Source organism: Aliiroseovarius sp. M344, from assembly GCF_025140835.1.
GTDB lineage: Bacteria > Pseudomonadota > Alphaproteobacteria > Rhodobacterales > Rhodobacteraceae > Aliiroseovarius.
The window spans coordinates 3,058,015-3,115,685 of sequence record NZ_CP081153.1; the positions used below are offsets into that span (position 1 = coordinate 3,058,015).

Here is a 57,671-nt window from a genome sequence, read left to right on the forward strand (position 1 = left end):
AAACGTCCGCCGCAGCCAGTCCGCCTGGACCTGCCCCGATGATTGCGACGCTTTCATCGCGCTTGGTAGCGGGCGTAATCGGCTCAACCCAACCGTTGTCCCACGCTGTGTCTGTTATGTATTTCTCGACTGCGCCGATGGTGACGGTGCCATGGCCCGATTGTTCGATCACGCAATTGCCTTCGCAAAGACGATCCTGCGGGCAAATACGTCCACAGATCTCGGGGAAGGTGTTGGTTGCCTGACTCAGCTCATAGGCTTCTTTCAAGCGACCTGACGCGGTCATACGCAGCCAGTCAGGTATGTTGTTGTGCAACGGGCAATGTGACTGGCAATACGGCACGCCACACTGGCTACACCGGCTGGCTTGCTCGGCGGCCTTCTGGGCGGCATATTCGGCATAGATTTCGTGGAAGTCTTCGCGACGCGCCTCGGCGGCCCGTTTTTCGGGCATATCCCGCTCGACACTCACGAATTTCAACATCGGCTGCTTGGCCATCCTGGCTCTCCGTCAATATAGCTCGGACTTGAGCTTCTATAGGGGGTGTGGATAAAATAAAAGACAGCAATACTGACCTTTATACACTTTCTTTGGTGAATAATTGGGTTGCCATACGAAATATTCCTAAATTTAGGTCATAACTACTTCCATTTTATCGCTCTTCCCTTTCCGGACCGCTGGTTTAGCTTGCCAACACCCCATTCCAGAAGGCTCCCACATGACCCTTGCCCATCTCTTTCTCGTCGCTGTGATACAGGGAATCACCGAGTTTCTGCCGGTTTCTTCCTCTGGTCACCTCGCCTTGATTCCGCACCTGACGAGCTTGCCCGATCAGGGCCAGACGATTGACGTGGCCGTGCATCTGGGCACGTTGGGCGCCGTGGTTCTGTTCTTCTGGGCAGATGTTCGGATGGGGTTGGCTGGTGTTCCGCGGATGCTGACCGGGCGCATCGATACGCCGGGCTCAAGGCTCGCCTTCCTGTTGGCAATTGCAACCATCCCGGCCATAGCATTTGGACTTCTGATCAAGCTAACGGGACTGGACGATACCATGCGGTCGATCAAAGTCATCGCTTGGACCATGATCCTGTTCGGACTGGTGCTGTATTGGGTTGACCAAAAAGGATCGGCTGAGAAAAGAGCAGGTGACTGGACGTTGCGCGACGCGATCATCATGGGCCTTTGGCAGGCTCTGGCGCTGATCCCCGGCACGTCGCGGTCAGGGGCAACAATCTCGGGCGCGCGAGCGCTTGGATACGAACGCCCCGACGCCGCGAAACTGGCAATGCTCATGTCGATCCCGACAATTTTCGCTTCGGGCGTGCTGCTAGGAGCCGAAGTCGCCGCCACCTCCAACCTTCAGGTTGCCAAAGACGGGGCAATCGCGGCGGTATTGGCCTTTGTGTCAGCACTTCTTGCACTAAGCCTGATGATGCGCCTGCTGCGGTCTGTCAGCTTCACACCCTACGTGATCTATCGAATCGCGTTGGGTGTCGTTCTGTTGGGCATTGCTTACACATGAAAATGGCGCGGCCTGCGCCGCGCCTTTCATAATTCGCATCGCCTCTGGCTCAGCCGTCGGTGCGTAGGTTTTTCGCCGAGTTCTGAATGGCCGCGTACTGGCCATTGTGACGGAAGCGCCAGAGGTAATCCGGCAGGATTGCCTCCATCGCCGTCGGGGCGATACCCAAATCCGCAAAGCCCTGAGCGTCATCCGCAACTACGTTGTCATGTGCAAGCGACCGCACCTGATCGCGCGTCAGCGGCGCTTTGATCAGCCCACCCGAAATCCACTGGATGAAATCGAAGGCCGCCGCTTGAAGCTTCGCGACCCCGAAAGGCAAATTGATCACCGCGCGGCGGCGCTGCACGACGTCCAGCATCCGGTCAATCAGCTCGCGCAGAGTTTCGACATCCGGCCCGCCCAGCTCATAGATACCCGGCTTGGCCTGACCAAGAATTGCCTTCTCGGCAGCAGCGGCCACATCATCCACAAACACCGGCTGAAAGCGTGTGTTGCCACCAGTGATTGGCAGGATCGGCCCAAACCGCGTCATGCCAGCAAACCGGTTAAAGAACTCGTCCTCAGGACCAAAAATGACAGATGGGCGCAGGATCACTGCGCCGGGGAATGCGTCCTGAACGCCTGTCTCACCCTGTGCCTTGGTCTGCGCATATTCGCTGTCGCTGGCATTGTCTGCGCCAATGGCAGACAACTGAACCAGCTGTGCCACGCCCTGTTCTACTGCGATCCGAGCAACGCGTTCAGCCCCTTCATGGTGCACCGCGTCAAAGCTGTTCTTGCCGATCGAGTGTAAGACGCCGACGCAGTTGACCACAGCGTCCGCGCCCATCATTGCCTCACGCACCGACGCGTCATCACGGATGTTGCACAAAATCGGCTCAACCTGCCCGACAGCCCCATAGGGCTTTACGAACAAGGCTTCGTTCGGCCGACGCACGGCAACGCGCACACGCCACCCTTGCTTGGCCATGCGGCGCGCAATATAGCGCCCAACGAAGCCCGAACCGCCATAGATTGTGACAAGCTTGGACATGGTAGCACTCCTTGAAAACCTTGACGTTTTCATAGCTTTCAACGGCGCTCAGAGCAAGGCGCAAACCGAATTCGTGAAAACACCGCGAATCCGGTTGACAGTCTTGGCGGTCCACTTTACATCGCGGCCTCACCAACCGTGCCCAGATGGCGGAATTGGTAGACGCGCTAGCTTCAGGTGCTAGTGTCCGTATGGACGTGGAGGTTCGAGTCCTCTTCTGGGCACCATTTAAAATCATATTTATGATGAAAAACAGTGTGTTAGTAGAAGTTTGGGGCAGGCGGTCCCATCTTAAGCCCCACTATTGCAAGTTGATACCACGATGCACTACCTAGAGACGCATTTATGTAAACATGGGCGAGCTAGCGACAATATTTCTTCATTGGCACTGAGCGCGAGCGCCTAGTTTCATACTTCCGATATCTTCCACCGGAAAACCTAGGACAGTCCCGCGCCCAACCTGCGCTAATTACTGCAACGCTGATGTTTTCGCCTTTGCTTCCGAAACAAGTTCCAACCCAACGGTCATAGGTTTTCTTGCCAGTCAAAATACAGCGAACCAATCTACCAGAGTAGTTTTGCTTCATCCAATCCTTACCTTCCCAATACCCCGACTGCCCTTTGTCCGGGGCATCAACGCCATCAAGTCGGATTGGGATACCGCGCACTTCTATTGTATCCGCATCTCTTACATGAGTAACTTTGCCTTGAATTTCGTTGGCATTTGCAATCGAGGCAACGAACAGCCCAGCTAGAAATATCAGACAAGCCCTAGTGTTAGCCATGCCATTCTCCTCAAAAAATTTGATGCGCTACCAAGCGGTTTTAGCGTTAGAAATTCATAAAAATAGACACGCTTGCGAGCTTCCAGAATTATTGAACGAAGTAAAGTAGCACAAAACGGGCGCGTGGCTTTCAAATGTTAATAATTGTTAAGGTTGTTGGTAAATTTCATGAGCGAGGGGCTATCCTTCATACTGGAAAGATAGGGCTAATATGCGCATGAGGGTAAAGTCAGATTACTTAGTATTGTCTTTGACTTGTTATTCTAAATAACTCGGACAAGATGGGTAAAAGAAACACAAGAAAACGCAAATCAGGTTACTATCTGTGCTTCTGTGAACCATAGAACATAGAGTTATCGGACGCCGTAAAGCAACCAATACGCGCGCGCACGCGCGCGAGGCGGCTTCAGACAAAAAGATTGGCGATTGTATATTTGACAAACCCCATGCCATTTTTTAGCTACGGGCCGCTGGCATCTTCCGCGCTGCAAAATACCCACAGAAGTATCATTGCCGAAATGGGGTTGATGAAGACGGCAACAACTTGCCAAAGAAAGCGATCCTGACCGCGACGCTCGGCCATATCGCCCACCAGTGCGAACAATTGCCATATGAGCCATATTCCCCCGATCAGAATAAGAAGCGTGACGGTGAATTCAATCATCTGATGTAGTTTTCAGATTGCCCTTCGGCTTCTGCTTCACCAGTTTCTTCAACTTCTTCTCAAACCGTTCTTCGTCGTCGTCCGTCTCTAGCTGACGGGCGGCTTCTTTGAAGCGGTCAAGTTGGGTTTTGTTTTGCGTGTTCAAAAAACTCTCCATCAGTCGAACTGTCAGGATAGCAAATCGTCAACGCGCTTCCATTTCGGCAGTGGAACTTACCTGGCAAATGAAGCAGATCATCCTGATCGTAGGTGTGCATTGTTTCTAGATTCCACCGCAAAGCGGACGCCAGATGCACCGCATCTTGATATTTCGTCAATCCTGTAGTGTCCCGCCAAAGCTGGCGACCCATTTCAGCAATATCAACGGCCACTGGGATTGGCTTGATGTATTGCTGCCGAAAGATATCGGATATTCTCTTTCCGTTTTCTTCAGACATAGGTTTCTGCTTTGAAGACTCCTTGCCTATCCGGCGACACTCAATCATCGACAGCGTAGATGTCCAGATTTCGGCTTTGCCCTCTCTTGCCCATCCGTAGACGATTTCCAACTCTCGCTTCTTATCAGCCTCACCATTGAGTAGGCCGATAAAAGCGCACGTGTCCCAATAGAACTTCCGTGGTTTAGCCAATGGCTTCACCCCTCAATAGTTCTAGGTGTTCTTCCATAGACATATCCCCCAAGACATCAAATTTCTTGAGGTCATTGATCGTAACGTCCGTCCACGGAACGTCCTCAAAATCATCAATATCTGCCCGCTTTAAATCTCCGTCTGAATTGTAGTGCAGTGCACCTGTCAGGTTGACCCTCCGGCCCTCCCAAACTTCACTCCAGTTATGCGCCGGCCCTATCTTTTCAGACAATTCATCCGATAAAACACAAGTGAATTTCTTTTCCGACAAGCGCTCCATAACATCTAGAGCGGGCTTGCCATTCCATCTGGTGAGGCCAGCTATTTCGCCCTCTACTGTTCCATATTCAGTGCGCTGCCAATCAGGCTTACTTTCACGTTCAGATATTTCTGCGCGTTCAATTGCGGCTTTCGCCGTTTTGGCATTTTGTGGGCGAATGCTAAATGGTTCGCTGCCAGAGAACGTAATCTCGGTTCGCGTAATCGTGCTAGTGTTTCTGTCGATCACGCGCTTCAAGGCTGGCATTGCATCAATCACAACACCGCTGACGCGACCCTCTAGGAGCCCCCTAACATCGCTTTCTAAAAGGCCAGCTACGCGGTTAGCTTCTAACACAATCGAAAGGTCAGGCTTGGACGGGAATGGCTCTGCCATCAACGTGAATGGGGGGCTATTCGTGTGGGCCTTAGTCAGACGCCACACGATTTGCCGTTCGTTCGGATTGACAGCTTCGGAACGTTCAAGGGCTTCGATCATATCTAGCACCTGATTGAGAGCATCAGACACAGTTAGGAATTCCCCTCCTAAGGGGTCTGGATAGACTGTCACTGAGAACGTCTTAGCCATCCATTTCCTTCCTTGATCGCCTTACGCGACCACTGGTGAGCCCCGGTATGTCAACCGTTTGCCCTTAGCTGACACTAACAAGTTAAGACCTCGTTGTGAATCATCTACCCATTTTGCGACACGATTGTTGTAACGAAAGTCAAACTCTGCCGCATATTCGTCACCCATGCGGCCAAGTTCGCCTGTTGGGCTTGCTCAACGGCAAGCATCTTTAGGCCGGGATATCTAAAAGCCTGCTGGTCTTGAGTCGGGACCGGACGGCACAACGCATTTCATTTGCGGCCAAAATAAAGGTAAAAAACCGCTCTGTTAGGTTGGATGCTGAGCTGCATTGAATGCATCACCCTCGCCCGAAGAAAAGCACCAAGGCACATGGCAGATCTATATATGTCCTAATAACCAAGCATTGATTGACCGGATTATCTGCACAAACTGTCCTGTTTTTCGTGCCTTCGGAATCTAATAAACCCAAATTTTGGGACGCGTTGTCCCGATTAGTAGGACAAGAAAACCCCGTTTTTTACGCGGGGCTTTCAGTTTCAATCTGGATTCCAACTCATAAATTCTTTGGAGCAAGAGCAGCCGTTCAATGTTTCTTCTGTGAGCGCATAGCTTGCAGCTTGCCCAATGCCTGCGGGGCCAAGGCAATGACCACGCGTTAACCTAATAAAACCTTTATTCTGAAGTTCGGAAAAATAGCCACCAACCGTATTACGATTAACATTTAGCGCCTTTGCAGCATCCCTATGGCTCAAAAATATCTCGCCATTGTTGCGACCATTATAGCGGCGCTTCAGTTCGACGTAGAGCGCCCTCGGGCCGGGTTTGAGGCTCTGCCAGGCAGGTGTGGCTTGAACCCACTCAGGAAGCTGGACGTGACGCCCAGCCCCCTTCTTCTTTTGTTTATACCCCTTAACCATGCAGGCTTTTCCCGTAGACAAAGGGGCGCAATGCTTTGGCGTGTTGATAACTCACCCCAAGTTTGCGTTGAATGGATCTGATTTGACGTTGTTGTGCGCCGTTCATTTGGCACCACCAATCACACGCACATCATCATGCAAAACATACCGAGCATGCGTGCCCGGAAAAGCACCGCCATGCTTTTCGTGAATGGTTTCGATGTTCACACCAAATTTGCGTGCGTTGTGGACGTATGCACTCCAACGTGGCGCGGGGTTATTGATCGGTGTGCAGCCTCGCTTGCCTGCGTGGACTAGTTGAAGCATCGCCCATGCATTGCGGCCTTTGAGTGCCAGTCTATAAGGCTTCACGCCATTGATCGGTAAAACATAAAAGACAGTTCTGCCTGTCATCGCTATCTCCTTGAATAAAGGAGCGCGTCGCGTATCCTGCATCTTGCAAATGTGATTCAGAACACGACCCGCGCTTTTGGTTTGCGCCAAGGCGCGGGTTTTCTATTTTTCTGCGCTGGGCAGGTTTTCGAACCATTCCGACAAGACGCTTTCAGGCCATGCTACCGCACGTTTTGCGATACGCACGGGGCGGGGAAAGTCGCCACGGTTCATCATGTCATAGAGGGTTGTTGAGCTAAGACCCGTGAGGGCTTCAACCTCGGTGCGTCGGTAGAGTTTCTGTGTCATATCGTGACCCTTCGGCTTGCAATTAAACATGCTGAAAGGAACGACAAAGATTTGTAGCGTTCAACTCGGTCAAAATGGTCAAAACTGGTTTCGATTTTTTGACCCCATATTGACCAGAGCAAACACAATTTGTTCACTCCAATTTCAGGCCCCGTTTGAGTGTTTTCTCTGAAACCTCCAGTCCCACTTCATTGAGAATTTGGCGGCATGCAAGTTTCCATGAATTCGAATGACCGTTTGGATATAATTTACGATAGGCGCTTGCAGCCATTTCCTGCTTGCGCGGTCGGCCTGCTTTTGGAGCGTCTTGGTTAGTTAGAATTTCGCTTGCAGAGCGCCAATAAGCCTCTAACCCACTGACATGGTCACCACTTGGAAAGCAAATACTTGCTCCTTCAATACTCAAAAGTGCGCAAGCAGCATCGGCATAGTATTCTTTCCAGAACGCGTTCTTGCGAAGGTTCTTAAATGAGCAAAGCTCGCGCCAAAGTGATAAATTGACCCTCCAGAGTCGATCTATGAATAAGAACGGCTGGTATTTACCGGCTATGTAGGGAGATGTTTCCTTGGCGGCCACTGTTTCAGCGCTACTAATTAAATCCCACTGCAAATCTGAGATATTATCGCGGCCGATGTTCCAAAGTCCAATTGCACGCTGTCGATAGTCATTCTTTATTCGATCGCCTTCGGATTTCGGAAGTCCGACAACTTGGGCAAACCCAAACAACGCCTTTGTTTTCTTCGAAAAGCTATATTTTCCAAACGAGATTGATGGATCCGGTTTACGCATGTAGTTCAAATGTCCCAAAGGACCAAATGCAAAAAGTGTTTCTATGTCGGGGGAAATAATCCCCGAACGTTCATTCCAAAGGATTGAACCTGATGCTGCGTAGTCAATAATTCTTTCTACAATTACGTCAGCGGTAGACTGCATCGGATGCCAACCGGTTTTTTGATCGAGCGCATCCTGCGCGCCGAAACTAGCAACAGAATCTATGCTTAGTGCCAGTTTCTCAAGTGACATGAAGGGTGCGTATCCGTCTGGAGCAAGCACTACCCAATCCTCACAATCGTTGCGCTTTCAGCCGAGACAAAATCCGCCCAGCGCTGCATCAAGATACGTCTAGCGTCTAAATGGTCTGTGCGGCGGTAAGCGCGTTCCACTGTTCCCCCTACGGTATGGCCCAGCGACATTTCTGCAACCTCGTATGGCGTCTGCGTCTTTTCCTCGACCCAATCGCGGAAGCTGGACCTGAAACCATGTGGTCGGGCTTCCATGCCGCGTCGCTCCATCAACCGGGCCATTGTTGCATCTGACAGGACACCGCGACGCGGGCTAGGGAATAGAAAGCCCTCACGGGCACGCACAGCGGCGTCTGAGGCTATCTCTAAGGCTTGGCGGGGCAAAGGCACCCGAAAAGCGTCTGTGGCCCCTTTGCGCCCCTTCATGGACTCTGAGGGGATGGTCCAAGTGTCGCCTTCGATTTGGTCAAGGTGCATGTGGCGGATCGGATAAGACCTCACGCCGGTTAGAATGAGCATCCGCAACGCCAAATGGGTTGGTGTGGTTTCCTGAAGGCAGGAATAAAACGCCGGCACGTCTTGCCACGGCAAAGCTGGAATGTGTTTCTCGGTGTGGCGCTGTCTACCCAACAGGGCGCGGGCCTTGTCTGTGGCTTGCAGATCAACGTCTAAGCCCAGCGCGGCGGCATGTTGCAAACAAATGCCGAGTCGGTTCAGGGCTTTCTTGGCTGTGGCGGCTTTACTGTCCCAAATGGGTTTAAGCGTGTCGTGTATGTCGATCTGGTCCAAGTCTGACACGGGCACTTTGCCCAAACGTGGCAAAACATGCAGTTCCAAGGGGCTAAACCAACGACCTGCTTTCCCGTCGCCTTTTAGGTCTGCTTTACGGCTTTCAAATGCATCGCGCGCAATGTCCTGCAACAAGTGCATGTTGCGCTGGGCTGCACGGCGCTCGCGTTCCCGTTCTTTGATAGGGTCCTTGCCTGCACGAACCAAACCTCGCCAATAGCCGGCTTGTTCACGCGCGTCTTTCAGGGGCACGTCGTTTAGTGTGCCCAAACCCATTTCCCGGCGCTTGCCATGAATGGTCACTAGTAAAACCCACTTGCCACGGTCCTTATCTGCCTTGTGAAGCCAAAGCCCGCCCCCGTCGCCATACTTGCCCTTCGGGGCGTGTTTTATGAACGCGGCGCTAAGTTTGTTCAGTTCTCGCATTTACTGGTCCCACTTTCAGTCCCACCACAATATCTTGTATACTGCGGACCTTATCGGAACAAGTCGGAATGGCGAGCGTCGTTTAACCCACCAGAATAATAGAATTTTTTCTAAGACCGGCATTTATCGGAATGTTTCGAAAGGCGTGTTCGTTGCCTCTTCTGGGCACCACTGAACCCCTCCTTTGTTGCAATGCCTTGACTGAATTGACGCAGAATCAGTCGCATCCAATGGCCAACTATCTAGCCTTGATAGTGACATTGAGCAGCCAACGTTATCGACTATCGTTGTGCCAGTGAGCAATCTGATCATCACAGTTTCAGAATTATCATTGGGAACTGGGTGACCAATCGTCTGAGGAAAGGGTGACGGTATTGCCATCGCCTGCCGAATGCAGCCCGATATGTCGATTGGACAATGGGTTCGGGCCGCGTCCGTAGGATTGTGTTACTGGCCACCTAGAGAAACTTTCAGAGAATTGCTCACCATCTCGAAATGTCATCGCTTTCGCTTGTGTTAATAAGGCTAGCGGCCCAAAGCCGACATCCGAGAAACTGATAATTTACCCAACTGAAATGCCCAAGACCGGCCATTCATGCATGACGCGGCAATTCGATTGGCTCAGCGTCGGCCATACGGGCGAAGCGGTCTCTGACAAGTATCCGCCTTGGATAGAAACCAAGAGCTTTTGAACAAAATCTCAGCAGATTTTTATGGGTGAGGTATGATCAGCCAAGGCAGCATCTGCTGTAGTGTTGAGTCACTCGGGCAAAACAAAGTCAGGTTTGGTCCCCTTGGAAATGTGCACACTACGCTGCATCAGAACGCACGACATTGAGTATAGGCCATAAAGTTGGCCAAATAGTGATAGCTGAGGTGCAACATCAATCAATGAAATTTCGGAATGTTCGATTTGGTTATAAGGCTTTGTTTTTTTGTTATTTTTCTTTAGGGACTGGTAATCTCAGGGGGTAAGATTTCTCGGACTGGCGCTCCAATTATTCCCACTACTAATTTATTAGTTGACTGTTAGCGCTGTCTTTGCAAACGTAGTTTATCCGGCGGGAGGCCGGCTAATAATAAAACTGGGAGGACAAGATGCGGACGTATCTTATGTCCGCAGTTGCGGCGACTGCCGTGATTGCGGGAACGCACTCGCTTTATGCCGACGAAGCAGCCGCTTCGCGCTGGATTGAAAGCGAATTTCAGCCTTCATCGCTGAGCAAAGACGAACAAATGGCCGAGATGAACTGGTTCATCGAGGCGGCACAACCGTTTTCCGGCATGGAAATCAACGTGCTGTCTGAAGGCATCCCGACCCACGGCTATGAGGCCGAGGTTCTGACCAAAGCCTTTGAAGAAATCACCGGCATCAAGGTTAATCACCAGATTCTGGGTGAAGGAGAGGTCGTGCAGGCGGTTCAAACGCAGATGCAGACCCAACGGAACCTGTATGACGGCTATGTCAATGACAGTGACCTGATCGGGACACACTCGCGCCTGCAGCTGGCCTATAACCTGACCGATCAAATGGCAGGCGACTGGGCAGCGACGACTTCGCCGACACTGGACCTCGAAGACTTCATGGGCATCCAGTTCACAACCGGCCCTGATGGTAAGCTTTACCAGCTGCCCGATCAGCAATTCGCGAACCTGTATTGGTTCCGGAAAGACTGGTTTGATCGCGAAGACCTGCAAGCTGCGTTCAAAGAGAAATACGGCTATGATCTGGGTGTGCCCGTCAACTGGTCAGCCTATGAGGATATTGCCGAGTTCTTCTCGAAGGACGTCAAGAACATCGACGGTGTCGATATCTATGGCCACATGGACTACGGCAAGCGTGCGCCTGACCTTGGCTGGCGTATGACCGATGCCTGGTTGTCGATGGCTGGTGCTGGTTCAAAGGGCGAACCCAACGGTATCCCGATCGATGAATGGGGCATCCGCATGGAAGCCGGTTCGTGCAACCCGGCAGGTGCAAGCGTGACCCGTGGTGGTGAAGCAAATGGCCCGGCGTCGGTTTATGCGATCCGGAAATGGGATGAATGGCTGCGCAACTATGCCCCTCCGGGTGCCGCGAGCTATGACTTCTATCAGTCGCTTCCCGCTTTGGCCCAAGGCAACGTGGCCCAGCAAATATTCTGGTACACAGCTTTCACCGCCGATATGGTGAAGCCGAAATCTGAAGGCAACAACACTGTCGATGACGACGGCAACCCGCTGTGGCGCATGGCCCCCAGCCCGCACGGCCCCTATTGGGAAGAAGGTCAGAAGGTTGGCTATCAGGACGTTGGGTCCTGGACTTTCCTGAAATCGACCCCCGATGATCGTGCCCAGGCGGCTTGGCTTTATGCTCAGTTTGTCACATCGAAAACCGTGGACGTGAAAAAGTCGCATGTGGGTCTGACTTTCATCCGCGACAGCTCGGTTAATCACGAAAGCTTCACGGAACGTGCCGGGAAACTGGGTGGTCTGGTCGAATTCTATCGTTCGCCTGATCGTGTGGCATGGTCGCCCACAGGCATCAACGTGCCTGACTATCCGAAGCTGGCCCAAATCTGGTGGCAGCAGATCGGTGACGTGAACTCGGGTGCCTTTACCCCGCAGGAAGCGATGGACCGTCTGGCCGAGGAGATGGACATCACGATGGCTCGGATGCAGCGTGCGGATGAAGCCCAGAACGTCTATGGCGGCTGTGGCCCACGTCTGAACGAGGAAAAAGACGCGGAATGGTGGTATGCCAATGGCGGCGCCAAACCGAAGTTGGACAACGAGAAGCCGCAAGGTCAGACCGTCAACTATGACGACCTGGTCGCACGGTGGAGTTCCAACTAAGTTTTCTCCCATGTTGCGAGGCGCTGACCTCGTAACCTGAACAGGGCTGGGGCTGTTATGGCCCCGGCCTCCCTGCCCCAAACCTTCAAAACAAGGACGACCGATGGCACTTGTGCTGAATGAAATCACCAAGGTGGTGCAAGGGGTGACGCATATCAAACCCACCAGCCTGACTTTGGAAAAAGGGCACTTCAACGTGCTTCTGGGGGAAACCGGCGCCGGGAAAACGTCGCTGATCAAGATGATGGCCGGACTGGATCCGATCGCGTCCGGACAGGTCCTGATGGACGGGACCGACGTCACGACGCTGTCGACGCAAAAGCGAAAGATCAGCCTTGTTCACCAGTTTTTCGTCAACTACCCGCACATGACTGTCTACGACAACATCGCCTCGCCCTTGAAAGTGGCTGGAATGGCGAAGTCGGAAATTCAGGGACGGGTGGAAGAAGCCGCTGACATTCTGAAGCTGCGCCCGATGCTGAACCGGCGGCCACACGAACTGTCCGGCGGTCAGCAACAACGCTGTGCGTTGGCGCGTGCAATAGCCAAAGACAGTCAGGCGGTATTTCTGGACGAACCTCTGGCCAACCTTGACTACAAACTACGCGAAGAGCTGCGCGAGCTGTTGCCCGAGCTTTTCGCAGGCCGCGGCGCGGTCGTGGTCTATGCCACGTCTGAGCCCGAAGAAGCCTTGTTGCTAGGTGGTCAAACCGCCCTGATGGCAGATGGGCATGTCGCACAATTTGGCACAACTGCAGATATTTACCGCGCGCCCGCGACACTGGCCGCGGCGCGCATCTTCTCGGATCCGCCGATCAACTCTGCGCCGGTTGTCAAACGTGGGGCACAATTTGCCATGGGCAATATCACTTGGGACGCCGGGCCGGACACGACCGACTTGACCGATGGTCCCTATACGGTGGCCGTGCGCCCGCACCACATCCTGCCAAACCCGACGGTCACCGCCAGTGTGCCGCTTGAGGGGCGCATCTCGGTCACCGAGCTAAGCGGTTCCGAAAGCTCGGCGCATTTTGAATTTGATGACCATGGCTGGGTATCGCTGGCGCATGGCGCGCACCCGTACAAGGTTGGCGAAAATCACACATTCTTCTTGGATGCCGGCGCGTGCCTCTATTTCGCGCCCGATGGCAGCCGGGCCGCCTGAAGGGGTCAACATGGCAAAGATCACACTCAAAGACCTGCGGCATTCTTACATGAGCGACCCGAAAGGGCCGGAAGATTACGCATTGAAACATGTCGACATCGACTGGGAGGACGGCGGCGCCTATGCGTTGCTTGGCCCCTCAGGTTGCGGCAAATCCACCCTTTTGAACATTATTTCCGGGCTTTTGGTGCCGTCAGAAGGACAGGTCCTATTCGACGGGCAGGATATGACAACCCAACCGCCCGATGCCCGCAACATCGCGCAGGTGTTCCAGTTTCCGGTGATCTACGACACGATGACGGTTTACGACAACCTGGCTTTCCCACTTCGAAACCGGGGGCGGGACGAGGCGACCGTGCGCGAGCGGGTGCACGCAATTGCAGAGATGCTCGACGTGACAGACATGCTCGATCGCCGCGCGGCGGGCCTGTCGCCAGACAACAAGCAAAAGATCTCGATGGGGCGCGGACTGGTGCGCAACGACGTGAACGTGGTGATGTTCGACGAACCGCTGACCGTGATCGACCCGCATCTGAAATGGAAACTGCGATCAAAGCTGAAAGAGCTGCACCAGCGCGTCAAAGCGACGATGATCTACGTCACCCATGACCAGACCGAAGCTCTGACCTTCGCCGATCAGGTTGTGGTGATGGAAGAAGGCGAAGTGGTGCAGATCGGCACGCCCGTCGAACTGTTCGAACGCCCGGCACACACTTTTGTGGGCCACTTCATCGGATCGCCGGGGATGAACGTGCTGCCCGCCGAATTGCGAGACGGTGCTGCGTTTTTCCAAGGCCAGAAAGTGGCTCTGGAAGGTGCCGTGACACCCGGCACCACGGGCCGAATAGAAATCGGCGTGCGGCCGGAATTTGTGCATATCGGCGCGACCGGGATCGAAGCCCGCGTCAGCCGCGTCGCCGATGTTGGACGCCATAATGTGGTCGAGGCGATGGTCGGCGATCAGAAAGTCGCCGCTATTCTGAACGGCCCCGCCCCCGCCCAGGGTGACGTCGTGCACTTGCAATTCCAACAAAACCAGACCCGTGTTTATGCGGATGGTTGGATCGCCACCGACCCCGCCCTTGAGGAGGCCACAGCATGAAAACCGAAAACCAAAAGGCGTGGTTCTTTGTGCTGCCGGTGCTGATCCTTGTGGCCTTCAACGCGTTGATCCCGATGATGACCGTTGTGAATTACTCGGTGCAGGAAACCTTTGGTGACAACCTGTTCTTCTGGGAAGGGCTGACATGGTTTGAACAAATCCTGCGGTCCGAGAGGTTCCACGCCGCCCTTGGTCGACAGTTCCTGTTCACCTTTCTGATCCTGATCATCGAAGTGCCACTGGGCATCGCCATCGCGCTTTCGATGCCCCGCAACGGGTTCTGGGTGCCGGTCTGTCTGGTCTTGATGGCCCTGCCTATGCTGATCCCGTGGAACGTGGTCGGCGCGATGTGGAACATCTTTGCCCTGCCGGACATTGGGCTGCTGGGCTATTTCATTAACCACGTTTTGGGCATCAACTACGATATGACCCAAGACCCGGTTGCAGCTTGGATCACCATCGTCACGATGGATGTCTGGCACTGGACGTCTTTGGTTGTGCTGCTGTCTTATGCCGGGCTGGTTTCGATCCCCGACGCCTATTACCAGGCGGCCAAGATCGACGGCGCGTCAAACTGGTCGGTGTTTCGCTATATCCAGCTGCCAAAGATGAAGAACGTGCTGACCATCGCGATCCTTCTGCGCTTCATGGACAGTTTCAACATCTATACCGAACCCTTCGTTCTGACCGGCGGCGGGCCCGGCAACGCGACAACGCTTCTGTCCATCGACCTTGTGAAGATCGCCCTTGGGCAGTTTGACCTTGGCCCTGCCGCGGCGATGTCGCTGATCTATTTCGCAATCACGCTTTTGGTGTCGTGGGTGTTCTACACCGTGATGACCAAAGATGACCTGAACTGAGGACGCCCCGATGAAAAAACGATCCCTCGTCCCCATAATCTACATCCTGTTCCTGATGTTGCCGATCTATTGGCTGGTTGCGATGAGCTTCAAGACCACCAACGAAATCCTGTCCGGCTTCTCGCTGTTCCCGCAGACCTTCACGCTGGACGCCTATAAAACGATCTTCACCGATCCGACATGGTATTGGGGTTATATCAACTCGATTATCTATGTGTCGCTGAACACGGTGATCTCGATCGCGGTGGCGTTGCCTGCAGCCTATGCGTTTTCGCGGTATCGCTTTTTGGGCGACAAGCATCTGTTCTTCTGGCTTTTGACCAACCGGATGGCCCCGGCGGCCGTTTTCGCCTTACCCTTCTTTCAACTGTATTCGGCGGTCGGCATCTTCGACACCCATTTGGCGGTGGCGCTAGCGCATTGCCTGTTCAACATCCCGCTGGCCGTCTGGATATTGGAAGGCTTCATGGGCGGCGTCCCAAAAGAACTGGACGAAACCGCCTATGTCGACGGCTATTCCTTCCCACGGTTTTTCGTGTCGATATTCCTGCCCACGATTAAGGCGGGCGTCGGTGTGGCCGCGTTCTTCTGCTTCATGTTTTCATGGGTCGAGCTGTTGCTCGCGAAAACCCTGACGGCGGTCGAGGCCAAGCCGATTGCCGCCACCATGACCAAAACCGCGTCCAGCGCGGGGTATGAACTGGGTTTGCTGGCCGCCGCTGGCACCCTCACCATCATTCCGGGCGCGATTGTGATCTATTTCGTCCGCAACTACATCGCGAAAGGCTTCGCGATGGGAAGGGTTTGATATGCTCAGTTGGATGGCCTGGACTTGGCCCACAGCGTTCGTTTTCATCGGTATCTTTACCGGCATCGCAATCCTGACATTGGTCGAGATCAGATACCCCGGCGGAGCAGAGCGTCAGGGTATTCTTGGCCTGACCACGACGCGCGGCGACAGGTATTTCCTGAGCTTGCTGGGCACCAGCTTCATCTTTTTGATCTGGCTGGGCCTGATCGGAATGCCGCTTTGGGGTCCTCTGTTCATCTCTATCGCTTGGGGCTTTTTCTGTTTCTGGAAAGTGTGAACACCCCGGCCCTGCAACAAAAAAACGGCCCGGTGATCCGGGCCGTTTTCTATTTGTCACCTAAGGCGCGGCGTCACCAGGTGCGCTGCGCCATGGTGTTCAGCTGATTGAGCCGCTCAAGATTGGCAACCGTCGACAGCATGATCCGATCGTGGCTCCAGCCGGTGGGTTGCGCCAGCGATGTCGCGCCAACCAGCACGCAGGTTGTCATGACTACGGACATGACCACCCCGACGAAACGACGCTCTCGCGTGGGGTTTGCCTGATCATGGGCAATCTCAAGAATGCGATCTTTCAACATAGACCGGCGCCCGATCAGCGGGATCGTGCGCCCGACCAACGGCACACCAAACGCGCGCGGTTGTCCGCGTGCGTGCCGATTGCGGCGCGCGATGCTCAGAAGACGGGTCGAATACCCGTGGGCGTCGAACCGACGCCGCGCCAGATAGGCCCGATCACAAGCCAGTTCGCCCAGCCTGCGCAGGCGGCTGGACAGAAACCAAAACCCAGGGTTCAGCACCACAAGCGGCGAGATCAACGACAAGGCAACCTCGGCATCCACGTCGCCTTGGCGAATATGCTGCATCTCGTGACCGATTGACATTTGCATGGCGTCGCGGTCCTGACACAGGTTTTCGGGCAAGACGACGTAATAAAACCACAGTCCGCGTGTTGAAAAAGGTACGGTGATGGTGGGACTAAGCACGACGCGCACCCGACGACTTTGACGCATCACCTGACCAGAGCGAATGGCACGACGGATGCGCACCACATTGACGCCCAGATAAAAGGCGCGCGCCAGCAGCGCGGTCAGAAATGCCGCCACGACCACTTTGAACACCATCGACCCACCCGAGGTCACATGATCAATGATCTGCGTTTTCAGCGTCAAGAACCAGCTCATGTCGCTGGCCGTCACGGACAGGTTGCCTTTCAGATACTGCGCCACGATCGCATCGGTCGCATTGACCGAACTGGCGAAGGGCGCGGAGTGCAAATAGGGTTGAACAAAGGGCAAGACCGCCAGACTGACACATGCAGTCACCCCCAACCGGCGACGCGTCAGGTAACATCGCCGATGGCCACACAGCGCAAAAGCCGCTTCAAATGCGGCAAAGACCAAAGCGGCCAGAATAATCATGGATTGGATCCAGATCACCCCCCCTACGATTTGATCAATCGTCATCCTTTCTGATCCTTGTATCAATGATCTCTTTTATTTCCCGGATCATTTCGTCCGTCAGATCCTCGTTATCCACCAGGCGCGCCACAAGCGCTGTCGGTGTTCCTCCAAACAATGAATCTGACAAATTTTTGAGGGACCGCCCCTCGTATTCATCCTTCTGGATGGCGGGCACATACACCAGGCTTCTGGCCTGCCGCTCGGATGTCACATACCCTTTGTCATCCAGAATTTTCATGATGGTCGCCACCGAGGTGTAAGCCCGTTTCGTGCCGCCTTGTAGGGTGCTCATAATATCACGGACCGACCCGGAGCCGATGCTCCAAAGGGCGATCATGAATTCAAGCTCTACATCTGTAAGCAATTCGCTGCGTCGGCGCGCCACGGCTTCTCTCCGTCTTTGACAACTAGAGAATTAGTACATGAGAATCAGTTTTTTGCCTAGTTCAAACCTGGCCGCCGTATGAACAATCTGCATTTGCGCTTGGCATCTTTAAACTGTCAAAGATTGTATGAGTTCAAAGATGGCTTTGTCGCTTTATATACGGGTTCGGAAAACGGCACCTCTGCATCACGCTGTTCGACGCAGATGTTGATTGCCTGCATCGAAACACGTCGCGACACACAGCTACTGTTCAAAAAAATAACCAAATGACAGTAACTCTAGTACTCGAACGCTCATTGGAGTCACTCCCTCCACCGAACCATCAATAAAAGGCGGTGGAGGAGGCGTTGATCAATCAACTGGCGTCAACAGCGCGCTTGGTAAGAAGCTTGATCAGATTTGCACGGTATTCAGCGCTTCCATGCGTGTCAGACATCTGCCCGTCGCCATCAACACTTACGCTGTCTGCTACCGCTGCAGCCCAGTCAGCCGAAAGCGCGGCTTCTAGCTCGGCATGTTGAAAACTCCGCCTTCGCCTGCGCCTGTTACGACAACACGTGTGCCACACGCGCCATCAGCGACACACACGCCCACCAGAGCAAAAAGAGATGCTGGCCAGCGGAATTTGACGTAGGCCGTACGTTTTGGTGCGTTAACACGTACTGATGTGATAATGTCGTCATCATCAAGCGCTGTGGCAAACAGGCCGTCGAAGCAATCGTCCGAAGCGATCTCTCGCTTGTTGGCCACAATGGTCGCGTCCAACGCCAAAGCCCAGCTGGATAGTCTGCTGCCGGGTCATTGTTGGCGATGGATCCACCGATGGTGCCAGAATAACGAACTACCGGATCACCGATTCCGTCTGCAAGAAAGGCAATCGTCGGGTACAGGCGCTGCACATCGCATTTCCTGCCACTTCTGCGTGGGTGGTTGCAGCGCCGATCACCAAGGTATCCCCTTCCGTGGAAACCCCAGAGATGCAGTCAATTGCGCGCACATAAACATGGTCGCTTGTGTACGATCTATCGCTTTCGAAGCACCACTGCCATCTGTTCCAACTTGTCATAGTCGTCGACGACTTCTACAACTTCGAAGTTCTTGCCCCAGATCCGACGGACAAATTCTTCACCCACATAGGCATGGCCGTAATCGTAAAACCCGAAGGCCGGGTTCCTTGCGTAGAAAAGCATCTCTCCTAGTTCAAACATTCGTAAAAACTCAGATTTTCCGCCGGCATCGTTAATATCTTTTTGTTGGGTGATTTTGTTTGGCGGTAGTTCGCTGGGATCCGTGTCAGCAACATAATCCAAATGCCCACGGCCGTAGGTGGTAAGGATTATTGTCGCTCCCGAACGACAAATTCTGTCAAATTCATCTAACCAGCGCGTCGCTTGTATTGCACTAAAGTGCGAGAACACAGAATAGGCTGTAATTACGTCGACGGAATTGGATGGTATCTGAGTTTTGGGTCTCATTGGAATGTGAGTGAAATTGAATTCTGATGCAAAGTCTTCTTTACAGAAGTCTATGAACTCCTCAGTCACATCCGCCCCTGTCATATTCTGAGCTGGGAAATCTCGCATAAAAGTTTTGAAAATTCTTCCCACACCGCATCCGAAATCGAGGTAGTTTTTTTGCGGCCCGACACAATTGTCGAGGTGAGGCCGGGCGATCTTATAGAGCTTGAATGCTTCCTCAATCCCGGTGGCCAGATTTAGGCTGCCCAATCGTGCCAAGTGTCGAAAATTTGGGAAACTCGGGTCAGAGCTCTCGGCCGCTCGCAGCATTGCTCCTTGCCACTCTTCGATAGTGGAGCCGTGATGCTCATCAAAAATTTTTGTTCCAAGTTTTGACATCGGCGTCCCCAATCAAATGCGTTAATCTACTTCTAGTAGGTGCTTCTGGCAGAGCAATCTAATTTTCGCAATATCCTATATTGTGCAATGGAGCCGGCAGTTCGCAGGTTGTTAAAAAGAAAAAAACCGGCGTACCGCCTGCCTGCCATCCCCGCGAGTTGAGAAATCTATCACTAGGGCTAAGCGTTGTCTGGCATTTGTTGCAGAGTAAACCGCCGCTTGTCGCCGTCCACATTGCAGCTAGAAACCTTTTGGCGGGGTTGCTCCTGTTGTCCTTCTTAAATCCGTTTGTGATGAAAAGCTGCCCGGTGCCGGGAAACCCGAACAAGCATGGCTTGACGCCTTGGTTTCACACATCTTTGGGTTGGATCACAAAGTCGGATGCGCGCGAGTTATTCATAACAAACTCAACGTTACGCATGTCATTGCCCAGCGCACGTGCTTCGGCGTCGGCTTCAGACAGACCGTGGTCGAGCCAGCGTTTGATCAGACGGGTTTCCAATACATCCCGGTCGACGTCGATGGAGACTGTGAGGTCGAAAAGATCTGCTAGCTCTGACCATGGCGGGTTGTCGAGCAACAGATAGTTGCCTTCGACCACAACGACATTTGTCTGCTTGCCGATTTGGCCGCCACGCGGAACTGTGCTGTCGGCTTCGCGATCAAAGGTGGGGTAAAATAGGTCCTTATTGCTCCGCAATGCACGCACAAGGGCAACAAAGCCGCTTGCATCAAATGTTTCTGGCGCGCCCTTGCGGTCGAATAGGTCCATCTGCCGGAGCGTGGGATTGTCCAGATGAAATCCATCCATTGGCAGGACAGCCGCTGACGGGCCAAGCCGCTCTGCCAGGTTTTCCGCAAGGGTAGATTTTCCCGACCCCGGCGGGCCAGCAACGGCGACAAGAATGCGCTCATGTTCAATCGCGCGCTTTCTAACCTCACGAACAAGCGCATCTGTGGTGGTCAACTTGTTCATCGCCTTGCTCACAGCTCGTCAGCCCAAGGTGGGTTGGCTCCTGCGCGTGAAACGGTCACTGCAGCGACCTTGGCACCGAAGGAGAGAGCCTCCTGCACATCCTTGGGGCTTAGTGATGCGAGTTGATCTTTGGTTAACAGTCCTCGCGCAGACAGCTTAGCTATGACGCCCGCGTTAAAGGTGTCGCCAGCGCCGACTGTATCAACGATCTGGACACGTTCTGCAGGGACGTCGATTTTCTCGCTGCCCTTCAAATAGCCAGTTGCCCCTTCACCACCACGGGTAACGATGACAAGCGTCGGACCTTTGTCCAGAAGCGCTTTGGCCTTTTGCGCAAGCGACACTGGCGCTTGGTGAATCCAGTTCAGATCCTCATCCGATACTTTAAGGATATCGGTCCGAGAAATCATTTCCTCAAGCCGGGCACGATACCGTGCCTCGTCAGAAATGAACCCCGCGCGGATGTTCGGATCAAGGATAACGGCCCGCTCAGAGCCATCGCGTTTCACAAGCGAAAGATAGGCATCGGCGCCCGGTTCACAGGCAAGGCTGATCCCGCCGAAATACAAGGCGGATACATCAGCGGGCAGCGTGGGCATATCTTCTGGTTCAAGCATCCGCCCGGCTGAGTTCTCATCATAGAATGTATAGCTGGCATGTCCGTTAACCAGCTTCAAAAAGGCAAGTGTCGTTGGTCGATTGCTTGTCACAATAAGGCGTGTATCAACGTGGCTGCTAACCAGCGCATCGGTCAATTGGCGACCAAACATATCGTCTGAAAGCCCCGTCAGCATACCGGTTCGCACCCCAAGGCGCCCAAGCGCAATCGAGGTGTTGAACACCGCGCCCCCGCAATGGGGGACAAAGCCGTCTTGGCCTGACTGGGTTGGTTCGGGGATCATGTCGATCAAAGCCTCGCCGCAGCACAGGATCATCTGCATCTACCTTTTCGTTTTATCGTCTGTCTCATTGTGCTGACCTTATCGCAGGGAAAGCAGTTTTAAACCGATCATAAGCGCCATCAAACGCAGCGACCAGATTGGTCTGCGGGGGAATGATCTCGCTGTGCTCTGGAGGGCGCATCACCGCCTCCGGCACCGCGCCGGTCGCCGCGACCATCGCCAGCCGTGCTGCGCCAAGGGCTGCACCGAATTCACCACCTTTGGGCAATGAGACTGTCGTCCCCAGAACCGTCGCGATCATCTCAACCCAATACCGCGACGCGGTGCCACCCCCGATAACAGCCGGGGCTTCAATCTGAGCCCCTGTGGTTTTCATCGCCTCAGCACTATCGCGCAGGGCAAAAGCGACGCCTTCCAGAACCGCGCGGGTTAGATCAGCGAGCGATGTTTGGGTGTCCAGACCGATAAATGCACCTCGAACTTGTGCGTCATTATGGGGCGTGCGTTCTCCTGAAAGATACGGTAAAAACTGCACTGAGCCAGGGGGCTGGAGGCTGCCTCCAAGCGCGGCCGTCAATGCGGCAGGTGTGTGTCCGCAAATGCGCGATAACCAGTTCAAAGAATTCGTTGCCGACAGCATCACGCCCATCTGGTACCAGCGATGTGGAACCGCGTGGCAAAACGTATGTAATGCAGTGTCTGGTGCGGGATTGCAGTCGTCCCGGGCCAGCAGCAAAACTCCGGACGTACCAAGGGACACAAATCCCTGCCCTTCGGACAATGCCCCAATGCCGCACGCCGCAGCGGCGTTGTCGCCCGCACCGCCTGCCACGGTGACCGGACCAGACAGGCCCCAGTCGGACAGCAGTTCGCTGCGAAGGTGTCCGGCGGCGTCGCACCCTTCCACCAACCTTGGCATCTGGTCGATGCTCATATGACCGGTTTCGAGTAATGTGTCAGACCAGCGGCGTGCGCTGACATCCAGCCATCCGGTACCTGCGCTATCCGACACATCCGAAACAAAGTCGCCAGTCAGATACCAATTCAGATACCCGGCTGGCAGCAATACCTTCGAAATACGGGCGTGGTTTTCTGGTTCGTGACGGCGAACCCATTCAAGTTTTGGCGCGGTGAAACCGGGAAAAATGATGTTGCCTGAAATGGCACGCGATTCTGGTATGGCGTCAAGACGCGCAGCTTCATCGCTGCTCCGGGTATCGTTCCACATGATGCAAGGGCGGATTGGCGCAGCCGTGGCATCCAGCAAAACCGCCCCGTGCATATGACCTGATACACCGATCCCTTTAACATCTGAAAACGCGGGATAGGTTGCGCGCAATTCTTGCACCGCCGCGGTCAGAGCTTGGGTCCAGCCATGTGGATGCTGCTCTGACCACCCCGCGCGCAATTGGCTGGTTTTGTAACCCCGTTCCACAGACCCGATAGGCGACCCATCCGCATCGACAAGTAACGCGCGCAGCCCAGAGGTACCTAAGTCGATGCCTAGGAATACCATTTGATCAGCCTTCCAGATAGACGTCGATGGCAGTTTCCATACCGTCTGACCATATGAGGCGCAGCCACTTCGAGAATGCCGCAGAAAAACCGGGGTGATCGGCCAAGCCACCGTAAAACTGACGTTGCTCCAGCCAAACCAGAGGGTCTGATTTGGCCGCTTTGGCGGTTGTTTGAAGGTTCAGCCAGAAGGGGTCGTTCTGCTCGATTTGGCTACCGTCTTCCCGTGTGCCTTCGCACATGCGCGCCCACGCCGCTTCGGCCAGCGCCAGCCCGTCGATGGGTGTTCCCGCCTCGATCCCATCGCGAATGGTCGGGATCACAAACCCCGGGTGCCGCGACGATCCGTCGAAAGCGACCCGGCGCGTGGTGTCGATGATCCGCGGGTTCGCGAACCTGCGCGCGATCAGATCAACATAGGCCTCAGGCGTCGTGCCGGTGACGGGCTTCACATGCGGCACGATCTCATCAAGCGCAATCCGGTTGAAAAGTGCCCGGATTTTTTCGTGCGCCATACAATCGGCAATCGTGGCGACTGCCAAAACTTCGCCCGGATTGGCGATGATTTGGTGGCCGCCATTCAGGATGCGGAGTTTCATTGCCTCAAAGTCATGGACGTTGTCGGTGAATGTCGCGCCAACATTGTCCCAATCAGGGCGACCTGCGCAGAAATCGTCTTCCAGCACCCATTGGCGATAGTTCTCATGCGTGACCGGAGCTGCGTCATCAATGCCAAGCGATCTGGCCAGTTCGACTTCTTTCGGTCCGGTGGCAGGGACAATGCAATCCACCATCGAGCTCGGGAAGCTGCAGGTGTGTTCAATCCAATCGGCCAGAGCCGGATCAGAAAGGCGCGCCAGTGAAACAACAGTCTGCCGCAGGATCGCGCCATTGCCCTGAAGGTTGTCGCAGCTGAGGCCCGTGAACGATCCCACCCCATTATCGCGCCTGAGCTTCAACGCCGCGACCATCGCACCAAACGCTGTTGTCGGGCCGTCCGGGTTGGCGGCGTCATGCCGTATGTCGGGGTGATTTGTGTCAAAGCCTTTGGTGGTTGGATCGATGTAATACCCACCCTCGGTCACCGTCAGCGCCACAATCCGGATATCTGCCTGCGCCATACGTTCGATCAACGGACGGTTGCCCGGCTGCACTGGGACGTAATCGATCATCGAACCGATCACCTCGGCCGAGGTTCCTGCAGGGTCCAGTTCGACCAATGTCGTGAGGTAATCTTGCTCAGCAAGTTTCAGGCGCTGATTTTCGTCATAGGCACGAACTCCTGCGCCGACGATTGCCCAATCCAGCGCAGCACCGGTTTGCATCAGTCGGTGCAGATACCAAGCTTGGTGCGCGCGGTGGAAATTGCCCAAACCAATATGAACGATCCCCGGCGTCAGCGCGGCCCGATCATAGGTCGGGCACGACACAGCAGAGGGCAAGTCTGCAAGCGTGTCGGTTCTCAGTGGCACTATGGCTGGTTTAAAGGTGGGATCGGTCATCAGCTCATCCAGTTTCCGCCATCAACGCCAAAGGTCTGAGCCACGACATAATCGGCTTCTTTCGTGGCCAGAAACACCGCCATGCCGGTCAAATCCGCGGCAACTCCCATGCGGCCAAAGGGGACAGCTTCGCCCACCTCTTTCTTTTTCTGACCCAAGGGTTTGCTTTCGTACTTCGCGAAGAACGCATCGACACCGTCCCAGTGCTCGCCATCCACCACGCCGGGGGCAATGGCATTCACGTTGATACCGTGCTGAATTAGGTTCAACCCCGCCGACTGGGTCAGGCTAATCACGGCCGCCTTCGACGCACAGTAAACCGCGACCAAAGCCTCGCCACGTCGCCCTGCCTGACTGGCCATGTTGATGATCTTGCCGCCCTGCCCGCGCGCAATCATGTGCTGTGCCACCGCCTGCATGGTGAACAACACACCAGAGACGTTGATTGAAAAAACTGCGTCGAAATCCTTGCGCGCGATCTCGGTTATAGGGGCCGCGGAAAAAATAGCGGCGTTGTTGATCAGGATGTCGATCCCGCCCAGCTGTTCTATGACAGCTGCAACACCAGCATCGATGCTGTCTTGTTGGGTCACGTCCATTTTGACAGCAATCGCGGAGCCGCCCAGCTCATCGGCGGCAGCTTGGGCGCGGGCCATATCGATATCGGCAATAGCAACCTGTGCGCCTTCAGCGACATAAGCCCTTGCAAACTCGAAGCCGATGCCACGCGCTGCACCCGTGATAAGGGCCGTTTTACCGCCAAGCCGTTTCATTCCAAACGCAACCCCTTATCATCGAAACGATGCAAATGTGCCGGGTCGGGCGTCAGGTAGACCCGCGCGCCATAGGACAGCTGCAGTTCCCCGCCCGCGCGCACTGTCAGTGGCTCGGGGAAGGCATCGCATTTCACGTGCAAGAACGTATCCGAACCGAGATGTTCCGACACACCAACGGTGCCCGCCCAATCGCCTTCTGTCTCAGAAATCGAGATGTGTTCCGGGCGCGTTCCGATCGTGTGCGCATTATGCTTTGACGCTTCTGGTCCATCCAGAAGGTTCATCTTGGGCGACCCGATGAAACCCGCGACAAAGGTGTTGCGAGGTGCGCGGTAAAGTTCGAGCGGCGATCCGACCTGTTCGATGACACCCGCATGAAGCACGACGATCTTGTCCGCCATAGTCATGGCCTCGACCTGATCATGGGTGACATAAACCATCGTGGTCTGCAGCCGCTTATGAAGCTCCGAGATTTCCAGACGCATCCCAACACGCAAGGCCGCATCAAGGTTCGACAGCGGTTCGTCAAACAAGAAGGCTGCCGGCTCGCGCACAATGGCCCGCCCAATGGCAACGCGTTGACGTTGCCCACCCGACAATTGTCCGGGGCGGCGATCAAGATAATCGGTCAGGTTCAGCACGTCGGCAGCACCTTCGACCCGCTTGTCGATCTCGGTCTGGTCAAGCTTTGCCATACGCAGGGGAAACGCGATGTTCTTGCGCACCGACATGTGCGGATACAGCGCGTAGGACTGGAACACCATTGCCAGCCCACGCTTGGCAGGTGGCACGTTGGTGGCGTCTTCGCGGTCGATGCGGATATGCCCGCTTGTTGTGTCCTCAAGCCCGGCAATCAATCGCAGAAGCGTGGATTTTCCGCAGCCCGAGGGTCCGACAAAGACCGTGAATTCACCATCTTCGATGGTCAGGTCTAGCGGCGGAATGACTTCCACTTCGCCGAAGCTTTTGGATACTTGATCGAGTACAATACGTCCCATGATCTTTCCTTATTTCACTGCGCCGAAGGTCAAGCCGCGGACAAGTTGTTTCTGGCTGAACCAGCCAAGGATCAGGATTGGCGCGATGGCCATGGTCGAGGCCGCGCTGAGTTTCGCATAAAATAAACCTTCCGGGCTGGAGTAGCTTGCAATGAATGCTGTCAGAGGTGCTGCCTTTGCCGCTGTCAGGTTGAGCGTCCAGAACGCCTCGTTCCAGGCCAGGATGAAGTTCAGAAGAAGCGTTGACGCGATGCCCGGAATGGCCATGGGCGTCAGGACATACAGGATCTCTTCTTTTAGGGTGGCGCCATCCATGCGCGCGGCTTCCAGAATTTCGCCCGGGATTTCGCGGAAATATGTGTAAAGCATCCAGACAATGATCGGCAAATTGATCAACATTAAGACGATGACCAGTCCGGCGCGGTTATCCAAAAGGCCCATTTTGATGAACAGAAGATAGATCGGATACAGAACCCCAACCGCAGGCAGCATCTTGGTGGACAGCATCCACAACAGAATGTCCTTAGTGCGTTTGGATGGCACAAAGGCCATGGACCATGCCGCGGGAATGGCGATGATCGTACCCAGGATGGTCGACCCACCGGCGATGATTACCGAATTCCACAAGAACCGCATGTAGTTCGACCGCTCCTGAACCACCGCATAGTTTTCCAGCGTCCAGTCAAAGTTCAGGAAAACCGGCGGGCTGGAAATCGCCTGCGCCTCGGTTTTGAAGCTGGTCAGGATCGTCCACAGGATCGGGAAGAAGATCAGCAGTCCTACAGCCCATGCAAGGGCCGTGTTCAGAGCTTTGCGTTGTGACGTTGCTGCGCGTGCCATGTCGTATCCCTCCTATGCGTCCAGATTTTTGCCAACGATGCGCATCAGGAAGATGGCAACGATGTTGGCCAGAATGATTGCGTAGACACCACCGGCGGACCCAAGCCCGACGTTCTGGCTTTCCAACACGCGCTGGAAGATCAGATAGGACAGCGTCTTGGTGCCGAACGCCCCGCCCGTAGTCACGAAAATCTCAGCGAAAATCGCCAGAAGAAAGATGGTCTGTATCAAAATCACGATGGTGATCGCGCGTGACAGATGCGGCAAGACGATGAACCAGAAGCGTTTCAGAACCGGTGCGCCATCCATTTCGGCGGCCTCTAACTGTTCGCTGTCCAGCGACTGAATGGCCGTCAGCAAGATGAGTGTCGCAAAGGGCAACCATTGCCACGACACAATCAGGATCAAGGATGGCAGTGACGCTTGGCTTAGCCATTGGATGGGTTCAGCGCCGAAGGCTTTCCAAAGATGCGCAAGAAGGCCATTCACCGGATCCATGAACATGTTCTTCCAAACAAGCGCCGACACAGTTGGCATGACAAAGAACGGGGCGATGACAAGAATGCGCACGATGCCCTGTCCCCACATGGGTTGATCTAAAAGGATCGCCAGCAGCACGCCCAGAACGATAGTGATGGCAAGGACGCCACCAACAATGATCAACGTGGCTTGGACGCTGGGCCAGAAGGAACTGGAGCTGACGAACCGCACGTAGTTGTCGAAGCCAACCCAGTCCAACCCGTTGGCCATCGAGTCGCCACGCAGCGGCAGGTATTTCTTGAATGAAAAGAACAGCGTCATGATCAACGGAACCAGCATCCATCCGAGAAGCAGGATTACTGCAGGGGCCATCATCAATCTGGCGGCTGATCTAGAGTGCTGGGTAGCCATGACACATCTCCTTCGTTGACGGACCATGCCGCCTGAAACGAGGTAAAGCTATTGAGGATTGTTCGGTGGGTCGAGGGGCGGATTATTCCGCCGCCCCTCGGTGTTTTTGCCAGACAGGCTTAGCGGTAGCCCGCCGCCTCCATGGCGTCATTTGTGATCGCCTGAGCTTTTGCCAAAGCCTCTTCGACGCTTTGCTGACCTGCATAGGCCGCCGAGAACTCTTGGCTCACTTCAGTTGCAATACCCGCAAATTCAGGGATCGCGACAAACTGGATGCCAACATAAGGCACCGGCTTGACGGTCGGGTTCGTCGGATCAGAGGCAAGGATTGAATCCAGCGTCATCTTTGCAAACGGAACATCTTGATAGTTGGGGTTCTCATACAGCGATGTCCGTGCGCCCGGAGGAACGTTGGCCCATCCCTCTTTGGCAGCGACCAGCTCGATATAGTCTTTCGAGGTTGCCCATTCGATGAACTGCTTGGCAGCATCGGCCTTTTGCGTGCCTGCCGGAACGGCCAAGGCCCAAGCCCACAACCAATTTGCACGCTTTTCAACGCCTTCGCTGTTGGGTGCCAGTGCGAAACCGACCTTGTCAGCAACAGTTGAATCGGCCGGGTTGGTGACGAACGATGCGGCGACAGTCGCGTCGATCCACATACCGCATTTACCTTGCTGGAACAGCGACAGGTTTTCGTTAAAGCCGTTGGTCGCATAGCCCGGAGGGCCCGATTCTTCCATCATACCGACATAGAAGTTGAGCGCCTCGGCCCATTCCGGCTGATCGAACTGGGCGTTCCAGTCTTCATCAAACCAGCGTGCGCCGAACGAGTTGCCCGTAACTGTGATGAACGCGCCGCCTTCACCCCAGCCTGCTTTACCGCGCAGACAGATGCCGTTGACCTCGTTGTCCCGATCGGTCATCGCAGCCGCGGCTTCACGAATGAACTGCCACGTCGGCGCATCTGGCATTTCCATGCCCGCCGCTTCCATCAAGTCCGTGCGATACATGATCATCGAGCTATCGCCATAGAACGGCGCAGCATAAAGCGTTCCGTCATTGCTTAGACCGGCACGCATCGCGGGCAGGATGTCATCGACATCATACTCGGCTGACAAGTCATCAAGCGGAACAAGCCACCCGTTGGCCCCCCAGATCGGCGTCTCGTACATACCGATGGTCATGATATCGAAGGCACCACCTTTCGTGGTGATATCTGTGGTCACGCGCTGACGCAGAACGTTTTCTTCCAGCGTCACCCACTCGACGTCGTGCCCGGTTTTGGCCGTGAAGTCGTCAGTATAGCCCTGCATCCGGATCATGTCGCCGTTGTTCACGGTCGCGATGGTTAGTGTGTCAGCAAACGAAGCGCCGGTCGAAATGACCGACATCGCTGTTGCCGCACGAAGTACATTTGCGAGTTTCATTCTTATCCTCCCAAGGAATGAAAGTTACTTCATGACCATACGGGTCAGACTTCCGCTTCGTCAATCTTCAACTTAACGCGCGTAAAATTATAAATGGTATCGCGAAAATTCAATAACTTAGGCTGAGGCTCGCATGATCAATTCGCCATCAAACAGGGTCGATTTGCGTTCCGGCGCACGGACTCCAGATTCGATCAGGGACATAATCGTCTCGACACTCCTGGCCGCGATGGCGGTGTAGTTGTGAGAAACCGTCGTCAGGGTTGGGCAGGTAAAGCGGGAAAAAGGATGGTTATCATGGCCAGCCACACGCAACGCGCAATCCTCGCCCAAGCCAACGCGCAGGCCTGATTCATACGCCGCCGCCAGAAACCCAATGGCAAGCCGGTCGTTACTACAAAACACCGTCCGCGAAGGAAGATCACGTGCAGAAAGCGCACGCTTTCCTTCGCGATAGCCGATCTCTTCAATTTCCCAGCCTTCGCCTTCGGCTTGAATGATATGCGGCGTGTGTCCCATACGCTCCATCGTTTCGATATATGCTATACGGCGTTTGTTGGCATTTGGGTTTGGGGGGGTCTTCATTTCGAAGAATGCAGGCGGCTCGCCCGTTCGAGTTAGGTATTCCAGCATTGTTTCTGTGGCCTGCGCGTTATTGTGTCCGACAAAGGCCTCGCCAGCGCCATCAATATTTGCGTCAAAATTCACCGTCGGCACGTCATCGCAAAAACGTTTGATCGCAGCCTTGTCTGAAGCCCTGCCCAAAGGTGCCAACAGAACACCAGCGGGTTTGATGGACCGCAAAGAATCCAGATTTTCAACCTCAAGCTTTTGGTCACCGTGTGAACTTAATAGGATCGGGCGAAACCCAGCCTCGATTACCAATGATTCAATGCGGCGTGCGATTTCCGCAAAAAACGGGTCGGCCAGATACGGCACGACAATACCCAAATTCTTGGTCAGTTTCCGGTTTTGGTTCATCGCAAAGATGTTGGGGCGGTAGTCATGTTCTTTCAGCGCTGTCTCGATCTTTTCACGGGTCGATTGGCGTACGCTGTCAGGGTCATTGAAATACTTCGATACTGTCGGTCGCGAGATACCGCTGATCGCCGCAAACTCTTCCATATTGCGGATCTTCCGGTTGCTCATTCTTCAAACCCTCACAAAACTTTCCAGAATTTTACAATTTCTTATCGCGCGGGAAAAATCAATTCCATTGTTGGGCAAGCGCTGAACGCTGAAGGTCCACGGAACCGATAATTCTCATTCAAATTGCCAAACGAGCGCCAGCGGGGGTCACTTATCGGGCAAGCGAGCCCAATTGACTTCCCGAGCGAACTGCTAGGCCGCTGGTGATCACTTGGCTAAAAATGTGACATCCTATTGCCTTTTGCGAACCCAATGCGGTTCAATGTAGGTTAGCAAACCCTTTGGATTCGGAGATCGCGTGTCACTCTTTATCATTGTTGCCTTTCCGTTTCTTGGCGCGTTGCTTCCCGGCCTTATGAATGCCGCGGGCCGCTCTGCGTGTGCCGGTGTCACATTTATGGTCTCGCTGGCCGCTTTCGTTGGGTTGTTGACCAATCTTCCAGCCGTGATGGCGGGCGAGGTTGTGACAGCGCGGGTCGATTGGATGCCTTCGCTTGGCTTGAATTTCACACTCATGCTTGACGCGCTGGGCTTTTTCTTTGCCCTTTTGATCCTTGGCATTGGCTTGTTGATCATCGCCTATGCGCGGCACTATCTAAGCCGCTCTGACCATATGGGCGAGTTTTTCACCTATCTTCTGTTGTTTCAGGGCGCGATGGTCGGCATTGTGCTGAGCGATAACATACTGCTTTTGCTGATCTTCTGGGAGCTCACATCACTATCCTCCTTTTTGCTAATCGGGTATTGGAAGCACCTACCCGAAGGTCGGCAGGGTGCGCGGATGGCCTTGTTGGTAACCGGCATGGGTGGATTGGCGATGATCGGTGGAATGCTGATCCTGGGTCAGATTGTCGGCAGCTATGATCTGAGCGTCATTCTGCAGAACCGCGATCTCATTCAAGCCGATCCGTTATACGTACCAGCCCTTATCCTGATCCTCTTGGGCTGCTTCACAAAATCTGCGCAGTTTCCGTTTCATTTTTGGTTGCCGCACGCGATGGCCGCGCCCACGCCAGTTTCCGCCTATCTGCACTCTGCCACGATGGTTAAGGCCGGCATTTTCCTTATGGCGCGCATGTGGCCCGTCCTGTCTGGCACCCCTGAATGGTTCATGATCGTGACCACCGCCGGATTGGTGACAATGGTGCTTGGCGCCGTGATTGCGCTGTTCAAGCATGACCTTAAGGCGCTTTTGGCATTTTCCACTGTCAGCCATCTGGGTCTGATCACCATGCTTCTTGGCACGGGCACAGCCTTTGGGGCGATGGCTGCAGTGTTCCACATCCTGAACCACGCCACGTTCAAGGCAGCACTTTTTATGTCTGCCGGGATTATCGATCACGAGGCACACACACGCGATATTCGTCAGCTGGGCGGGCTTCGCAAACTTATGCCCGTGACATTTGTAATCGCGACGCTGGCAGCCTTGTCCATGGCAGGAATACCCTTGCTGAACGGCTTCCTGTCCAAAGAGATGATGCTGGAAGAAGCCGCGCACACCACACTGTTCGGCTCGTCTTGGTTGATGCCAGCATTGGCGGTTTTCGGTTCGCTGTTTTCGGCTGCGTATTGTTTTCGCCTCATCGGGCATGTGTTCCTTGGGCCGGTCCGTGACGACTATCCGGCAAAGCCGCACGACCCGGGCGTCGGTCTGTGGTTCCCGCCTGCGACGCTGGTCGTGTTGGTGGTTGTAATCGGCGTCGCGCCGTTCCTCGCAGAACCATTTGTTAAACTCGTCACGGCCGCGGTGCTGGGTGTTGGAGCCGAAGTTCCGACCGCCCATTTCAAAATATGGCACGGTCTGGTTCCGGCACTGTTCATGTCCATCGCAGCGGTGGTCGGCGGTTTGCTGATGTTAGCTGTGTACAAACCCGCGCTTCACCTTTGGGAGACCACACCACGACCCGAAGCCAAGGTGATATTCGAGGCCATTGTCGAAGCAACCGCCCGCTTGGCCCAAAGGCTGATCTTGCCGTTGCACAATGGCGCGTTCACCCGTTACGCGGTGATTGGCACCCTCGCAATTATTGCCGCGGGCCTGCACGCTTGGACCACTGGTACGGTTGGCGCGCCGACGCGAACGATGCAGGCGGCAGGTCCGGTGTCTATTGCAGGTTGGTTGATGTTGGTCGCGGCGACATGCGGGATGGTGTTCTTGCATCGCAACCGCTTCATGTCACTGATCCTGATCGGCATTATCGGCCTGATGGTCTCGATCGGGTTTGCCTTCTTTAGCGCGCCAGATCTGGCGATGACGCAATTCACCGTCGAAGTGGTGACGATCATCCTGATGTTGCTGGCGCTCAACTTTTTGCCGAACCGCACGCCAGTGGAAAGCTCGGTATTGCGCCGGGTGCGGGATGCCGGCGTGGCCGTATTGGGCGGGCTGGCAACTTTCGCGCTGTCCTTCCACTATATGTTGCGTGATCCGGCCAGCACGCCGATCTCAGAGTTCCACCTCGCCAATTCCTATAAAGGTGGTGGCGGCACCAACGTGGTGAACGTTATTCTTGTCGATTTCCGTGGTTTTGACACTTATGGCGAGATCATCGTGCTGGGGATCGCAGCCCTGCTGATCTATGCGCTGACCGAGACCCTGTTGGGCGGGCCGGTGCGTGCGCGGCTTTTGAACCGCACGCCAGATCAACCGCGGGCAGGCGACATGCACCCGATGATGATGGTTGTGTTGACCCGGGTCATTATGCCGGTTGTGTTGATGGTCGGGTTTTACATCTTCCTGCGCGGCCACAACGAACCTGGCGGTGGGTTTATCGCCGGCCTTGTCGTTTCGATCGCCGTGGTGATGCAGTATATGGCCAGTGGGTTTTCGTGGACCTCGACCCGCCTGAAATACCCGTATCACGGGGTCATCGGTGCCGGAGTTCTGGTCGCTGGATTCACCGGCATCGGATCGTGGTTCGTAAGCAAACCCTTCCTGACATCTGATTTCACCTATGTCCGCATCCCGCCTTTCGAGAAGTTCGAGTTGGCCACCGCCGCGCTTTTCGATGTGGGCGTGTTCCTTGCTGTTGTCGGCGCCGTGATGCTGTCGCTGGAAAGCTTCTCGCGTCTGGCGCGCCGCGCGCACATGTCCGACAGCGAATACCCGATGGATATCGACCCGTCCCGCGATGATCCGCCACCGGTCCAAGATTTAGCCACAAAGGAGGGGGTGTAACATGGAGTTTCTCGTCGCCTCTTCCATCGGTATCCTGACCGCCGGCGGGTTGTACCTTGTCCTGCGACTACGGTCTTTCCCGGTGATCTTGGGCATTTCACTGCTGACTTATGCTGTGAATGTATTTCTGTTTGCCTCTGGGCGACTGACCGTCGGCGCGCCGCCAGTTCTGCGCGATGGCATGACAACCTACACCGATCCGCTGCCACAGGCTTTGGTATTGACGGCCATCGTGATCTCGTTCGGCATGACCGCTGTTGTGGTGATGATCGGCCTTGGGGCGTTTCTAGGGTCGAACGATGACCATGTGGATGACCAGCCCGACACCCCCAAAGACGAAGGGGAGGGCACAGCATGACCCATTGGATTATTGCACCGGTCATTCTGCCCGCGTTGCTTGCCCCGTTTATCGTCCTGGCCGCGCGTTTTCACATCGGCATTCAACGTGTCTATTCCGTTGTCGGTGTGGTGGCATTGATTGGCATTTCGGCCGGGCTGGCTTGGACTGCATCCGACGGCACCATAATTCTTTACCAGCTCAGCGATTGGGCGGCGCCTTTCGGTATTGTTCTTGTGGGCGACAGATTGTCGACAATGATGATTTTGCTGACGGCGGTTCTGGCGCTGTTTGTGTTGCTTTACGCCATAGGCTCTGGCTGGGACGACCGCGGTCGGCATTTCCACGCCCTGTTCCAATTCCAGCTGATGGGGATCATGGGCGCATTTCTGACCGGTGATCTGTTCAACTTGTTCGTCTTTTTCGAAGTGCTGCTGATCGCATCTTATGGGTTGATGATCCACGCGGGTGGTAATGCCCGGCTTCAGGCAGGCCTGCAATATGTGCTTTTCAATCTCATCGGCTCTACGCTTTTCCTTTTTGCGCTGGGGTCAATCTATGCCGAGACTGGCACGCTGAATATGGCGGATCTGGCCCAACGCGTCGCACTGATCGGGCCTGAAGAAACGGTGGGCATTCGTATCGCCGCAGTTCTTTTGCTTCTGGTCTTCGCGATCAAGGCGGCGGTTGTTCCACTACATTTCTGGCTGCCGTCAAGCTACGCCGAAGCGCCCGCGCCGGTCGCAGCCTTGTTTGCCATCATGACAAAAGTCGGGGCTTACGCAATCATCCGCGTCTATACCCTGATCTTCCCGCCGGACCTCGACGTGACGATGGGCCTGCATGATCTTTGGCTACTGCCTGCGGCACTGGTGTCTCTGGCCATCGGGATGATTGGCGTGTTGGCCGCAAAGCAGCTGGATCGCCTGATTGCCTTTTCCGTGATCGGCTCGATGGGAATGGTGATGGTGTCCATTTCGCTGTTCAGTGCGGCAGGGATTGCCGCTGCGCTTTACTACATCGTGCACTCGACACTTGCTGGGGCCGCTTTGTTCTTGATCGCTGATCTGGTGCGCACAGGCCGGGCGAACCTGGACCTGACACCACAGCCACCTGTCGCAGGCAATGCTTTGACCGCGGGAATGTTTTTTGCAGGCGCCATTGCCATGGCAGGCTTGCCACCCTTGTCGGGTTTCCTTGGCAAGCTCCTTGTGCTGGACGCCGCCTATGGGACGGACCTTGTTGTCTGGATCTGGGTAATTGTGCTCGGCGCCAGCCTGATCAGCATTCTGGGGTTTGCCCGCGCGGGCAGCATTTTGTTTTGGAAAGCCCATAGCGATGAGACGACCGGTGAAACGACCGAGGCCTTTGAGGCACAGGCCCCAACACCGCTGGCGTATGTTGCTGTAGGTGGGTTGATCGCGCTTCTGGCCGCATACACCATCTTTGCCGGGCAAATGCACAGCTATGCGACGACCATGGCAAGCCAACTGTTCGCGCCAGAGCCCTATATATCCACTGTGATCAACACACCCGGCAAACTCAGCAAGCCAAAGGAGGATCACTGACATGATGCGCGCATTCCTATGGCTGATACCACACCCATTTCTTACGCTTCTGTTAACGGTGGTCTGGACACTACTGCAGAACGAGGTTTCTGCCGGGATGGTCGTCTTCGGCTTTATCCTTGGGATTATCATCCCATGGGGTACGTCGGTTTGGTGGCCGGACACGCCGAAAAGCTTTCGTTTGAGCAAAATGATCATCTATGGCTTCATCGTGATCTGGGATATTGTCGTTGCCAATGTGCAGGTTGCCTGGATCGTCCTGACAGTTCCGAACGCGAAGCTCAGACCCGCTTGGATAGTTGTCCCGCTGGACCTGCTGCAACCCGAGGCTATCACGATACTTGCCGGAACCATCACGCTAACACCCGGCACTGTCTCTGCCGACTTGTCTGACGAAGGGCACAGCCTTTTAGTCCATGTTTTGCATACGGACGACCCCGACGCCGTGCGCGATGAAATCAAAACCCGCTATGAACGCCGCTTGAAGGAGATTTTTTCATGACAGCCGCTTTAAGTTTTCTGAACATTGCGCTGGCCATAGCGTTTGTAACACTGGCACTCGGTCAAATTCTGTCAATGGTTCGGCTGGTGTTGGGGCCAACTCCCGGAGACCGGATATTGGCGCTTGATACAATGGTCATTAATGCGCTGGGATTGGTCATCGTGTTGGGCATTCATCAGGGCGTGCAGATCTATTTCGAGGTATCGCTGTTGATCGCCATGCTGGGGTTTGTCTCTACCGTCGCTTTGGCGCGATTCATTCTGCGGGGGGACATCATCGAATGACGCCAGAAATAATCGGAAATTTTGCCACGGCGCTCTGCCTGTTGATTGGGTCGGGTTTTGTCGCGGTGGGTGTCATTGGGCTGCTAAAATTCAACGACCCAATGACGCGCCTTCATGCTCCGACAAAAGTTGGGACTGTTGGCATTGGCATGTTGCTGATGGCATCGCTTATCCATTCGTTTGTGTTAGGTGATACCTCGCTCCACGAATTACTGACCATGGCGTTTCTGTTTGTAACAGCACCGATCTCTGCAAACTTCATCGCCAAAGTGAACATCCACCTTCGCACGTGTGAAACACCGCCGCCGCCACCCCGCGACGACACGTGGTCAACGCTGAATTCGCCGGAGCCAGAAAAGGTGACCGAAGGTACGTAAAAGAACCAGCACCCCGAACTGCAGGGGCTGTGCTGGCCGCGACCAAGATCATTTCCAAGCTTATCTCACGCGTGACATCTTTGTCTTGCGCAAGGGTGATTTTTTCCCGGAGACCGCGATAAGGGCTCTGGTCATGATCTGCATCATTATTTTCCAACGCATAGCGCCTGATAATTGAAGGGAATGGGTCGCCATGTGGCCCACGACCAAGAAAGCAGGGAAAATGGCAGACCATCATACCAGATCGCTTAAAGATGTCTTGGAAGAGCTAGACAGCTCAACCGACGGTCTGACAACGGATGAGGCGAAAGACCGGCTGGAGCGTTTTGGCACCAACGAGTTGAAGGTCTCGAAAGACACGCCCGAAATCGTCAAGTTTCTTCTGCAGTTCAAGAATTTCTTTGCCATTCTGCTTATCGCTGGCGGCGCACTGGCGATGACGGCCGAGCGCTTGGATCCCGGCAATGGCAATCTCTACATCGCCATTGCGTTGATTGCTGTCGTGTTCCTGAACGCGGCGTTCACCTACTTTCAAGAACACCAGAGTGAACGCATCATGGACAGCTTCAAAAACATGCTGCCTTCGATGATCACGGCCTTGCGCGACGGCAATCCGCAAGAGGTTCCCGTGGGAGAGTTGGTGCCCGGTGACGTGATTGTGTTGAACGAGGGTGACAAGGTCCCTGCCGACGGGCGGTTGATAGAAGCCAAAGAGCTGAAGGTCGACAATTCAAGCCTGACCGGTGAAAGCGAACCGCAATTGCTGGACCAAGGCAAGTCAGCCGAGGCGTTGCTGGAAAGCCCTAATATGATCTTCTCTGGCAGCCTCGTACAAAACGGCGAGGGAAAAGTACTACTGGTTGAAACTGGCATGAACACACAGATCGGTGGCATCGTGGCGCTGACCAAGGCCACAGAGGCGACAGAGACGCCCATCCACCAGGAACTGAAATACTTCATCAAAGTCATCAGTTTCATCGCAATCTTTCTCGGGGTGAGTTTCTTTGGCGTGTCTGTCGCCATCGGCAACAATGTGATCGGCAGCCTGATCTTTGCGATCGGCATCATTGTGGCAAATGTGCCCGAAGGTCTGCTGCCCACTGTTACCCTTAGCCTGACGATGGCCAGCCGCCGCATGGCGCAGAAGAACGCGTTGATCAAGAACCTTGAAAGCGTCGAAACCCTTGGATCGACCACTGTCATCTGCACAGACAAGACGGGCACCCTGACGCAAAACCGACTTGGAGTGAACACTGTTGTCGTCGGTGGGGCCGCCTACGCCGTCGACGACAGGCGTGTGAAAGAGACGACGGCCTTTGATCGGCTGCTTCGGGTCATGTGCGTCTGCAACAATGCCTATCTGACCGACGATGGCTACGCGGGTGACGCGACAGAGGGCGCCCTGCTGCTTTATGCGCGTAACTATACCGACCCCGCTGCCCTGCGGCGCATAGAAGAGATCGCCGAACAACCTTTCAATTCAACCAGCAAAAGGATGATCACGGTCACCGATGACGGCACTGGGCCGCAAGCCTACCTTAAAGGAGCGCCAGAAGTGGTGCTGGCCATGTGCGACAAGGTTGCGCTGAATGGCGAAGAGTTCGCGCTGACCCCGGACCGCGTTGGCGACATCGTGGATGCGTATCACAAACTGGCCGGTCGGGGCGAACGTGGGCTCGGTTTTGCCGCGCGGGCATGTGATCGCGACGATGTGCCCGAGGAAGGATACGTTTTCCTAGGGCTGACGGGGATGATCGATCCGCCCCGCCCCGAAGTGCCCATCGCGCTGGAGCGCTGCGTTTCAGCCGGCATCCGGGTCATCATGCTGACAGGAGATTTCGGCCTGACCGCAAAGACCATTGCCCAGCAGATCGGGATGATGGGCCCGCATGGCCGGGTTGTGCAGGGGGACGAGCTGACACAGATGACCGACGCCGAGTTGCAGGCGGTCTTACGGGACGAGGCAGAGATCATTTTTGCCCGCATCGCGCCAGCCCAAAAATTGCAGGTCGTTAAGGCGCTGCAAGCCAGTGGCGAGATTGTGACAGTCACAGGCGACGGCGTGAACGATGCACCCGCGCTGAAGAACGCCGACATGGGTGTTGCCATGGGCGTAATGGGCACAGACGTCGCCAAGGAAGCCAGCGACATGGTTCTAATGGACGACAACTTTGCCACCATCGTTGCGGCCGTTGAAGAAGGCCGCACCATTTTCGACAACATCAAAAAATTCATCGCCTATATCCTGACCTCCAACATCCCCGAAATCCTTCCTTTCATCGCATTTGTGCTGCTGGATATTCCCTTGCCGCTGACTGTGATCCTGATCCTCAGCATCGATCTGGGTACGGATATCCTGCCCGCGCTGGGTCTTGGGGCGGAAAAACCGGAGACCGACGTGATGAAACGCAAACCCCGACAACGGGGGGAACGGTTGCTAAGCCGCAACCTGCTGCTGATGAGCTATGGAATCATCGGAATGCTGCAGGCGGCAGCTGGGTTTTTTACCTATTTCACCATCCTCTACACTGGGGGCTGGGAATGGGGGCAAGATTTGGCCAGCTCGGACGTATTATATCGGACGGCAATCACAGGGTTCTTTGCATCGATCATTATTTGCCAAGTCGCGGATGTGATCATCTGTCGAACTCGGACGCAAAGCCTTCTTACCGTCGGACTTTTGTCGAACCGGCTGGTTTTGGTGGGGATCGCATGTGAATTGCTGCTGTTGGCTTGCATCAGCTACATCCCAGCCTTCAACACTTTTTTTGGCACGGCACCACTTGAGCTTTGGCACCTGATGCTTTCCGTTCCTTTCGCCCTTTTGATTTTGCTTGGGGACGAACTGCGCAGGGTCTTTGTGCGCCGAGGCAACCGGTTCGTGTTGCGCTGGCTGACCTGGTAGGGGTCCACCAAGACCAAAAAGTAGCGGTGGAACCGTGAAGTAGAAATCATCCGGTTGCCCATTTTCGACAAGAGCGCGCTACAAAGATCGCCACTTTCCGGGCATCAAGAAGCCGGTGCCGCTGTATGCGATACCACGACGATATTCGTCCAACCGGGCGGACCGCTTTCGGGTCTGTCGGCTTCGCGCCGGGCAATGCCCGATTGATATGTATCACAACCCCCCTATCCAACTAGTGCTTTCATAAATGCGATGGATTCACAGGAGATTTGACATGTCGATATTTACCAAGGGCTTGCTCGCGCCCATCGCAGTTACTGCGCTAACCGTCACGATGTCGTTTGCCGCTGATTTCACCGTCTGTCAGGTGACGGATACCGGCGGCATTGACGACAACAGTTTCAATCAGACCGCATGGAAAGGTGTTCAGGACGCACAGGAAAAGTTGGGGGTTGAGGGTCGTTTCCTTGAAAGCCAGGCTGAAACAGATTTCTCGGCCAACATCAACTCACTGCTGGGTGGTGATTGCGATTTAATCGTAACCGTCGGTTTTCTGTTGGGCGAAGCGACCCAAGAGGCAGCAACCGCGAACCCCGAGCAAAAATTCTCGATCGTCGATTTCGCTTATGATCCGGATATCCCGAACGTGCTTGGCCAACTTTATGCAACGGACGAGGCCGCGTTTCTAGCGGGCTACTTGGCAGCTGGCATAACCAAAACCGGCATTCTCGGCACATTCGGCGGGATCAACATTCCACCCGTGACAATCTTTATGGATGGCTTTGTGCGTGGGGTGAACCACCATAATGCGCAGAAAGGTACCTCGGTCACAGTGCTGGGCTGGAATGTCGACACACGTGAAGGGTTGTTCACCAACAACTTCGAATCCCTTGATGACGGGCGAGCCTTTGCGCAAAACCTCTATGACGAAGGGGCGGATATCGTTTTACCTGTGGCCGGTCCGGTCGGTCTGGGTTCTGCGGCTCTTGCTGACGAGCTTGGGGTTGATGCCCTGAAGGTTATTGGCGTGGATGCCGATCTTTACGAAACCGACCCGGAAAACCGCCACGTTTATCTGACATCTATCACCAAACGAATGGACGCCACGGTTTATCAGGTGATTGAATCTGCGATGGGTGGCAATTTCGTCGGCGGGTCTTTGACTGGCACGCTTGAAAACGGCGGAGTTGGCCTTGCCCCCTTCCACGATCTGGACGCTGCGGTGCCGGAAGAGCTGAAACAAGAGCTGATCCAACTGCGCGAAGCCATCATCGCCGGAACCATTGCCGTAAGCAGCTAAACAACTCGCTTCGACCGCCGAGGCAGAGCCGAGGCGGTCGATTCATCGAAGGAGGGGAACAGATGGACGTCGAGTTGCGCGGCATTACCAAACGCTTTGGTCCCGTGGTCGCAAACGAAAGTGTAGACCTCTCGATCCGCGCGGGTGAAGTCCTGGGACTTCTTGGTGAAAACGGCGCGGGAAAATCCACGCTGATGAATGTGCTTTGTGGTCTGTACGCGGCTGATGAGGGAGAGATCGTCATTAATGGCACGCCGGTGCATTTTGATGGCCCGGGTGACTCGATCCGCGCAGGCATCGGCATGGTGCACCAGCATTTCATGCTGATCCCTGTATTCACCGTCGCAGAAAACGTTGTTTTAGGCGTCGAGCCCGTGGGCCGCTTCGATCATCTGGATCGCGCGACAGCAAGGGTGCAGGTTCGCGAGATCAACGACAAATACGGCCTGCAGGTCGATCCCGATGCGTTGATCGAAACCCTGCCCGTCGGCCTTCAGCAACGGGTTGAGATCATCAAAGTTCTGTTTCGTTCAGCCGATGTCGTGATTTTTGACGAGCCTACTGCCGTTTTGACCCCGCAAGAGGTCGAGGAGTTCTTCGAGATCGTCAAAACCTTGCGCGAAGCAGGAAAAGCGATTGTTTTTATCACGCATAAACTGAACGAGATCCTGCAGATAGCCGACAGAATTTCCGTTTTGCGCGCAGGAAAAATTGTCGGCGAAGGCGATCCGAAGACAGCCTCCGAAGCCGATCTGGCTGAGATGATGGTGGGGCGTCCGGTTAGCTTTGACGTCGAAAAAGCACCCTTCCAACCTGGCGAGGTGCTTTTGGACATCCAGAACTTGGTCGTCCTGCGCAGCAATGATGAAATCGCCGTCGATCATGTCGATCTGCACGTATGCTCAGGTGAGGTCGTTGGCATCGCAGGTGTTCAGGGGAACGGTCAATCTGCACTGGTCGAAGCGTTGACTGGCCTGACTCGCGTCGCTGCCGGATCAGTAAGCTTCATGGGCCGCAACATCACCCATGCGTCAACGCGGGCACGTCACCGGATGGGGATCGCCCATATTCCCGAAGACCGCCAGCGTACAGGATTGATACCGGCATTTAACGTGGCCGAAAATATGGTGCTCGACAGCTATTACAGTGATGAATTCTCGACCGGACCACAGATGCGATGGACAGATATCCACCGCAGCGCCGCTCAGGCAGTCATCGATTTCGACGTGCGTACGACTTCGGTGTTCGACAAGGTCGGCAATCTGTCGGGCGGAAACCAGCAAAAAGTTGTCGTGGCACGGGAAATGGCCCGCGATACGAAGTTCTTGATTGCGGCGCAACCAACCCGTGGGTTGGATGTCGGGTCGATCGAATACATTCACGCTCGTATCGCCCAAGCTCGTGATGAGGGCGACGGCGTACTGATCATTTCGTCAGAATTAGACGAGATCATAGCCTTGTCAGATCGAATTCTGGTTATGTTCAAAGGTCGCGTCGTCGCCGAGTTTCAGGCTGGAGAAGCTGGAACCACAAAGAGTGCTATCGGTCTTGCTATGGCCGGGGCAACGCAAGGAACCGCAGCATGAACGATCTAAGTGAAAAGCTTTTGGCCCGCGCCGCGCCAGCCCGCACAGAGTTTGAAAATCTTGTGATCGTGCCGCTATTTGCGGTGGTGGTGGCGCTGATCCTTGGGGCGCTGACCATGCTGGCAACCAATGTGGATCTGCCGACCATCGGGCGCAGCTATATCGCGCTGCTTGAGGGTTCGGTTGGGTCGCTTAACGCTATTTCAGAAACACTGACCGCGGCGGCTCCGTTGACGCTTGCCGGATTGGGGTTGGCGTTGGGATTTCGCACCGGTCTGTTCAACATCGGGGCCGAGGGGCAGCTGCTCATGGGTGGCATGGCAGCAGTGATTGCCGGGTTCAGCCTGTCAGGCCTACCTTTCGCCATCCACTTGCCGCTGGCATTGCTGGCCGGTGCGCTTGCGGGCGGGCTATATGCGTCGATCGCAGGGTGGCTCAGGGCAGCAACCGGTGCGCACGAGGTCATCCTTACGATCATGCTCAACCTGATCTCTTATCGGTTGCTCGACTATATGCTGCGTCTGCCCTTTATCCAGCGCGAAGGGCGGGAGGATCCAATTTCACGCTCTGTACCCGAAAGTGCCGAGCTGCCACGACTACTGGCCACAATTGATCCCAACCTCAGGGTTCATGCAGGTGTGTTCCTAATGTTGATAGCGGTCGTGGTGGTCTGGTGGATCCTGTTCAAAACCCGCCTTGGGTTTGAGTTCCGCGCGAGCGGTGAAAGCCCCGAAGCTGCGCGCTATGCCGGGATGCGCGCCGGGCTGATCATTGTCATCGTGATGGGATTATCAGGCGCACTGGCTGGGCTGGCCGGCGCAAATCAGGTGCTGGGTGTGTTGGGCCGTGCCACACCGGGGTTTTCAGCTGGTATCGGTTTTGACGCCATTGCGGTTGCACTTCTTGGTCGCTCGCATCCTTTCGGTGTTCTGTTGGCGGGCTTGCTTTTTGGCGCTTTAGAAGCCGGCGGCCGCCAGATGCAGGTCGATGCAGGTGTCAGCCTAGATCTGATCGGCATCATTCAGGCGCTGATCATCATCTTCATCGCGGCACCACTTCTGGTCCGCGCGATCTTCCCATGGGGATTTCAGAAAGCGAAGGGCTGAACCATGACGATCACTTCGAACATGCAGGCCGGGTCAGATGAAAAGCTGAACACCGGCAAAGCGCGGCAAGCCCGGATCGCCGGGACCATCCTTTTGGGCCTGTCGGTGTTGGTTGCGTTGGTGTTCGGAGCAGACAGTGCAGGCGATGCGACCTTCCGCCTGTCACGTCCGAACGACCCGTGGGCTTTGCCAAACCTCGCCGTGCCTGCTGCCCAGTTCAACTATGTTGCTGCAGGGCTGCTGGCCTTTCTGGGGGCACGGCAATTTTCGCGCGCTGGATTAAGCCGCCCGAACTTTTGGCTTGGCATCGGTCTTTTCCTCGCGGTTGCAGGGTTTCTGGTCTGGGCGACGGCTGGCAAGTCGCTTTCGCTGACAGGTATGCTATCTGCAACAGTCGTTCGCGCGGTACCCATCGCACTTGGCGGGCTGGCTGGCGTGCTGTCCGAGCGCGTCGCGGTCGTCAATATCGCCATCGAAGGGATGCTGCTGGCAGGTGCCTTTACGGGCGCGCTGATGGGATCGCTTCTTGGCGGATTCGGTGGGCTGGCCGCTGCCGTAGCAGTCGGCGGTCTGTTCGGCTTCTTGCTTGCCGCCCTGGTCGTCACCTATCGTATGGATCAGATCATCGCTGGCGTGGTGATCAATCTGCTTGTCCTTGGCGTAACCAGCTACGTCAGCTCGCAAGTCTTCGCGGAATACCGATCGCTGAACAACGCGCCCATTTTCAGAGCAATGAAGATACCCGTACTTGGAGATATTCCGGTCATCGGGCCTGTGCTGTTCGACCAGAACATTTTTGTCTATGGGGCAATCCTTCTTGTGGCAGTTGCCACCTATTACTTGTTCCACACCCGGCACGGTTTGCGCGCTCGCGCGGTCGGAGAACATCCCAAAGCTGCCGATACACTTGGCATCAACGTTTATCGCACCCGCTATATCAACGTGACGATGGCCGGAATGGTCGCCGGCTTCGGCGGTGCTTGGTTCACGTTGGGGTCTGTCGGGCGTTTCGACGAAAACATGACGGGGGGGCGTGGTTACATCGGCCTTGCCGCAATGATCTTCGGTCGCTGGCACCCGGCAGGCGCTATGGCGGCGGCATTGGTCTTCGGTTTCGCAGACTCGCTGCAACAGAAGCTTGCACTGTTGAACACACCGATCCCGTCTGAATTTCTTGCCATGTCACCCTATATCGCGACAATTATCCTTGTTGCGGGCCTGATCGGACGGGCCAAAGCACCCGCTGCCGATGGTCAAGCTTACGAGAAGGAATAGCACTCCCGCTAGTCACCGGTTGCGCCAAACCATCAGGGTTTTGACCAGCTCCGGCACCACCACCAAGGGCGCGGCAAGGGCCAGAATAACACCCCAAAGCTCGAACCCCAGTGGAACGGTGTGCAGCAGTTGCTGCAATGGCGGCCAGTACACCGCCGCCACTTGCAGCGAGATGGTGACAGACAGCGCCAGCAGCAAAAGCGGATTTCCAAACCATCCGATCCGCCAACAGGGTGCGTTGAAAGACCGGAATGCAAAGACCGATAGTTTCTCAAACAGCACCATAGCACTGAAGGCGGCAGTGCGAGCGACATCGGGTCCAAGTGGCAGAAGGTGATAAAACACCCATAGACTGGCTGCTCCAGTGTAGCTGCCAAAAAGAACGATCATCGCAAAGCCACCACGCTCAAGTATCCGTTCCGATTTTTTGCGCGGAGGTTGGCGCATCTGATCAGGCTCGGCTTTCTCAAGCCCCAATGCCACGGCGGTCAACCCGTCAGTCACTAGGTTCATCCACAGGATTTGTGTGGCTAAGAAAATCAGGGGGCCGCCAATTATGATATTGGCAAGGATGGCCACCACTTCGCCCGCATTTGATGACAGCAGGTAACGCACAAACTTTCGTACATTGTCGAACTGCCGGCGCCCTTCCGCAATCGCACGAACGATGGTGGCGAAATTGTCATCCAATAACACAAGATCCGAGGCCATCTTGGCCACGTCCGTACCGCGCTGTCCCATCGAAACACCAATATCCGCCTGCTTAAGCGCTGGGGCATCGTTCACGCCGTCGCCAGTCATCGCCACGATCTGATTGTCTTGCTGCAAAGCCCGGACGATCCGCATTTTGTGACCTGCCTTGGTGCGGGCAAACAGCACATTCTTCTGCAATGCTGCCGCAAGTGCGTCGTCCGACATGTCCTCGAGTGTGTCGCCGTGAATGGCTTCTGTGGCGGTCAAACCCAGCTGCCCGGCGATGGCCTGCGCTGTGACCAAGCTGTCGCCGGTGATCATTATGACACGAATACCTGCGCGCTCGGCTCCGGCGATCGCTGCTTTAACTTCGCGTCGGGGCGGGTCGATGATGCCCACAAGGCCGTGGAACTCCATTTCCTGCTCGGCAAGATCACCAGGTTTTGCTGGCCGGGATGCCAGCGCGATCACACGAAGCCCGCGTTCTGCCATATCCGCTTCGGCGGCAAGGATCGCAGCGCGGTCGCTCACCGTTATCGCACGCGACTTATCATCTGTAGAAACAGCGGTCACTGCCGCCAGAACCTGCTCGGTCGCTCCTTTGGTGAACAGGCGCACGCCATCCGCGTGGCGTGCCAGAACGCTCATACGTTTGCGGTCGCTGTTGAAGGGCACCTCGCCAAGCACGTCTCTGGTGTTCGGAATTTGGGACCACCCCTTGTAGGCAAGCACGACAAGTGCCAACTCTGTCGGCTCCCCAACGTTGCGCCATCCGCTACCATCATGCGAAATCTTTGCATGACTGCAGGTGATCGCAGTGTCGAGCAGGCGGGTAAGTTGTACATCGTCCACCGCCCTGAGCCGTCGGCCATCGCGCGCAATATGCCCTGTCGGATCATAGCCCGCACCCGTCACCGAACACGCGCCACCCAACATCCAGATATGTGTGGCGGTCATCTTGTTCTCGGTCAGCGTGCCGGTTTTGTCAGTGCAGATGACCGACGCCGCCCCCAGCGTTTCCACCGCCTGCAAACGACGCGCCAGTGCTTTCTGCCGTACCATTGCCCCAGCCCCCAAGGCCAAGGTGATCGTCACAACCGCTGGCAACCCCTCGGGAACGATTGCCACGGCCAGTGACAATGCTGTCATGAACATCTCGAACGTATCACGACCAAAAGCGATGCCAGCGGCCAGAATGGCAGCGGCGATCAGCAACGCTGCGCCGCCAAGCTGGCGCGCCAACAAGCCCAACTGCGTTTGAAGATGTGTCGATTTCTCGGCGACTGATCCGGTTAGCCCCGCAATCTTGCCAAACGAAGTATGTGCGCCGATGGCCGTAACAAGGCCTTCGGCGCGACCACTGACAACCGAAGTGCCAGCGAACAACTCGGACCCCGCGCTATCCTTTGTGACGGGCACGGATTCACCCGTCAAAGCGCTTTCATCGGCCTGCAACTGAATGGCCGCGTGCAGCTTCATATCGGCAGGCACGCTATCGCCCGCTTCAACAATCACGATGTCACCCGGTACGAGTTCGCGCGCGTCAACCAGTGCTTCGATCCCGTCCCGCAAAACATGCGCTTGCGGAGACAGCATGGCCCGAAGTGCGTCTACGGCTTTTTCAACCTTCCATTCCTGCGCAAAACCAAGCCCAGCATTCAACAAAACAACCAGACTGATTGCCAAGGCATCGATCTTTTCGCCCAGCGCGTAAGCGATCCCGGCGGCTATGATCAGGATAACGACCAATAGGCTGGTAAATTGTCGCGATAACACCTGCCACCACGTCAACCGCACGCCGCGAGGCAGCTCGTTCAGCCCATGCTGTTCGCGTCGTCTGCTGACCTCATCTGATGTCAGTCCTGATTGGACGTCTTGAGGCGTTAATTCAGTCACAGTCAACTCTCCCGTTCATAGACCATGAATACAGCGCTCAGTCTCCTGCGGGATTGAGCGACATCAAAGCCATGCACCACGGTGAACGGCGTATCATTTTGATCAATATCAATCGTCCATCTTCGGAATGACGCATAGTCATCACATCACAACTGAAGGAGTCCATCATGCCAGCCAGACCCCCTTTCGTACTGCGCTTTGAAGACGTGTCGCGCGGAGATGTTGTGCAAGTTGGTGGCAAGAACGCTTCGCTTGGCGAAATGGTACGCGAACTCGGAAAGAAAGGCGTCAAAGTCCCCCCCGGGTTTGCAACCACAGCCGACGCTTTTCGCGTCTACTTGGCCGAGAACGACCTTGGCCAAACACTGTCAACACAGTTGGGCCTTTTGGAAACAGGGCGTAGTACGCTGGCCGAGACAGGTTCCGCAATTCGCAAGGCGATTTTGTCGGGCGCTTGGCCGGTCAAGATAGAAGCCGAGATCCGCGCCGGATATCAGGCGCTTGCCAAGCAGGCGGGCATTGCCGACCTACCGGTAGCAGTGCGTTCTTCGGCGACTGCTGAGGATTTGCCGGATGCCAGCTTCGCCGGGCAGCAAGAGACCTTTCTGAACGTACGCGGTGAGGTGGCGCTGTTAGACGCCTGCCGTCGTTGCTATGCCTCTCTGTTTACCGACCGGGCGATCGCATACCGGCAAGTGCAGGGCTTTGACCACATGGAGGTCGCGTTGTCAGTGGGTATTCAGCAAATGGTGCGCGCCGATACGGGCGGCTCTGGCGTGATGTTCTCGATCGATACCGAAAACGGCTTTGACCGCGTGGTGATGATCTCGGCGGCATGGGGGTTGGGCGAAAATGTTGTGCAGGGGGCGGTGAACCCGGATGAATATCAGGTGTTCAAGCCGTTCTTGGACAACGACGCGTTGAAGCCGATCCTGGAAAAACGCCTTGGCGCGAAAGAGAAAAAGATGATTTATGCCGACCGCACGGGCGGCGAGACCCGCAATGTGCCGACCTCGCGGGCCGAGCAAGCCGCTTTTGTGCTTGAAGATCACGAGATTTTGGCGCTGGCAAAACACGCGGTCACGATCGAAGAACATTACGGCCTGCCAATGGATATGGAATGGGCGCGTGACGGGGACAGCAAAGAGTTGTTTATCGTTCAAGCCCGGCCCGAAACAGTGCAGTCGCGCACCACCGCAAGCATGCTGCACAGCTATGATGTTTCAGACAAGGGCGACTTGTTGCTGACCGGATTAAGTGTCGGCGACGCCGCCGTGACGGGGCGGGTTTGCCTGATCGAACACGTGCGCGACATCGACAAATTTGTGGACGGCGCGATCCTTGTTACGTCGACGACCGATCCGGACTGGGTGCCGGTGATGAAACGCGCCCGCGCGATTGTGACAGATCACGGTGGGCGAACCTCTCATGCGGCGATTGTCAGCCGCGAGCTTGGCCTGCCCGCAGTTGTGGGGTGCAGCAACGCCACCCACGTGTTGCATGACCAACAAGATGTGACTGTTTCCTGCGCCGAAGGTGAAGACGGGTTCATCTATGACGGGTTGGCAACCGTTTCGGTTGAAGACATCTCTCTTGATGTCATCCCCAAAACGGACACCAGCGTGATGTTGAATCTCGCCAACCCTGCTGCAGCCTTTCGCTGGTGGCGTTTGCCCGCCGACGGTGTCGGGCTTGCGCGGATGGAATTTGTTGTCAACTCGGCGGTTGGCGTGCACCCCATGGCGCTGGTCCGTTATGATACCTTGCGGGATCATGAGGCCCGCCAACAAATTGCCGCGCTGACCAAGGGCTATGCAGATCGGACCGACTTTTTCGTCGAAAACCTTTCACGCGGCCTGTCGCGTATTGCCGCCGTGCACTACCCCAAACCGGTAATCGTACGGATGAGTGACTTTAAGACCAACGAATATGCGGACTTGCTGGGCGGCAAGCAGTTCGAGCCTGCTGAAGAAAACCCAATGATCGGTTTTCGCGGAGCGTCCCGTTATTACTCCGACCATTACCGCGAAGGGTTTGCGCTGGAATGTCGCGCTATCCGTCTGTTGCGTGAAGAAATGGGCTTTGACAACGTGATCGTTATGATCCCCTTCTGCCGCTCGCCGGAGGAGGCCGACAAGGTGCTGTCGGTTATGGCTGACAATGGACTAACCCGTGGCAGCAATGGGCTTCAGGTCTATGTGATGGCTGAAATCCCATCGAATATCATCGAGGCAGAAGCCTTTGCTGAAAAGTTCGATGGCTTTTCGATCGGTTCAAATGACCTGACCCAGCTTACCCTTGGAATAGATCGGGATTCGGAAGAGCTTGCACCACTGTTTCGCGAAAGCAGCCCTTCGGTTCTGTGGATGATCGAGACACTGATCACCAAAGCCCATGCGGTTGGCGCCAAGGTCGGTCTTTGTGGACAGGCACCCAGCAACGACCCCTCGTTCGCCCGTCATCTGGTGGATTTTGGGATTGATACCATATCGGTCACGCCAGACAGCTTTCTGAAAGTAAAAGAAATCGTAGCGGAAGCCGAAAACCAAGCTAACTAGGCCACGATCAGCTGGTCCATCAGGGCGTGCTGTTTTGTGCCACTTTCTTGGCGTTGCTGGGATCGTCAGACCTCGCGCGGCCGTCCGTCGATTACCTTGAGAAGTGCTGCCAGCAATGCGTGCGCCAAAACGGCTGACTGGCCGATGCCGATCACCTCATCATTGTCGCGCACCTCGGACTGGCGCAGGGTGCAAACCCAATGGCCATTAATATTGCTGGCACGCCCCGTCAGTTTAATCGACCATTCCGGCAATGCTTCGTCGATTAGGTGAATGACCTCATCTGTTGAAAACAATCCGCCATCCGCAGGTAAGGTCAAATCTCCCGCACCAATTGGACAGACGGCATTATGCACTGCTGCAGCTAGCGCTGCATCAAGTGAGGATGCGGCTTCCAAATGCTTGATCAATGAATGGATGTCTTGCGTTTCCACGTTGGCCTCCTCTTCTGAACAGTAGAGATAGCGTATCGAAACGCTGCGAAATGGAAATGATCAGGGTCAAATGCTTGCCGACGCCGCAAACGAAGCGACGTGCTAATCCATCTCTGCAAGTTCTAGCAACTGTTCACGATCCAGCAGCACGACCCGCTTGATCTGGTTGATTGCGATAATTTTGCGCTTTCGAAACTGGGTGAATATCCGGCTGACCGTTTCAGGCGATACACAGAGAAAATCGGCAATATCAGATCGGCACATCGGCAGATCAAATTCAAGGTTACCAGACAGCGGCTCACCAACCCGATCACCGAGTACCAAAAGAAACGAAGCAAGCTTTTCCGTAACAGATTTGCGTCCTAGCGTCATGAAATGGTCCTGCATGGCGCTGATCTCTCGCATTGCTGCTTTCAGCAGTTTCTTGTGAAGTTCGGGCTGAAGCCGAGCGTCATCCAAAACAGCATGGCCATGCACCAGCACGCTTACCTCGGTGATCGCATCGCAGTCGGCGTGATGGTTGTCGCCATCGGGAAAGCCGATAATATCTCCTGGATACCCGAAGGCAATGACCTGCCGGCGTCCGTTCGCCAGCACGCGCGTCAGTCGCAAAACACCGCTTTGCACCTCAAATAAGTTCTGCGCTTTGTCACCTTCGCGAAACAAAAAGTTCCCGACTGCGATATCGCGAACCTTCTGTGGTTGAATTTGTTGATGTTTGGCCAGCGAAAGGGCTGCGGTATCTGCGTGGCGAAAATCGATTGGGTTGGTGACATACATGATGAAACACTCCGATGTGATCACCGGAACCATGCACGTGCTATGTCGCAGTTTGCCCGTTGCGTATGTATCGTTATGTAACCGATTGTAAGTCCGCCGTGCCCCCACTTCTCTGGAGAGGTGTAGGTATTGCTGTATTAACTTACATATATATTATTTAATGTGTTGTTATGAGCCAAACCCGTGTCCTTATCGTCGATGACGACCCAAAGATTCGCAATGTACTGAGAATGTGCCTTGAAACAGAGGGTTATGAGATCGCAGAAGCAGGCGACGCCGCAGAGACTTTGTCTCTTGTCGCCAAGCTGCCATTTGACCTGATTACACTGGACATTAACCTTGGCACCATAAGTGGTTTTGATGTCGCACGCGAGATCCGGCAAAGCTCTGACGTTCCAATCATCATGGTGACTGGCAAAGGCGATATCATCGATCGGGTTGTCGGGCTGGAAATCGGTGCAGACGACTATATCGTCAAACCCTTCCACCTGCGCGAAGTACTGGCACGTGTCCAAACCGTCTTGCGCCGCGCCAAGGCGAACGCCAAACCAGCGATTTCTGAATCGACCTCTGCCCCCGACAAAGTTTCCCGGTTGGTGTTTGATGGGATGACGGCCCATCTTGAACATTTCGAGCTACTCAATCGCCAAGGCGTGCCGTGCGAGTTGACCAGTGGCGATTTCAAACTTCTGAGCGTATTTTTGAACAACCCAAAGCGCCCTTTGACCCGCGAAACTTTGTTGGATCTAATTGGGGGGATCGAATGGACGCCGCTTGATCGGACAATCGACAATCAAGTCGCGCGCTTGCGTAAGAAAATCGAACGCGACCCTTCCCATCCTAAACTGATTAAAACCGTGCGCGGTATTGGCTATGTGTTCGCTGCAGATGTCGAAACCATCTAGCGTGCTGGGAAAAGCGCCTGCAGATGGGTGGCCAGATCAGACTGGCGATAAGGCTTGCGCAGCAACGGAAATTCCAGCCTTTGCCTTGCATCGTGCAACAACTCGCCCGCATATCCAGAGGTAAGCAGAATTTTCATATCGGGCAGGTCGTGCCTGACCCGTTGTGCCAATTCGTATCCTGACATTGCACCCGGCATCAGGATGTCCGTGAAAACTAATGCAATGTCCGGTGTCGTCTGTAGCAGATCATAAGCTTGTTGCGCGCTTGTCGCTTCGATCACGCGAAATCCCAGATTCTGAATGCGTTCGCACGTCAGCCGCCGGACGCGGTCGTCGTCTTCAACCACCATCACCAACTCACCGTGTCCGATGCTTGGGCTTGGACCCGGCATCGCCTCGGCGTCGTCGGCCCTTTCGGGTAATGCAGGGAAATAAAGCGTTACAGTCGAGCCACGATCAGACTCGCTGTTGATCGTAATATGGCCGCCGGATTGTTTGACAAAACCATAGATCATCGACATGCCCAGACCAACGCCTTTACCTCTCGGCTTGGTGGTGAAAAAAGGATCAAATACCTGCCTTTGCACCTCGTTCGGCATACCGTTTCCAGCATCCGTCACAGACAACGCGACATACCGCCCCGGTTTCAGATCAACATCCTGCGCGGCTTGGGCCGCATCGATCTCCACATTGCGTGTTTCGATGTTGACAGTTCCACCATCGGGCATCGCATCACGTGCGTTTTCAATAAGATTTTGCACAGCAGTCTGAAGCTGTGTGACATCGACCGCGATCTTCCAGACCTCGAGCTGTAGCTTCGAAACCAGCTTATGACGTGGGCCTAGAGAACCGGTCAGGTCTTTAAGGGCCTTCAAGTTCAAGGCCTTGTTTATGTTAATTGATTCAGGCGTCAGCACCGCCCGACGCGCGAATGCCAACAGCCGCGAAGTTACCTCGGCACCCACTTCGGCTGCTTCAAGTGCATCGGCAATCAACTCCTGATGTGCGTCGCCTTCCAACCGCATCTCAAGCAGTTCAAGGTTGCCAACTATGACCGTCAGAAGATTATTGAAATCGTGTGAAAGGCCACCCGTCAGTTGGCCGAATGCCTCCATACGCTGAGCACGAGCCAAAGCCTCTTGTGCTTCAATCCGTTTGGTCAGGTCGTGTAGAATGGCGACAAATGTAGGCTTACCTTCGACCTCGAGTTCACCAATCGAAAGATAAAGCGGAAAAACGCTTCCATCTGCGCGCTTGCCCTGAACTTCGCGACCGCTTCCGATAACGCGTCGCTCATGTGTTTCCAAATAACGCGCCATATAGTCATCATGGCGAACGGCCTCTGATTCCGGCATCAGCATAGTGACGTTCTGACCAAGCATTTCCTCGGTGGAATAGCCAAACACCTGGCTGGACGCCGCATTTGCACTTGTGATGATCCCCGCCTGATCCGCCACGATTATCGCATCAACGGCGGCATCAAAGACGGCCTGCAACAAGGCAGTATTTTTTGTATCGGCGGGCATCAATCCTCACTCATTACAAACTGATTACCCGCATTATGCGTGTGACTTAGTGATACAAGTCAATTCTTCTCTCGATCAATTGTTGAAAAGCGTTCCGACAAAATAGGCAATTGAAGCGGCCACACCTCCGATCAAAAGGGTTTCAAGCCCCGAACGCCACCACGGCGCTAATGACCAACGGCTTTTCATCGTTCCAATGGCAAAAAACACCAAGGCCGTGCCAACTGCCGATATTTCGAACGCACGGTCCATGCCGAAAATGAAGGGCAACAAAGGCACGCTTCCGGCAACAAGAAACGCGAGGAACGTCGCAACTGCTGCTTGTTTGGGTTCGGGATTCACAGGCGACAAGCCGTATTCGTCAACCATCATCATATCAATCCAGGTCGAACGCCGTGCCGTGATCGCATCAGTGGCCTGCTCTAGCACATCCCCCTCAAGCCCTTTCATTTGCAGGATCTGACGCAGTTCCTCTCGTTCTCCTTCCGGTGCCAAATCAATGTGACGTTCTTCGACAGCCCGCAGGCGCTTCTGGTCATCCAAATCCGCCTTGGTACCGGCAAAATTGCCCGCCGCCATCGAAAATCCATCAGCCAAAACATTTGCTATCCCCAATGCGACAATCACCTTAGGCGACAATCCAGCGCCCTCGACTCCGGCAACAATGGCGAAAGTCGTCACGGCACCATCAATGCCGCCATAGATCATGTCGCGCAGGTGTGTTGTCCGAACAGAACCGGCAAGCCGGTCTGCGATAGCCTCGCGGCTGTGGTCGTGTTCAAGAGGCAAATCAGTATCCTTTTTTTTCATTATTCCTGTTTGCCCCGGGCTTGCCCTGAGCCAGATCAAATCACGCAGGCCATCAGTCGACGTCGTGATCTGGGATTGACGCAGATCACTCTGATCCCGGATCAACCATCTAAGGTGTCAGTGATGTTCCGTTTATCCATATTGAATGAATGAGACGCATCAGCAGAAAAGCCGGAGGATAACCCATGAAATTCAAAACAATTTCCTTTCCAATTCTTTTCGCGATGGGCATCGTCGCAACCCCTGCGGCCTTTGCCGATGATGCAGGGAAAACCGATTACGTGCAGCTATGCTCTAGCTGCCACGGCGCAGACGCCACCGGTAATGGTGAAGTGGCTGAGTTGTTGACTATTGACGTACCGGACCTGACATTGCTTTCTCAGGGAAATGATGGAGAATTCCCGATGCTCAATGTCATCCATGCGATCGACGGCCGCACAGGTTTGCGACCACACGGAACGATGATGCCGATCTGGGGGATGCGCTTCAAAGATAGTACAATTGATATTGCTGGAGAATATGGCGCAGAGGTCTTGGTCCGGGGTCGCGTGCTTTCGATTGCCTACTATCTTGAATCGATTCAAAAATAGCAGACTTAAGAGGGGTGTCGTGATGCAGTGGCCTACAGTGGTCCGGTGGGCACCCCTCACCTTCGCTGTTGGCGCCTTGATGGCAGCCGACCAGCCTGCATGGGCAGAAACGGTGCCCGCGCCGGCTTTGCCTCAGCACGAGTTTTGCCTTGCTACAATTGATGCAACAGCCGTAACAGCGGCGCAAATCAAGCTTGAAGCCATCCTCAAGCGTGCGCAGGCTGGGCAAAGCCCTTTGTTCAAAATCGCCCGTGAACAGGTCGTCTCGGTCTGTATTGATCCGCACGAGGGTCTTGCCCGTGGCTTTTTTGAACCCGCGCGTAACATGATCGCCCTGCGTGACACGCTCAGCACTTCGGAAGCGATAGTGATCTTGCTGCATGAATTGCGCCACCTCGACCAGTTCAGCCGGGGCCATTGCGCCTCTATCCGATTTGACGTGCGAGAAGAGGTCCGCTTTGCATTCATGGTCGAAGCTGACGCAATGGCTATTACCGCCGATGCTGTCTGGACGCTCAAACAGCGCGGCGATCACGGGCCCTGGGATACATTTGTTGATCTGGAAGACTATGGTGACATTGCTGAAGCCTATGCAGCGGTCAAAGCCGTCGGCGGAACCCGCGACGCGGCGTTAACTGCCGCTTTCACCCAATGGTTCCAATCTGATTGGCGGCGCGAGTCCTATGACCGCGCAGCATGCATGGCCTACTATGACCAACTTGATCAGTCCAAGAAACTTCAACGCTATGAATTGCGTAGCGACGAGGCTTTGCGAGCGGTTTGTACCCTGCCAGACGGCGGCACTTATGAATGTGCTTTGCCAGACAACTTGCAACATTGACCGGGGTGCTACCGGGCGTGTTGGTCCAAGTAAGTCACCATGGCGTCGAAACTGCTCATCTCGTCATAATCTGCCTCGGGCATCTCAAGACCAAGCGCTGTAGACAAGGCGGTCACAAGGTTTAGGAAATCCATTGAGTCAATGTCGAACTCCTCACGCAAATCGCCGGACGGGTCGATCTCTGCAATTTCAATTTCCGGAGCAATCCGACCAAGTTCGCGGATAAGAACTGCTTTAGCACTGGTTTCTGTCATAACGTCTCCGGTTCTTGCAATGATGCGTTTATTTTGTTCAGGAAAAGCGCGCCTCGGTGACCATCGCTGGTGCGGTGATCAGCAGCCAGAGTGATGGTGGCAGACAACCGTGGCTCTATCCCGCGCGCAGTGCAGACGGCGCGGGGCGCGGGGGTGCCGATGCCGATGATCGCCACTTGCGGCGGAAAAATCACACCGAAAAGCGTATCGACACCTCGGTCCCCAAGGCTGGTCAGCGTAATCGTCGGCGCCGACATTTCACGTGCGCGAAAACTGCCCGACTTTACGCGCTGAATCAGGTCGCGGATCGACGCCATAAGATCATCAAGATCGCGGGTTTCTGCGTCAAAAATCGCGGGCGCCACCAATCCGCCACCACGCAGATTGATCGCCAGCCCAAGATGCACCGCCTCAGAGGTGACAAATTTTCCATCCTCGAAATGCCCGTTGAATTCTGGGTATTTCTTCAAAGCTCGCGCGATTGCTTTAGCAAACAGTGCGACGATCAAAAACCGATCTTGCGGCGGACGTTCAGCATTCAGCGCGGTCAGAAAATCCTGCGCCGCCTGCAAATCCAGCGTCTGGGCCAAATAGTAATGCGGTATCTCTCGTTTAGACCGAGACATGGCTGCCGAGATTGCCGCACGCATCGGCGACAAATTGGAACCTGAGCTGGCTTCGCTTTGCTTTACATCAGTCTGCACCACCACATCTGCCAACGTCACGATATGCCCCCCGACAGGCTGAATTGTCGACAGGTCAATTCCAGCCTGCGCCGCTTTGCGACGTGCTGCTGGCGAAACTTTGCGGCGTTGTTCAAGTTCGGGCAGATCGGGTGTTGGGGCTGGCTCTTCGGGTATTGCGGGGATGGGCAAAGGCTCTGCTGGCTGTGGCACTTCAGGTGTTAAGGGCGGTGGCACGGGATCCGTGGGCTGCGGCACTTCCGGCGTCGGATCGGGGACATCCGACAACATCTTTGCCGACCCATTGATCACCGCCATCGGCGTGCCTACGGGCACTTTGGTCCCCGTTTCGATCAGCCATTCCGACAGCGTGCCGTCTTCGAACACCTCGATCTCGATCGCGCCTTTCTGGGTTTCGACGACAGCGATGATATCGCCACGATGCACTTTCTCACCTGCGGGAATGAGCTGTTCAACCAAGATTCCAGCCTCCATATCTGCACCAAGCGA

At 55.0% G+C, this 57,671-nt stretch carries 55 protein-coding genes, 1 tRNA gene and 2 pseudogenes (2 of these 58 only partly in view); 23 read left to right on the forward strand and 35 right to left on the reverse strand.

From position 1 onward, the window contains the following. A protein-coding gene (locus tag K3556_RS14975; RefSeq protein ID WP_260517555.1) for an NAD(P)-dependent oxidoreductase crosses the window boundary here: on the reverse strand, positions 1-499 show its 5' portion. It extends 935 nt beyond the left edge of the window; only the first 499 of its 1,434 coding nucleotides appear in the window; it begins with the start codon at positions 497-499; the stop codon falls past the left edge of the window. 220 nt (positions 500-719) lie between these two features. Here K3556_RS14975 and K3556_RS14980 point away from each other — a divergent pair, with 220 nt between their 5' ends. Then, complete coding sequence (locus tag K3556_RS14980; protein WP_260517556.1) at positions 720-1,523, forward strand: undecaprenyl-diphosphate phosphatase; 804 nt, start codon at positions 720-722, stop codon at positions 1,521-1,523. 49 nt (positions 1,524-1,572) lie between these two features. On the opposite strand, the gene K3556_RS14985 is transcribed toward K3556_RS14980, so the two are convergent. Further along, positions 1,573-2,559 (reverse strand): complex I NDUFA9 subunit family protein, encoded by a 987-nt coding sequence (locus K3556_RS14985; RefSeq protein WP_260517557.1) that lies wholly within the window; start codon positions 2,557-2,559, stop codon positions 1,573-1,575. Between the two features lie 140 nt (positions 2,560-2,699). Here K3556_RS14985 and K3556_RS14990 point away from each other — a divergent pair. Then, a tRNA-Leu gene (locus K3556_RS14990) sits at positions 2,700-2,786 on the forward strand. Between the two features lie 135 nt (positions 2,787-2,921). Here the strand turns inward: K3556_RS14990 and K3556_RS14995 are convergent. From K3556_RS14995 to K3556_RS15045, 11 genes and pseudogenes are all read right to left on the reverse strand, one after another. Continuing rightward, positions 2,922-3,344, reverse strand: coding sequence for a thermonuclease family protein (locus tag K3556_RS14995; protein WP_260517558.1), 423 nt, complete (start codon positions 3,342-3,344; stop codon positions 2,922-2,924). A 460-nt stretch (positions 3,345-3,804) separates the two neighbouring features. Beyond that, complete coding sequence (locus K3556_RS15000; protein ID WP_260517559.1) at positions 3,805-4,008, reverse strand: hypothetical protein; 204 nt, start codon at positions 4,006-4,008, stop codon at positions 3,805-3,807. Beyond that, positions 4,001-4,153, reverse strand: coding sequence for a hypothetical protein (locus K3556_RS15005; RefSeq protein ID WP_260517560.1), 153 nt, complete (start codon positions 4,151-4,153; stop codon positions 4,001-4,003). The genes K3556_RS15000 and K3556_RS15005 overlap by 8 nt, the downstream gene beginning before the upstream one ends. Beyond that, positions 4,125-4,637, reverse strand: coding sequence for a type II toxin-antitoxin system VapC family toxin (locus tag K3556_RS15010; protein WP_260517561.1), 513 nt, complete (start codon positions 4,635-4,637; stop codon positions 4,125-4,127). Before K3556_RS15010 ends, K3556_RS15005 begins: the two co-directional genes overlap by 29 nt. Next, on the reverse strand, positions 4,630-5,484 hold the full coding sequence (locus K3556_RS15015; protein WP_260517562.1) for a hypothetical protein: 855 nt from the start codon (positions 5,482-5,484) through the stop codon (positions 4,630-4,632). Before K3556_RS15015 ends, K3556_RS15010 begins: the two co-directional genes overlap by 8 nt. 21 nt (positions 5,485-5,505) lie before the next feature. Continuing rightward, positions 5,506-5,640 (reverse strand): annotated as a pseudogene (locus tag K3556_RS15020) (IS1595 family transposase); the annotation flags it as partial. 383 nt (positions 5,641-6,023) lie between these two features. Next, entirely contained in the window at positions 6,024-6,404 is a 381-nt protein-coding gene (locus tag K3556_RS15025) for a hypothetical protein (RefSeq protein ID WP_260517563.1), read from the reverse strand. A gap of 102 nt (positions 6,405-6,506) precedes the next feature. After that, positions 6,507-6,797 (reverse strand): hypothetical protein, encoded by a 291-nt coding sequence (locus tag K3556_RS15030; RefSeq protein ID WP_260517564.1) that lies wholly within the window; start codon positions 6,795-6,797, stop codon positions 6,507-6,509. 102 nt (positions 6,798-6,899) lie between these two features. Further along, the gene (locus K3556_RS15035; protein ID WP_260517565.1) at positions 6,900-7,085 is read right to left on the reverse strand and encodes a helix-turn-helix transcriptional regulator; all 186 of its coding nucleotides are present in this window, start codon (positions 7,083-7,085) and stop codon (positions 6,900-6,902) included. 133 nt (positions 7,086-7,218) lie between these two features. Further along, a complete protein-coding gene (locus K3556_RS15040) occupies positions 7,219-8,109 on the reverse strand; it encodes a hypothetical protein (protein WP_260517566.1) in 891 nt (296 codons plus the stop codon). 29 nt (positions 8,110-8,138) lie between these two features. After that, a complete protein-coding gene (locus K3556_RS15045; protein WP_260517567.1) occupies positions 8,139-9,323 on the reverse strand; it encodes a tyrosine-type recombinase/integrase in 1,185 nt (394 codons plus the stop codon). Between the two features lie 1,098 nt (positions 9,324-10,421). Between K3556_RS15045 and K3556_RS15050 the strand changes: the two genes are divergently transcribed. The 6 genes from K3556_RS15050 (at position 10,422) to K3556_RS15075 (ending at position 16,373) form a co-directional block, all read left to right on the forward strand. After that, a complete protein-coding gene (locus tag K3556_RS15050; RefSeq protein WP_260517568.1) occupies positions 10,422-12,158 on the forward strand; it encodes an ABC transporter substrate-binding protein in 1,737 nt (578 codons plus the stop codon). A 103-nt stretch (positions 12,159-12,261) separates the two neighbouring features. Further along, on the forward strand, positions 12,262-13,323 hold the full coding sequence (locus tag K3556_RS15055) for an ABC transporter ATP-binding protein (RefSeq protein WP_260517569.1): 1,062 nt from the start codon (positions 12,262-12,264) through the stop codon (positions 13,321-13,323). Between the two features lie 10 nt (positions 13,324-13,333). Further along, complete coding sequence (locus K3556_RS15060; protein ID WP_260517570.1) at positions 13,334-14,425, forward strand: ABC transporter ATP-binding protein; 1,092 nt, start codon at positions 13,334-13,336, stop codon at positions 14,423-14,425. Continuing rightward, entirely contained in the window at positions 14,422-15,285 is an 864-nt protein-coding gene (locus tag K3556_RS15065) for a carbohydrate ABC transporter permease (RefSeq protein ID WP_260517571.1), read from the forward strand. Before K3556_RS15060 ends, K3556_RS15065 begins: the two co-directional genes overlap by 4 nt. A gap of 10 nt (positions 15,286-15,295) precedes the next feature. Next, positions 15,296-16,093 carry a carbohydrate ABC transporter permease gene (locus K3556_RS15070; protein ID WP_260517572.1) on the forward strand — a complete coding sequence of 266 codons (798 nt, stop codon included), beginning with the start codon at positions 15,296-15,298 and terminating at the stop codon, positions 16,091-16,093. A 1-nt stretch (position 16,094) separates the two neighbouring features. Beyond that, on the forward strand, positions 16,095-16,373 hold the full coding sequence (locus K3556_RS15075; protein WP_260517573.1) for a DUF2160 domain-containing protein: 279 nt from the start codon (positions 16,095-16,097) through the stop codon (positions 16,371-16,373). A gap of 73 nt (positions 16,374-16,446) precedes the next feature. On the opposite strand, the gene K3556_RS15080 is transcribed toward K3556_RS15075, so the two are convergent. The 15 genes and pseudogenes from K3556_RS15080 to K3556_RS15145 form a co-directional block, all read right to left on the reverse strand. Continuing rightward, positions 16,447-17,559, reverse strand: coding sequence for a M56 family metallopeptidase (locus K3556_RS15080; protein WP_260517574.1), 1,113 nt, complete (start codon positions 17,557-17,559; stop codon positions 16,447-16,449). Continuing rightward, the gene (locus K3556_RS15085; protein WP_260517575.1) at positions 17,549-17,941 is read right to left on the reverse strand and encodes a BlaI/MecI/CopY family transcriptional regulator; all 393 of its coding nucleotides are present in this window, start codon (positions 17,939-17,941) and stop codon (positions 17,549-17,551) included. The genes K3556_RS15080 and K3556_RS15085 overlap by 11 nt, the downstream gene beginning before the upstream one ends. Positions 17,942-18,445: 504 nt before the next feature. Continuing rightward, positions 18,446-18,691 carry a hypothetical protein gene (locus tag K3556_RS15090; protein ID WP_260517576.1) on the reverse strand — a complete coding sequence of 82 codons (246 nt, stop codon included), beginning with the start codon at positions 18,689-18,691 and terminating at the stop codon, positions 18,446-18,448. An 80-nt stretch (positions 18,692-18,771) separates the two neighbouring features. Next, positions 18,772-18,840 (reverse strand): annotated as a pseudogene (locus tag K3556_RS16465) (hypothetical protein); the annotation flags it as partial. A gap of 123 nt (positions 18,841-18,963) precedes the next feature. Beyond that, a complete protein-coding gene (locus K3556_RS15095; RefSeq protein ID WP_260517577.1) occupies positions 18,964-19,797 on the reverse strand; it encodes a class I SAM-dependent methyltransferase in 834 nt (277 codons plus the stop codon). Between the two features lie 349 nt (positions 19,798-20,146). Then, complete coding sequence (locus tag K3556_RS15100; RefSeq protein WP_260517578.1) at positions 20,147-20,773, reverse strand: AAA family ATPase; 627 nt, start codon at positions 20,771-20,773, stop codon at positions 20,147-20,149. A gap of 8 nt (positions 20,774-20,781) precedes the next feature. Then, entirely contained in the window at positions 20,782-21,708 is a 927-nt protein-coding gene (locus tag K3556_RS15105) for a carbohydrate kinase (protein ID WP_260519269.1), read from the reverse strand. A gap of 31 nt (positions 21,709-21,739) precedes the next feature. After that, positions 21,740-23,191, reverse strand: coding sequence for a xylulokinase (gene xylB, locus K3556_RS15110; RefSeq protein WP_260517579.1), 1,452 nt, complete (start codon positions 23,189-23,191; stop codon positions 21,740-21,742). A 4-nt stretch (positions 23,192-23,195) separates the two neighbouring features. Next, entirely contained in the window at positions 23,196-24,692 is a 1,497-nt protein-coding gene (locus K3556_RS15115; RefSeq protein ID WP_260517580.1) for a mannitol dehydrogenase family protein, read from the reverse strand. Beyond that, entirely contained in the window at positions 24,692-25,465 is a 774-nt protein-coding gene (locus tag K3556_RS15120; protein ID WP_260517581.1) for an L-iditol 2-dehydrogenase, read from the reverse strand. The genes K3556_RS15115 and K3556_RS15120 overlap by 1 nt, the downstream gene beginning before the upstream one ends. Further along, positions 25,462-26,466 (reverse strand): ABC transporter ATP-binding protein, encoded by a 1,005-nt coding sequence (locus tag K3556_RS15125; protein ID WP_260517582.1) that lies wholly within the window; start codon positions 26,464-26,466, stop codon positions 25,462-25,464. The genes K3556_RS15120 and K3556_RS15125 overlap by 4 nt, the downstream gene beginning before the upstream one ends. A gap of 9 nt (positions 26,467-26,475) precedes the next feature. Beyond that, on the reverse strand, positions 26,476-27,306 hold the full coding sequence (locus K3556_RS15130; protein WP_260517583.1) for a carbohydrate ABC transporter permease: 831 nt from the start codon (positions 27,304-27,306) through the stop codon (positions 26,476-26,478). A gap of 12 nt (positions 27,307-27,318) precedes the next feature. Then, on the reverse strand, positions 27,319-28,197 hold the full coding sequence (locus K3556_RS15135; protein ID WP_260517584.1) for a carbohydrate ABC transporter permease: 879 nt from the start codon (positions 28,195-28,197) through the stop codon (positions 27,319-27,321). Between the two features lie 119 nt (positions 28,198-28,316). Further along, entirely contained in the window at positions 28,317-29,624 is a 1,308-nt protein-coding gene (locus K3556_RS15140; RefSeq protein ID WP_260517585.1) for an ABC transporter substrate-binding protein, read from the reverse strand. Between the two features lie 117 nt (positions 29,625-29,741). Beyond that, positions 29,742-30,773, reverse strand: coding sequence for a LacI family DNA-binding transcriptional regulator (locus K3556_RS15145; protein WP_260517586.1), 1,032 nt, complete (start codon positions 30,771-30,773; stop codon positions 29,742-29,744). 298 nt (positions 30,774-31,071) lie between these two features. On the opposite strand from K3556_RS15145, the gene K3556_RS15150 reads away from it, so the two are divergent. The 11 genes from K3556_RS15150 (at position 31,072) to K3556_RS15200 (ending at position 45,191) form a co-directional block, all read left to right on the forward strand. Then, on the forward strand, positions 31,072-33,951 hold the full coding sequence (locus K3556_RS15150; protein ID WP_260517587.1) for a monovalent cation/H+ antiporter subunit A: 2,880 nt from the start codon (positions 31,072-31,074) through the stop codon (positions 33,949-33,951). Between the two features lies 1 nt (position 33,952). Next, a complete protein-coding gene (locus K3556_RS15155; protein ID WP_260517588.1) occupies positions 33,953-34,309 on the forward strand; it encodes a Na+/H+ antiporter subunit C in 357 nt (118 codons plus the stop codon). Further along, complete coding sequence (locus K3556_RS15160; RefSeq protein ID WP_260517589.1) at positions 34,306-35,856, forward strand: monovalent cation/H+ antiporter subunit D; 1,551 nt, start codon at positions 34,306-34,308, stop codon at positions 35,854-35,856. Before K3556_RS15155 ends, K3556_RS15160 begins: the two co-directional genes overlap by 4 nt. Position 35,857: 1 nt before the next feature. After that, positions 35,858-36,358: a Na+/H+ antiporter subunit E gene (locus K3556_RS15165; RefSeq protein WP_260517590.1), complete on the forward strand. Its 501-nt coding sequence runs from the start codon at positions 35,858-35,860 to the stop codon at positions 36,356-36,358. Next, positions 36,355-36,642: a K+/H+ antiporter subunit F gene (locus K3556_RS15170; protein WP_312847269.1), complete on the forward strand. Its 288-nt coding sequence runs from the start codon at positions 36,355-36,357 to the stop codon at positions 36,640-36,642. Before K3556_RS15165 ends, K3556_RS15170 begins: the two co-directional genes overlap by 4 nt. Then, positions 36,639-37,019, forward strand: coding sequence for a cation:proton antiporter (locus tag K3556_RS15175; RefSeq protein ID WP_260517591.1), 381 nt, complete (start codon positions 36,639-36,641; stop codon positions 37,017-37,019). Before K3556_RS15170 ends, K3556_RS15175 begins: the two co-directional genes overlap by 4 nt. Before the next feature lie 223 nt (positions 37,020-37,242). Continuing rightward, positions 37,243-39,924 carry an HAD-IC family P-type ATPase gene (locus K3556_RS15180; protein ID WP_260517592.1) on the forward strand — a complete coding sequence of 894 codons (2,682 nt, stop codon included), beginning with the start codon at positions 37,243-37,245 and terminating at the stop codon, positions 39,922-39,924. 274 nt (positions 39,925-40,198) lie between these two features. Next, the gene (locus K3556_RS15185; RefSeq protein WP_260517593.1) at positions 40,199-41,224 is read left to right on the forward strand and encodes a BMP family protein; all 1,026 of its coding nucleotides are present in this window, start codon (positions 40,199-40,201) and stop codon (positions 41,222-41,224) included. 62 nt (positions 41,225-41,286) lie between these two features. Next, a complete protein-coding gene (locus tag K3556_RS15190; RefSeq protein WP_260517594.1) occupies positions 41,287-42,810 on the forward strand; it encodes an ABC transporter ATP-binding protein in 1,524 nt (507 codons plus the stop codon). Then, entirely contained in the window at positions 42,807-43,916 is a 1,110-nt protein-coding gene (locus K3556_RS15195) for an ABC transporter permease (protein ID WP_260517595.1), read from the forward strand. Before K3556_RS15190 ends, K3556_RS15195 begins: the two co-directional genes overlap by 4 nt. A gap of 3 nt (positions 43,917-43,919) precedes the next feature. Beyond that, a complete protein-coding gene (locus K3556_RS15200) occupies positions 43,920-45,191 on the forward strand; it encodes an ABC transporter permease (protein WP_260517596.1) in 1,272 nt (423 codons plus the stop codon). A gap of 12 nt (positions 45,192-45,203) precedes the next feature. Here K3556_RS15200 and K3556_RS15205 read toward each other — a convergent pair whose 3' ends face one another. After that, the gene (locus tag K3556_RS15205; RefSeq protein ID WP_260517597.1) at positions 45,204-47,780 is read right to left on the reverse strand and encodes a cation-translocating P-type ATPase; all 2,577 of its coding nucleotides are present in this window, start codon (positions 47,778-47,780) and stop codon (positions 45,204-45,206) included. 167 nt (positions 47,781-47,947) lie between these two features. On the opposite strand from K3556_RS15205, the gene ppsA reads away from it, so the two are divergent. Further along, the gene (gene ppsA, locus K3556_RS15210; protein ID WP_260517598.1) at positions 47,948-50,338 is read left to right on the forward strand and encodes a phosphoenolpyruvate synthase; all 2,391 of its coding nucleotides are present in this window, start codon (positions 47,948-47,950) and stop codon (positions 50,336-50,338) included. A 65-nt stretch (positions 50,339-50,403) separates the two neighbouring features. On the opposite strand, the gene K3556_RS15215 is transcribed toward ppsA, so the two are convergent. Then, on the reverse strand, positions 50,404-50,772 hold the full coding sequence (locus tag K3556_RS15215; protein ID WP_260517599.1) for a hypothetical protein: 369 nt from the start codon (positions 50,770-50,772) through the stop codon (positions 50,404-50,406). Between the two features lie 102 nt (positions 50,773-50,874). Beyond that, positions 50,875-51,552, reverse strand: a complete 678-nt coding sequence (locus tag K3556_RS15220) for a helix-turn-helix domain-containing protein (RefSeq protein ID WP_260517600.1) — start codon at positions 51,550-51,552, stop codon at positions 50,875-50,877. 170 nt (positions 51,553-51,722) lie between these two features. Between K3556_RS15220 and K3556_RS15225 the strand changes: the two genes are divergently transcribed. After that, on the forward strand, positions 51,723-52,457 hold the full coding sequence (locus K3556_RS15225) for a response regulator (RefSeq protein WP_260517601.1): 735 nt from the start codon (positions 51,723-51,725) through the stop codon (positions 52,455-52,457). Here the strand turns inward: K3556_RS15225 and K3556_RS15230 are convergent. Together K3556_RS15230 and K3556_RS15235 are read right to left on the reverse strand one after the other, a co-directional pair. Then, positions 52,454-53,983 carry a PAS domain S-box protein gene (locus K3556_RS15230; RefSeq protein WP_260517602.1) on the reverse strand — a complete coding sequence of 510 codons (1,530 nt, stop codon included), beginning with the start codon at positions 53,981-53,983 and terminating at the stop codon, positions 52,454-52,456. The genes K3556_RS15225 and K3556_RS15230 overlap by 4 nt on opposite strands. Before the next feature lie 75 nt (positions 53,984-54,058). Continuing rightward, the gene (locus tag K3556_RS15235; RefSeq protein WP_260517603.1) at positions 54,059-54,793 is read right to left on the reverse strand and encodes a VIT1/CCC1 transporter family protein; all 735 of its coding nucleotides are present in this window, start codon (positions 54,791-54,793) and stop codon (positions 54,059-54,061) included. 185 nt (positions 54,794-54,978) lie between these two features. Between K3556_RS15235 and K3556_RS15240 the strand changes: the two genes are divergently transcribed. Then, positions 54,979-55,383, forward strand: a complete 405-nt coding sequence (locus tag K3556_RS15240; protein WP_260517604.1) for a c-type cytochrome — start codon at positions 54,979-54,981, stop codon at positions 55,381-55,383. Between the two features lie 22 nt (positions 55,384-55,405). After that, positions 55,406-56,224, forward strand: coding sequence for a DUF6782 family putative metallopeptidase (locus K3556_RS15245; protein ID WP_260517605.1), 819 nt, complete (start codon positions 55,406-55,408; stop codon positions 56,222-56,224). 8 nt (positions 56,225-56,232) lie between these two features. Here the strand turns inward: K3556_RS15245 and K3556_RS15250 are convergent, their stop codons facing one another. Beyond that, entirely contained in the window at positions 56,233-56,478 is a 246-nt protein-coding gene (locus K3556_RS15250; protein ID WP_260517606.1) for an acyl carrier protein, read from the reverse strand. Continuing rightward, a protein-coding gene (locus tag K3556_RS15255) for a dihydrolipoamide acetyltransferase family protein (RefSeq protein WP_260517607.1) crosses the window boundary here: on the reverse strand, positions 56,475-57,671 show its 3' portion. 21 nt of this gene lie beyond the right edge of the window; the window shows 1,197 of its 1,218 coding nt (coding positions 22-1,218); its start codon lies off the right edge, out of view — the gene reads right to left on this strand; the stop codon is at positions 56,475-56,477. The genes K3556_RS15250 and K3556_RS15255 overlap by 4 nt, the downstream gene beginning before the upstream one ends.

Excerpts from the sequence above, each read along its gene's own strand:
- K3556_RS15070 (WP_260517572.1), top strand. The coding sequence starts at position 15,296 with ATGAAAAAACGATCCCTCGTCCCCATAATCTACATCCTGTTCCTGATG.
- K3556_RS15130 (WP_260517583.1), bottom strand. The coding sequence starts at position 27,306 with ATGGCACGCGCAGCAACGTCACAACGCAAAGCTCTGAACACGGCCCTT.
- K3556_RS15240 (WP_260517604.1), top strand. The coding sequence starts at position 54,979 with ATGAAATTCAAAACAATTTCCTTTCCAATTCTTTTCGCGATGGGCATC.
- ppsA (WP_260517598.1), top strand. The coding sequence starts at position 47,948 with ATGCCAGCCAGACCCCCTTTCGTACTGCGCTTTGAAGACGTGTCGCGC.
- K3556_RS15015 (WP_260517562.1), bottom strand. The coding sequence starts at position 5,484 with ATGGCTAAGACGTTCTCAGTGACAGTCTATCCAGACCCCTTAGGAGGG.
- K3556_RS15200 (WP_260517596.1), top strand. The coding sequence starts at position 43,920 with ATGACGATCACTTCGAACATGCAGGCCGGGTCAGATGAAAAGCTGAAC.
- K3556_RS15065 (WP_260517571.1), top strand. The coding sequence starts at position 14,422 with ATGAAAACCGAAAACCAAAAGGCGTGGTTCTTTGTGCTGCCGGTGCTG.
- K3556_RS14995 (WP_260517558.1), bottom strand. The coding sequence starts at position 3,344 with ATGGCTAACACTAGGGCTTGTCTGATATTTCTAGCTGGGCTGTTCGTT.
- K3556_RS15030 (WP_260517564.1), bottom strand. The coding sequence starts at position 6,797 with ATGACAGGCAGAACTGTCTTTTATGTTTTACCGATCAATGGCGTGAAG.
- K3556_RS15225 (WP_260517601.1), top strand. The coding sequence starts at position 51,723 with ATGAGCCAAACCCGTGTCCTTATCGTCGATGACGACCCAAAGATTCGC.
- K3556_RS14985 (WP_260517557.1), bottom strand. The coding sequence starts at position 2,559 with ATGTCCAAGCTTGTCACAATCTATGGCGGTTCGGGCTTCGTTGGGCGC.
- K3556_RS15025 (WP_260517563.1), bottom strand. The coding sequence starts at position 6,404 with ATGGTTAAGGGGTATAAACAAAAGAAGAAGGGGGCTGGGCGTCACGTC.
- K3556_RS15170 (WP_312847269.1), top strand. The coding sequence starts at position 36,355 with ATGACAGCCGCTTTAAGTTTTCTGAACATTGCGCTGGCCATAGCGTTT.
- K3556_RS15115 (WP_260517580.1), bottom strand. The coding sequence starts at position 24,692 with ATGACCGATCCCACCTTTAAACCAGCCATAGTGCCACTGAGAACCGAC.
- K3556_RS15095 (WP_260517577.1), bottom strand. The coding sequence starts at position 19,797 with ATGTCAAAACTTGGAACAAAAATTTTTGATGAGCATCACGGCTCCACT.
- K3556_RS15140 (WP_260517585.1), bottom strand. The coding sequence starts at position 29,624 with ATGAAACTCGCAAATGTACTTCGTGCGGCAACAGCGATGTCGGTCATT.
- K3556_RS15040 (WP_260517566.1), bottom strand. The coding sequence starts at position 8,109 with ATGTCACTTGAGAAACTGGCACTAAGCATAGATTCTGTTGCTAGTTTC.
- K3556_RS15160 (WP_260517589.1), top strand. The coding sequence starts at position 34,306 with ATGACCCATTGGATTATTGCACCGGTCATTCTGCCCGCGTTGCTTGCC.
- K3556_RS15060 (WP_260517570.1), top strand. The coding sequence starts at position 13,334 with ATGGCAAAGATCACACTCAAAGACCTGCGGCATTCTTACATGAGCGAC.
- K3556_RS15175 (WP_260517591.1), top strand. The coding sequence starts at position 36,639 with ATGACGCCAGAAATAATCGGAAATTTTGCCACGGCGCTCTGCCTGTTG.
- K3556_RS15100 (WP_260517578.1), bottom strand. The coding sequence starts at position 20,773 with ATGAACAAGTTGACCACCACAGATGCGCTTGTTCGTGAGGTTAGAAAG.
- K3556_RS15135 (WP_260517584.1), bottom strand. The coding sequence starts at position 28,197 with ATGGCTACCCAGCACTCTAGATCAGCCGCCAGATTGATGATGGCCCCT.
- K3556_RS15120 (WP_260517581.1), bottom strand. The coding sequence starts at position 25,465 with ATGAAACGGCTTGGCGGTAAAACGGCCCTTATCACGGGTGCAGCGCGT.
- xylB (WP_260517579.1), bottom strand. The coding sequence starts at position 23,191 with ATGGTATTCCTAGGCATCGACTTAGGTACCTCTGGGCTGCGCGCGTTA.
- K3556_RS15045 (WP_260517567.1), bottom strand. The coding sequence starts at position 9,323 with ATGCGAGAACTGAACAAACTTAGCGCCGCGTTCATAAAACACGCCCCG.
- K3556_RS15000 (WP_260517559.1), bottom strand. The coding sequence starts at position 4,008 with ATGATTGAATTCACCGTCACGCTTCTTATTCTGATCGGGGGAATATGG.
- K3556_RS15145 (WP_260517586.1), bottom strand. The coding sequence starts at position 30,773 with ATGAGCAACCGGAAGATCCGCAATATGGAAGAGTTTGCGGCGATCAGC.
- K3556_RS15155 (WP_260517588.1), top strand. The coding sequence starts at position 33,953 with ATGGAGTTTCTCGTCGCCTCTTCCATCGGTATCCTGACCGCCGGCGGG.
- K3556_RS15035 (WP_260517565.1), bottom strand. The coding sequence starts at position 7,085 with ATGACACAGAAACTCTACCGACGCACCGAGGTTGAAGCCCTCACGGGT.
- K3556_RS15105 (WP_260519269.1), bottom strand. The coding sequence starts at position 21,708 with ATGATCCTGTGCTGCGGCGAGGCTTTGATCGACATGATCCCCGAACCA.
- K3556_RS15235 (WP_260517603.1), bottom strand. The coding sequence starts at position 54,793 with ATGAAAAAAAAGGATACTGATTTGCCTCTTGAACACGACCACAGCCGC.
- K3556_RS15055 (WP_260517569.1), top strand. The coding sequence starts at position 12,262 with ATGGCACTTGTGCTGAATGAAATCACCAAGGTGGTGCAAGGGGTGACG.
- K3556_RS15245 (WP_260517605.1), top strand. The coding sequence starts at position 55,406 with ATGCAGTGGCCTACAGTGGTCCGGTGGGCACCCCTCACCTTCGCTGTT.
- K3556_RS15165 (WP_260517590.1), top strand. The coding sequence starts at position 35,858 with ATGATGCGCGCATTCCTATGGCTGATACCACACCCATTTCTTACGCTT.
- K3556_RS14980 (WP_260517556.1), top strand. The coding sequence starts at position 720 with ATGACCCTTGCCCATCTCTTTCTCGTCGCTGTGATACAGGGAATCACC.
- K3556_RS15230 (WP_260517602.1), bottom strand. The coding sequence starts at position 53,983 with ATGCCCGCCGATACAAAAAATACTGCCTTGTTGCAGGCCGTCTTTGAT.
- K3556_RS15180 (WP_260517592.1), top strand. The coding sequence starts at position 37,243 with ATGGCAGACCATCATACCAGATCGCTTAAAGATGTCTTGGAAGAGCTA.
- K3556_RS15075 (WP_260517573.1), top strand. The coding sequence starts at position 16,095 with ATGCTCAGTTGGATGGCCTGGACTTGGCCCACAGCGTTCGTTTTCATC.
- K3556_RS15185 (WP_260517593.1), top strand. The coding sequence starts at position 40,199 with ATGTCGATATTTACCAAGGGCTTGCTCGCGCCCATCGCAGTTACTGCG.
- K3556_RS15125 (WP_260517582.1), bottom strand. The coding sequence starts at position 26,466 with ATGGGACGTATTGTACTCGATCAAGTATCCAAAAGCTTCGGCGAAGTG.
- K3556_RS15190 (WP_260517594.1), top strand. The coding sequence starts at position 41,287 with ATGGACGTCGAGTTGCGCGGCATTACCAAACGCTTTGGTCCCGTGGTC.
- K3556_RS15220 (WP_260517600.1), bottom strand. The coding sequence starts at position 51,552 with ATGTATGTCACCAACCCAATCGATTTTCGCCACGCAGATACCGCAGCC.
- K3556_RS15250 (WP_260517606.1), bottom strand. The coding sequence starts at position 56,478 with ATGACAGAAACCAGTGCTAAAGCAGTTCTTATCCGCGAACTTGGTCGG.
- K3556_RS15080 (WP_260517574.1), bottom strand. The coding sequence starts at position 17,559 with ATGACGATTGATCAAATCGTAGGGGGGGTGATCTGGATCCAATCCATG.
- K3556_RS15195 (WP_260517595.1), top strand. The coding sequence starts at position 42,807 with ATGAACGATCTAAGTGAAAAGCTTTTGGCCCGCGCCGCGCCAGCCCGC.
- K3556_RS15050 (WP_260517568.1), top strand. The coding sequence starts at position 10,422 with ATGCGGACGTATCTTATGTCCGCAGTTGCGGCGACTGCCGTGATTGCG.